Annotated in this window: 53 protein-coding genes and 2 pseudogenes; 34 read left to right on the forward strand and 21 right to left on the reverse strand. The window is 59.4% G+C overall.

Annotated elements, in window-relative coordinates; translation table 11 throughout:
• Together ACIOZM_RS20160 and ACIOZM_RS20165 are read left to right on the forward strand one after the other, a co-directional pair.
• Nucleotides 1-1,035 (forward strand): annotated as a pseudogene (locus tag ACIOZM_RS20160) (hypothetical protein); the annotation flags it as partial.
• A 111-nt stretch (nt 1,036-1,146) separates the two neighbouring features.
• Nucleotides 1,147-1,389: pseudogene (locus tag ACIOZM_RS20165) on the forward strand (hypothetical protein); the annotation flags it as partial.
• 303 nt (nt 1,390-1,692) lie between these two features.
• Here ACIOZM_RS20165 and ACIOZM_RS20170 read toward each other — a convergent pair.
• On the reverse strand, nt 1,693-2,013 hold the full coding sequence (locus tag ACIOZM_RS20170) for a DUF2288 domain-containing protein (RefSeq protein ID WP_401216548.1): 321 nt from the start codon (nt 2,011-2,013) through the stop codon (nt 1,693-1,695).
• Nucleotides 2,014-2,366: 353 nt separating this feature from the next.
• Between ACIOZM_RS20170 and ACIOZM_RS20175 the strand changes: the two genes are divergently transcribed.
• The 5 genes from ACIOZM_RS20175 to ACIOZM_RS20195 all read left to right on the forward strand — a co-directional run bounded on the left by ACIOZM_RS20175 (nt 2,367) and on the right by ACIOZM_RS20195 (nt 7,367).
• Nucleotides 2,367-3,494 carry a branched-chain amino acid ABC transporter substrate-binding protein gene (locus tag ACIOZM_RS20175; RefSeq protein WP_401216549.1) on the forward strand — a complete coding sequence of 376 codons (1,128 nt, stop codon included), beginning with the start codon at nt 2,367-2,369 and terminating at the stop codon, nt 3,492-3,494.
• A 230-nt stretch (nt 3,495-3,724) separates the two neighbouring features.
• Nucleotides 3,725-4,648, forward strand: coding sequence for a high-affinity branched-chain amino acid ABC transporter permease LivH (livH, locus tag ACIOZM_RS20180; RefSeq protein ID WP_401216550.1), 924 nt, complete (start codon nt 3,725-3,727; stop codon nt 4,646-4,648).
• Nucleotides 4,645-5,901: a high-affinity branched-chain amino acid ABC transporter permease LivM gene (locus ACIOZM_RS20185; protein ID WP_401216551.1), complete on the forward strand. Its 1,257-nt coding sequence runs from the start codon at nt 4,645-4,647 to the stop codon at nt 5,899-5,901. The genes livH and ACIOZM_RS20185 overlap by 4 nt, the downstream gene beginning before the upstream one ends.
• On the forward strand, nt 5,898-6,665 hold the full coding sequence (gene livG / locus ACIOZM_RS20190) for a high-affinity branched-chain amino acid ABC transporter ATP-binding protein LivG (protein WP_401216553.1): 768 nt from the start codon (nt 5,898-5,900) through the stop codon (nt 6,663-6,665). Before ACIOZM_RS20185 ends, livG begins: the two co-directional genes overlap by 4 nt.
• Complete coding sequence (locus ACIOZM_RS20195; RefSeq protein WP_401216554.1) at nt 6,666-7,367, forward strand: ABC transporter ATP-binding protein; 702 nt, start codon at nt 6,666-6,668, stop codon at nt 7,365-7,367.
• Nucleotides 7,368-7,429: 62 nt separating this feature from the next.
• On the opposite strand, the gene acpP is transcribed toward ACIOZM_RS20195, so the two are convergent.
• From acpP to ACIOZM_RS20215, 4 genes are all read right to left on the reverse strand, one after another.
• Complete coding sequence (gene acpP, locus ACIOZM_RS20200; protein WP_401216556.1) at nt 7,430-7,669, reverse strand: acyl carrier protein; 240 nt, start codon at nt 7,667-7,669, stop codon at nt 7,430-7,432.
• A gap of 116 nt (nt 7,670-7,785) precedes the next feature.
• On the reverse strand, nt 7,786-8,037 hold the full coding sequence (locus ACIOZM_RS20205; RefSeq protein ID WP_401216558.1) for a hypothetical protein: 252 nt from the start codon (nt 8,035-8,037) through the stop codon (nt 7,786-7,788).
• 370 nt (nt 8,038-8,407) lie between these two features.
• Nucleotides 8,408-9,646, reverse strand: a complete 1,239-nt coding sequence (locus ACIOZM_RS20210; protein ID WP_401216560.1) for a DUF2599 domain-containing protein — start codon at nt 9,644-9,646, stop codon at nt 8,408-8,410.
• A gap of 33 nt (nt 9,647-9,679) precedes the next feature.
• A complete protein-coding gene (locus ACIOZM_RS20215) occupies nt 9,680-11,401 on the reverse strand; it encodes a DUF2599 domain-containing protein (RefSeq protein ID WP_401216561.1) in 1,722 nt (573 codons plus the stop codon).
• 262 nt (nt 11,402-11,663) lie between these two features.
• Here ACIOZM_RS20215 and ACIOZM_RS20220 point away from each other — a divergent pair, with 262 nt between their 5' ends.
• The 4 genes from ACIOZM_RS20220 to ACIOZM_RS20235 are packed head-to-tail and all read left to right on the forward strand — an operon-like array spanning nt 11,664 to nt 14,107.
• Entirely contained in the window at nt 11,664-11,966 is a 303-nt protein-coding gene (locus ACIOZM_RS20220; RefSeq protein ID WP_401216563.1) for a DUF2282 domain-containing protein, read from the forward strand.
• Nucleotides 11,967-11,991: 25 nt separating this feature from the next.
• Nucleotides 11,992-12,879 (forward strand): DUF692 domain-containing protein, encoded by an 888-nt coding sequence (locus tag ACIOZM_RS20225; RefSeq protein WP_401216565.1) that lies wholly within the window; start codon nt 11,992-11,994, stop codon nt 12,877-12,879.
• Nucleotides 12,876-13,634 carry a DUF2063 domain-containing protein gene (locus tag ACIOZM_RS20230; RefSeq protein ID WP_401216567.1) on the forward strand — a complete coding sequence of 253 codons (759 nt, stop codon included), beginning with the start codon at nt 12,876-12,878 and terminating at the stop codon, nt 13,632-13,634. The genes ACIOZM_RS20225 and ACIOZM_RS20230 overlap by 4 nt, the downstream gene beginning before the upstream one ends.
• Nucleotides 13,631-14,107: a DoxX family protein gene (locus ACIOZM_RS20235; RefSeq protein ID WP_401216569.1), complete on the forward strand. Its 477-nt coding sequence runs from the start codon at nt 13,631-13,633 to the stop codon at nt 14,105-14,107. The genes ACIOZM_RS20230 and ACIOZM_RS20235 overlap by 4 nt, the downstream gene beginning before the upstream one ends.
• An 11-nt stretch (nt 14,108-14,118) precedes the next feature.
• Here the strand turns inward: ACIOZM_RS20235 and ACIOZM_RS20240 are convergent, their stop codons facing one another.
• Nucleotides 14,119-15,033: a LysR family transcriptional regulator gene (locus ACIOZM_RS20240; RefSeq protein WP_401216571.1), complete on the reverse strand. Its 915-nt coding sequence runs from the start codon at nt 15,031-15,033 to the stop codon at nt 14,119-14,121.
• 104 nt (nt 15,034-15,137) lie between these two features.
• Here ACIOZM_RS20240 and ACIOZM_RS20245 point away from each other — a divergent pair, with 104 nt between their 5' ends.
• The 3 genes from ACIOZM_RS20245 to ACIOZM_RS20255 all read left to right on the forward strand — a co-directional run bounded on the left by ACIOZM_RS20245 (nt 15,138) and on the right by ACIOZM_RS20255 (nt 18,160).
• Complete coding sequence (locus ACIOZM_RS20245; RefSeq protein WP_401216572.1) at nt 15,138-15,737, forward strand: short chain dehydrogenase; 600 nt, start codon at nt 15,138-15,140, stop codon at nt 15,735-15,737.
• A gap of 59 nt (nt 15,738-15,796) precedes the next feature.
• Nucleotides 15,797-16,450: a COG3650 family protein gene (locus ACIOZM_RS20250; RefSeq protein WP_401216574.1), complete on the forward strand. Its 654-nt coding sequence runs from the start codon at nt 15,797-15,799 to the stop codon at nt 16,448-16,450.
• Between the two features lie 96 nt (nt 16,451-16,546).
• Nucleotides 16,547-18,160, forward strand: a complete 1,614-nt coding sequence (locus tag ACIOZM_RS20255) for an NAD(P)/FAD-dependent oxidoreductase (RefSeq protein ID WP_401216576.1) — start codon at nt 16,547-16,549, stop codon at nt 18,158-18,160.
• Between the two features lie 129 nt (nt 18,161-18,289).
• Here ACIOZM_RS20255 and ACIOZM_RS20260 read toward each other — a convergent pair whose 3' ends face one another.
• Nucleotides 18,290-19,384 (reverse strand): PLP-dependent cysteine synthase family protein, encoded by a 1,095-nt coding sequence (locus ACIOZM_RS20260; protein WP_401216578.1) that lies wholly within the window; start codon nt 19,382-19,384, stop codon nt 18,290-18,292.
• A gap of 248 nt (nt 19,385-19,632) precedes the next feature.
• Here ACIOZM_RS20260 and nhaA point away from each other — a divergent pair, with 248 nt between their 5' ends.
• Nucleotides 19,633-20,820, forward strand: coding sequence for a Na+/H+ antiporter NhaA (nhaA, locus tag ACIOZM_RS20265; RefSeq protein WP_401216580.1), 1,188 nt, complete (start codon nt 19,633-19,635; stop codon nt 20,818-20,820).
• A 6-nt stretch (nt 20,821-20,826) separates the two neighbouring features.
• Here nhaA and ACIOZM_RS20270 read toward each other — a convergent pair whose 3' ends face one another.
• Nucleotides 20,827-21,402 (reverse strand): hypothetical protein, encoded by a 576-nt coding sequence (locus tag ACIOZM_RS20270; protein WP_401216581.1) that lies wholly within the window; start codon nt 21,400-21,402, stop codon nt 20,827-20,829.
• Nucleotides 21,403-21,626: 224 nt separating this feature from the next.
• Here ACIOZM_RS20270 and ACIOZM_RS20275 point away from each other — a divergent pair, with 224 nt between their 5' ends.
• Nucleotides 21,627-22,853, forward strand: coding sequence for an S-type pyocin domain-containing protein (locus ACIOZM_RS20275; protein ID WP_401216583.1), 1,227 nt, complete (start codon nt 21,627-21,629; stop codon nt 22,851-22,853).
• 4 nt (nt 22,854-22,857) lie between these two features.
• Nucleotides 22,858-23,112 (forward strand): colicin E3-like toxin immunity protein, encoded by a 255-nt coding sequence (locus ACIOZM_RS20280; protein WP_401216585.1) that lies wholly within the window; start codon nt 22,858-22,860, stop codon nt 23,110-23,112.
• A 75-nt stretch (nt 23,113-23,187) separates the two neighbouring features.
• Here the strand turns inward: ACIOZM_RS20280 and ACIOZM_RS20285 are convergent, their stop codons facing one another.
• Nucleotides 23,188-23,652 carry a glycine zipper 2TM domain-containing protein gene (locus tag ACIOZM_RS20285; RefSeq protein WP_008086349.1) on the reverse strand — a complete coding sequence of 155 codons (465 nt, stop codon included), beginning with the start codon at nt 23,650-23,652 and terminating at the stop codon, nt 23,188-23,190.
• Between the two features lie 167 nt (nt 23,653-23,819).
• On the opposite strand from ACIOZM_RS20285, the gene ACIOZM_RS20290 reads away from it, so the two are divergent.
• Nucleotides 23,820-24,056: a hypothetical protein gene (locus ACIOZM_RS20290; RefSeq protein ID WP_401216587.1), complete on the forward strand. Its 237-nt coding sequence runs from the start codon at nt 23,820-23,822 to the stop codon at nt 24,054-24,056.
• 5 nt (nt 24,057-24,061) lie between these two features.
• Here the strand turns inward: ACIOZM_RS20290 and pdxH are convergent, their stop codons facing one another.
• From pdxH to dinG, 5 genes are all read right to left on the reverse strand, one after another.
• A complete protein-coding gene (gene pdxH, locus ACIOZM_RS20295; RefSeq protein ID WP_401216589.1) occupies nt 24,062-24,709 on the reverse strand; it encodes a pyridoxamine 5'-phosphate oxidase in 648 nt (215 codons plus the stop codon).
• A 24-nt stretch (nt 24,710-24,733) separates the two neighbouring features.
• On the reverse strand, nt 24,734-25,843 hold the full coding sequence (locus tag ACIOZM_RS20300) for an OmpA family protein (protein ID WP_401216591.1): 1,110 nt from the start codon (nt 25,841-25,843) through the stop codon (nt 24,734-24,736).
• Between the two features lie 112 nt (nt 25,844-25,955).
• A complete protein-coding gene (locus tag ACIOZM_RS20305) occupies nt 25,956-27,101 on the reverse strand; it encodes a serine hydrolase domain-containing protein (RefSeq protein WP_401216593.1) in 1,146 nt (381 codons plus the stop codon).
• 256 nt (nt 27,102-27,357) lie between these two features.
• The gene (locus ACIOZM_RS20310; protein WP_401216594.1) at nt 27,358-29,712 is read right to left on the reverse strand and encodes a beta-galactosidase; all 2,355 of its coding nucleotides are present in this window, start codon (nt 29,710-29,712) and stop codon (nt 27,358-27,360) included.
• Nucleotides 29,713-29,805: 93 nt separating this feature from the next.
• Complete coding sequence (gene dinG, locus ACIOZM_RS20315) at nt 29,806-31,950, reverse strand: ATP-dependent DNA helicase DinG (RefSeq protein ID WP_401216596.1); 2,145 nt, start codon at nt 31,948-31,950, stop codon at nt 29,806-29,808.
• 98 nt (nt 31,951-32,048) lie between these two features.
• Here dinG and ACIOZM_RS20320 point away from each other — a divergent pair, with 98 nt between their 5' ends.
• On the forward strand, nt 32,049-32,513 hold the full coding sequence (locus tag ACIOZM_RS20320; RefSeq protein ID WP_401216598.1) for a CopD family protein: 465 nt from the start codon (nt 32,049-32,051) through the stop codon (nt 32,511-32,513).
• A 169-nt stretch (nt 32,514-32,682) separates the two neighbouring features.
• On the opposite strand, the gene ACIOZM_RS20325 is transcribed toward ACIOZM_RS20320, so the two are convergent.
• The 4 genes from ACIOZM_RS20325 to ACIOZM_RS20340 form a co-directional block, all read right to left on the reverse strand.
• Nucleotides 32,683-33,441, reverse strand: a complete 759-nt coding sequence (locus ACIOZM_RS20325) for a collagen-like protein (RefSeq protein WP_401216600.1) — start codon at nt 33,439-33,441, stop codon at nt 32,683-32,685.
• The gene (locus ACIOZM_RS20330) at nt 33,434-33,715 is read right to left on the reverse strand and encodes a DUF1145 domain-containing protein (protein WP_401216602.1); all 282 of its coding nucleotides are present in this window, start codon (nt 33,713-33,715) and stop codon (nt 33,434-33,436) included. Before ACIOZM_RS20330 ends, ACIOZM_RS20325 begins: the two co-directional genes overlap by 8 nt.
• A gap of 161 nt (nt 33,716-33,876) precedes the next feature.
• Complete coding sequence (locus ACIOZM_RS20335; protein ID WP_401216603.1) at nt 33,877-34,599, reverse strand: OmpA family protein; 723 nt, start codon at nt 34,597-34,599, stop codon at nt 33,877-33,879.
• 90 nt (nt 34,600-34,689) lie between these two features.
• A complete protein-coding gene (locus tag ACIOZM_RS20340) occupies nt 34,690-35,385 on the reverse strand; it encodes an OmpA family protein (protein WP_401216605.1) in 696 nt (231 codons plus the stop codon).
• A gap of 199 nt (nt 35,386-35,584) precedes the next feature.
• Here ACIOZM_RS20340 and ACIOZM_RS20345 point away from each other — a divergent pair, with 199 nt between their 5' ends.
• From ACIOZM_RS20345 to ACIOZM_RS20360, 4 genes are read left to right on the forward strand one after another with little or no spacing between them, the layout of a single operon-like run.
• The gene (locus tag ACIOZM_RS20345; RefSeq protein WP_401216607.1) at nt 35,585-36,082 is read left to right on the forward strand and encodes a DUF6231 family protein; all 498 of its coding nucleotides are present in this window, start codon (nt 35,585-35,587) and stop codon (nt 36,080-36,082) included.
• A 4-nt stretch (nt 36,083-36,086) separates the two neighbouring features.
• A complete protein-coding gene (locus ACIOZM_RS20350) occupies nt 36,087-36,563 on the forward strand; it encodes a YchJ family protein (RefSeq protein ID WP_401216609.1) in 477 nt (158 codons plus the stop codon).
• A gap of 45 nt (nt 36,564-36,608) precedes the next feature.
• Nucleotides 36,609-37,103, forward strand: coding sequence for an LEA type 2 family protein (locus tag ACIOZM_RS20355; protein ID WP_401216611.1), 495 nt, complete (start codon nt 36,609-36,611; stop codon nt 37,101-37,103).
• On the forward strand, nt 37,100-37,312 hold the full coding sequence (locus ACIOZM_RS20360) for an SEC-C metal-binding domain-containing protein (protein ID WP_401216612.1): 213 nt from the start codon (nt 37,100-37,102) through the stop codon (nt 37,310-37,312). The genes ACIOZM_RS20355 and ACIOZM_RS20360 overlap by 4 nt, the downstream gene beginning before the upstream one ends.
• 183 nt (nt 37,313-37,495) lie before the next feature.
• On the opposite strand, the gene ACIOZM_RS20365 is transcribed toward ACIOZM_RS20360, so the two are convergent.
• Complete coding sequence (locus ACIOZM_RS20365) at nt 37,496-38,053, reverse strand: cysteine hydrolase family protein (RefSeq protein WP_401216642.1); 558 nt, start codon at nt 38,051-38,053, stop codon at nt 37,496-37,498.
• 143 nt (nt 38,054-38,196) lie between these two features.
• Between ACIOZM_RS20365 and ACIOZM_RS20370 the strand changes: the two genes are divergently transcribed.
• The 11 genes from ACIOZM_RS20370 to pdeM all read left to right on the forward strand — a co-directional run bounded on the left by ACIOZM_RS20370 (nt 38,197) and on the right by pdeM (nt 52,305).
• Nucleotides 38,197-38,841, forward strand: a complete 645-nt coding sequence (locus ACIOZM_RS20370; RefSeq protein ID WP_401216644.1) for a glutathione binding-like protein — start codon at nt 38,197-38,199, stop codon at nt 38,839-38,841.
• Nucleotides 38,842-39,034: 193 nt separating this feature from the next.
• Entirely contained in the window at nt 39,035-41,485 is a 2,451-nt protein-coding gene (locus ACIOZM_RS20375; protein ID WP_401216614.1) for a penicillin acylase family protein, read from the forward strand.
• A gap of 191 nt (nt 41,486-41,676) precedes the next feature.
• Nucleotides 41,677-42,711 (forward strand): ligase-associated DNA damage response exonuclease, encoded by a 1,035-nt coding sequence (locus tag ACIOZM_RS20380; protein WP_401216616.1) that lies wholly within the window; start codon nt 41,677-41,679, stop codon nt 42,709-42,711.
• A complete protein-coding gene (locus ACIOZM_RS20385) occupies nt 42,708-44,396 on the forward strand; it encodes an ATP-dependent DNA ligase (RefSeq protein ID WP_401216618.1) in 1,689 nt (562 codons plus the stop codon). Before ACIOZM_RS20380 ends, ACIOZM_RS20385 begins: the two co-directional genes overlap by 4 nt.
• A gap of 393 nt (nt 44,397-44,789) precedes the next feature.
• On the forward strand, nt 44,790-45,572 hold the full coding sequence (locus ACIOZM_RS20390; RefSeq protein ID WP_401216620.1) for a transporter substrate-binding domain-containing protein: 783 nt from the start codon (nt 44,790-44,792) through the stop codon (nt 45,570-45,572).
• Nucleotides 45,573-45,629: 57 nt separating this feature from the next.
• Nucleotides 45,630-46,358 (forward strand): ABC transporter permease, encoded by a 729-nt coding sequence (locus ACIOZM_RS20395; protein WP_401216622.1) that lies wholly within the window; start codon nt 45,630-45,632, stop codon nt 46,356-46,358.
• Nucleotides 46,355-47,065, forward strand: a complete 711-nt coding sequence (locus ACIOZM_RS20400; protein ID WP_401216624.1) for an ABC transporter permease — start codon at nt 46,355-46,357, stop codon at nt 47,063-47,065. Before ACIOZM_RS20395 ends, ACIOZM_RS20400 begins: the two co-directional genes overlap by 4 nt.
• Before the next feature lie 12 nt (nt 47,066-47,077).
• Nucleotides 47,078-48,196 (forward strand): succinylglutamate desuccinylase/aspartoacylase family protein, encoded by a 1,119-nt coding sequence (locus ACIOZM_RS20405; RefSeq protein WP_401216626.1) that lies wholly within the window; start codon nt 47,078-47,080, stop codon nt 48,194-48,196.
• A 13-nt stretch (nt 48,197-48,209) separates the two neighbouring features.
• Nucleotides 48,210-48,974 (forward strand): ABC transporter ATP-binding protein, encoded by a 765-nt coding sequence (locus ACIOZM_RS20410; protein WP_401216628.1) that lies wholly within the window; start codon nt 48,210-48,212, stop codon nt 48,972-48,974.
• A 188-nt stretch (nt 48,975-49,162) separates the two neighbouring features.
• A complete protein-coding gene (locus ACIOZM_RS20415; protein ID WP_401216630.1) occupies nt 49,163-51,652 on the forward strand; it encodes a ligase-associated DNA damage response DEXH box helicase in 2,490 nt (829 codons plus the stop codon).
• A complete protein-coding gene (gene pdeM / locus ACIOZM_RS20420) occupies nt 51,649-52,305 on the forward strand; it encodes a ligase-associated DNA damage response endonuclease PdeM (RefSeq protein WP_401216631.1) in 657 nt (218 codons plus the stop codon). Before ACIOZM_RS20415 ends, pdeM begins: the two co-directional genes overlap by 4 nt.
• 22 nt (nt 52,306-52,327) lie before the next feature.
• On the opposite strand, the gene ACIOZM_RS20425 is transcribed toward pdeM, so the two are convergent.
• Complete coding sequence (locus ACIOZM_RS20425) at nt 52,328-52,537, reverse strand: hypothetical protein (protein ID WP_339454004.1); 210 nt, start codon at nt 52,535-52,537, stop codon at nt 52,328-52,330.
• Nucleotides 52,538-52,643: 106 nt separating this feature from the next.
• Nucleotides 52,644-53,210 (reverse strand): dCTP deaminase, encoded by a 567-nt coding sequence (gene dcd, locus ACIOZM_RS20430; RefSeq protein WP_129390062.1) that lies wholly within the window; start codon nt 53,208-53,210, stop codon nt 52,644-52,646.
• Nucleotides 53,211-53,599: the final 389 nt, after the last annotated feature.

Genomic DNA, 53,599 nt, shown 5'->3' on the forward strand with positions numbered 1-53,599 from the left:
ATTGATGTCAATGCGATGGAGAAGCACGCCAACCAGTACATCTCGCAGCAAATCTTCAACATTCTGACGGCGCAGGCAGTCACGACTGACTACGACCAGAACTATTTCCGCCGCGCCGGGATCGACATCGGCGAAACCATTCGCCTGGATGCCAATGACCTGTTCATGAGTCTGGCCGGCCCGGTAGCGATTGCTTACGCCGAATCGGTAGTGCCGGAAACGCCGCCGCCGAGCAGCGACAAGTTCAAGGTGTTCGACAAAGAGCCGCAGCGTCTGAACATCGACGACCTGTTCTTCCGTTCGATTGACCTGCCGCACTTCAACAAAGTGACACAGGCTATCGAAGGCATCAGCCTGCTGCCGATCGAATCCAAGCGTTATCGTGCGTCGCTGGAGCAGTACAAGAATTCCGGTTACGACGCGGCGGCGCTGCACGACCTGCACTTCTTCAAGAACTGCTCGTCGGTGGTGTCGATTGTTTCGCTGCCGAAGGATTACAAGCTGTCGTACATGGACCTGAACCGGTTGAAAACTCACCTCAACAGCCTGTTCCCCAACACCACGCTAAAGCGTTACGCACTGGTGATCGGCGCCTCGGCCAACCTGTCGCTGACCACGCTGATCGCCAAGAGCCCGTGCCTGTCGGACGACTTCCTGACGCTGATCGTGGCCTTCATCAAGCGCTGCTTCGCGAAGAACCCGTACCGCTTCGATGACACGCTGGACAACTCGATCCTCGACTTCATCATCAACGAAGAATTCGACGAAGACCGTATCGACGACTTGCTGAATGAGTTCGAGAACCCGGCGAAGATCCTCGATACCAACTGGTATGCGATCAAACCGATGTACGAGAAGAAGTACCGCGAGCTGATCAACGACAAAGAGAAGTTTGTTTCGATCAACGACATTCGCCTGTCGCGCGATTGCGTTAAGAAGTCGATCAAGTACCTGCGCGAGATCTACCGTCACCGGATCGGCAAGACCAAGGTTATTTCGCTGAATAACCATACTGGCAAGTCGTTCACGGTCTGACCGAAGACCGCGTCATGGCAATCGCGAGCAGGCTCACTCCTACAGGGGAACGCATTTCACTGTAGGAGTGAGCCTGCTCGCGACGAGGTCCGTCCAGGCAATACAAATCCTGAGTTCGAGAACCCGGCGAAGATCCTCGATACCAACTGGTACGCGATCAAACCGATGTACGAGAAGAAATACCGCGAGCTGATCAACGACAAAGAGAAGTTTGTTTCGATCAACGACATTCGCCTGTCGCGCGATTGCGTTAAGAAGTCGATCAAGTACCTGCGCGAGATCTACCGTCACCGGATCGGCAAGACCAAGGTTATTTCGCTGAATAACCATACTGGGAAGTCGTTCACGGTCTGATCCGGAACCGAGTCGCCCCAATCGCTGGCAAGCCAGCTCCCACAGGTTTTGCGTCGATCACTAATGCTGTGTTCGGCACAAATACTGTGGGAGCTGGCTTGCCAGCGATGAGGCCCTTCAAAGCAATACAAAACTGACATTTCCAACATCCAGAAACAATTAAGCAGCCCGACGGCTGCTCAATAAACTGTTCCCGTTACGTTTACGTCACCGTGATGCCACCCGCGCCTGTGGTGTTTCTCTACGGCAACGTGCCATCACGCTACTCGGCTACACACTTTTCTCCGGCAAGCGCTCGCACCATCAAGGTGCATCACTTTCAGCGACTGCCCTTTCCTGGACCAGAATCCACGGCCTAACTACCACTGCCCACATCTGCGGATCGCGCTCGAAAAGATCCAGTGCCCGCGTTTCAGACAGCTTGCCAAGTTTGTCTTCGGCCAGCCAGGCGGCGACTTTCTCGCCTTCGTCCGACGCCACGGCCTCGGCGGCAGCGATCAAATCAAGGCTTGGGTCGACCCACAATAGGGCACCCTTGGCAAAGAACGGTTCCAGCTCCTTCCAGGTAATAGATGCGGTTTCACCAAGCAGCTTGGCATAGAGGGTGCTAGGTTCTTGATTCATGGGAGCTGTCCGGAAAAGAAATCGACGCGAATGATAACGTCGGTGGTCCGCCAGAAAAACCCGGTTGCAAATGGCTTTACCGAACGAAAAGAGCAGGAACGCCAAGGAATGCTGCTGATTGGGATATATACCCACGAACGCCCCGCCGCAATTCTGTCTTTTTCATTCAAAAATGCGACACCCCCAAGTTTTGCCCCTCGGCGCCCGCTTCCCAGGCTGACAACCGGCGCTCTACACTGTACCGGTACAGTTGCCGGGGGCATTTCCGGAGGGTATCGCAAAGATATCTGTCCCGGTTCTTGCTGCTACGGCGCCAGAACTCAAAAAAAATACAACAGTAAGAGTGGAGCACTATGACTAAGGCTACTAAGCAGATTTCCAAACTGTTTGCCGCTATGGTTCTGGCCGGGGTTGCCAGCCATTCGTTCGCAGCTGACACCATCAAGATCGGTATTGCCGGCCCTAAAACCGGCCCAGTAGCCCAATACGGCGACATGCAGTTCAGTGGCGCACGCATGGCCATTGAACAGATCAACGCCAAGGGCGGCGTCGACGGCAAGAAACTCGAAGCCGTTGAATACGACGATGCCTGCGATCCGAAACAAGCCGTAGCCGTAGCGAACAAGGTCGTCAACGACGGCGTCAAGTTCGTGGTCGGTCACCTGTGCTCCAGCTCCACTCAACCGGCTTCGGACATCTACGAAGACGAAGGCGTGATCATGATCACCCCGGCTGCCACCAGCCCGGACATCACCGCCCGTGGATACAAAATGATCTTCCGTACTATCGGTCTGGACAGCGCCCAGGGCCCTGCCGCCGGTAACTACATCGCCAAGTTCGTGAAGCCGAAAGTCGTCGCTGTTCTGCACGACAAACAGCAATACGGTGAAGGCATCGCCACCGCAGTCAAATCGACTCTGGAAAAAGATGGCGTGAAAGTCGCTGTGTTCGAAGGCATCAACGCCGGCGACAAGGACTTCTCCTCGATCATCGCCAAGCTCAAGCAAGCCAACGTCGACTTCGTCTACTACGGCGGCTACCACCCGGAGCTGGGTCTGATCCTGCGTCAATCGGCTGAAAAAGGCCTGAAAGCCAAGTTCATGGGTCCGGAAGGCGTGGGTAACGACTCCATCTCGCAGATTGCCAAGGACGCTTCCGAAGGCCTGCTGGTAACCCTGCCGAAATCCTTCGACCAGGACCCGGCCAACGTTGCTCTGGCTGATGCATTCAAGGCGAAGAAAGAAGACCCGAGCGGCCCGTTCGTGTTCCCTTCCTACTCGGCTGTTGAAGTGATTGCCGGCGGTATTGAAGCAGCCAAGAGCGAAGACGCTGCGAAAGTGGCTGCCGCCATCCACGCAGGCTCCTTCAAGACCCCTACCGGCGACCTGAGCTTCGACGCCAAGGGCGACCTGAAAGACTTCAAATTTGTGGTTTACGAGTGGCACTTCGGCAAACCAAAAACTGAAGTTTCGCCTCAGTAAGGCCCGGCCTGACTGACTGCCAATAAAGCCCACGGCGTGCCGTGGGCTTTGTTTTACGAATGTATGGGCCGCGCTGGCGTGATCCGCCAGTCTCCCCACCTGAAAATCTCAAAACCGTCATCAGCGGTTCGCTGGCAAAACCCGGATTCGAAGTGGATATAGATCCACGGGGCCGGGCGGGAAAATGACTCCACCAGTGAAATGCGTATCAGGTTTTTAGGAGCGTTGTAATGCCTGACATCTATCACTTCTTCCAGCAGCTGGTTAATGGTCTGACCATTGGCAGCACGTATGCCTTGATCGCCATCGGCTATACGATGGTTTACGGCATCATTGGAATGATCAACTTCGCCCACGGCGAGGTGTACATGATCGGTTCCTACGTGGCGTTCATCGCCATCGCCGGGCTGACCATGATGGGCCTCGACAGTGTTCCGCTGTTGATGACCGCCGCGTTCATCGCCAGCATCGTCGTCACCAGTTCCTATGGTTACAGCATCGAACGGATCGCCTACCGCCCCCTGCGCGGCAGCAACCGTCTGATCCCGCTGATTTCCGCCATCGGTATGTCGATCTTCTTGCAGAACACGGTTCTGCTCGCGCAAGACTCCAAGGACAAATCCATCCCCAACCTGATCCCCGGCAACATCTCCTTCGGGCCAGGTGGCGCACATGAAGTGCTGATTTCCTACATGCAGATCGTGGTGTTCGTGGTGACTCTGATCGCCATGCTCGGCCTGACGTTGTTCATCTCTCGCTCTCGTCTGGGTCGCGCCTGCCGCGCCTGCGCCGAAGACATCAAGATGGCCAACCTGCTCGGCATCAATACCAACAACATCATCGCCCTGACCTTCGTCATTGGTGCTGCGCTGGCGGCCGTTGCTGCTGTGCTGCTGAGCATGCAATACGGTGTGATCAACCCGAACGCCGGTTTCCTCGTCGGCCTCAAAGCCTTCACCGCTGCGGTACTCGGCGGCATCGGCAGCATCCCCGGCGCCATGCTCGGCGGGTTGGTGCTTGGGGTGGCGGAAGCCTTTGGTGCGGATATCTTCGGCGACCAGTACAAGGACGTCGTGGCTTTCGGCTTGTTGGTTCTGGTGCTGTTGTTCCGTCCGACCGGCATTCTGGGCCGTCCGGAGGTTGAGAAAGTATGACTAGGAATCTTAAACAGGCACTGTTCAGTGCCTTGCTGGTGTGGGCCGTGGCCTACCCGGTACTCGGTCTGAAACTGACCATCGTCGGCATCAACCTGGAAGTGCACAACACCAGCCCGACCATTCTGGCGACCATCGCCATCTGCTCGGTGCTGATGTTCCTGCGGGTGCTGTTCAACCAGCAGATCAGCAAGGCGTGGAAATCCTCGCCGGGACTGCCGTTGATCCCGGCCAAGGCCAGTAACTTCCTGACCCTGCCGACCACGCAACGCTACTTCATCATCGCGCTGATCGTGGGTGCGCTGGTGTGGCCGTTCTTCGGCTCGCGTGGTGCGGTGGATATCGCAACGCTGATCCTGATCTACGTGATGCTCGGCCTCGGCCTGAACATCGTGGTCGGTCTGGCCGGCCTGCTCGACCTCGGTTATGTCGGCTTCTACGCCGTCGGCGCTTACAGCTACGCGCTGTTGTCGCACTACTACGGCTTGAGCTTCTGGATCTGCCTGCCGATTGCCGGCCTGATGGCGGCGACGTTCGGCTTCCTGCTGGGCTTCCCGGTATTACGTCTGCGTGGTGACTATCTGGCGATTGTGACCCTCGGTTTCGGCGAGATCATCCGTCTGTTCCTGCGTAACCTGACCGATATCACGGGCGGTCCGAACGGTATCAGCAACATCGAGAAACCGACGTTCTTCGGCCTGACTTTCGAGCGTAAAGCTGCGGAAGGCATGCAGACGTTCCACGAATACTTCGGTCTGCAATACAACTCGATCAACAAGGTGATTTTCCTTTACCTGGTTGCGCTGTTGCTGGCGCTGGCTGCGCTGTTCGTCATCAACCGTCTGCTGCGCATGCCAATCGGCCGTGCGTGGGAAGCACTGCGTGAAGACGAAATCGCCTGCCGTGCACTGGGCCTCAATCCTACGATCATCAAACTGTCGGCCTTCACCCTCGGTGCAAGCTTCGCCGGTTTCGCCGGCAGCTTCTTCGCCGCCCGTCAGGGGCTGGTGACTCCGGAGTCGTTCACCTTCATCGAGTCGGCGATCATTCTCGCCATCGTCGTGCTGGGTGGCATGGGCTCGCAACTGGGCGTGATTCTCGCCGCCGTGGTGATGATCCTGCTGCCGGAAATGATGCGTGAGTTCAGTGAGTACCGCATGTTGATGTTCGGTGCCCTGATGGTATTGATGATGATCTGGCGTCCTCAAGGTCTGCTGCCGATGCAACGCCCACATATGGAGTTGCGAAAATGAGCCGCGAGATTCTTAAAGTTGAAAACCTGAGCATGCGCTTCGGCGGTTTGCTGGCGGTCAACGGCGTGGCCCTGACCGTGAAGGAAAAGCAGGTGGTTGCACTGATCGGGCCGAACGGCGCGGGCAAGACCACCGTGTTCAACTGCCTGACCGGTTTCTACCAGCCATCGGGCGGCACCATCCTCCTGGACGGCGAGCCGATTCAAGGCCTGCCGGGGCACAAGATCGCCCTCAAAGGCGTGGTGCGCACCTTTCAGAACGTGCGGTTGTTCAAGGACATGACGGCGGTCGAGAACCTGTTGATCGCTCAGCACCGTCACCTGAACACCAACTTCCTGGCCGGTCTGTTCAAGACCCCGTCGTTCCGCAAAAGCGAACGCGAGGCCATGGAGTTTGCCGAATACTGGCTGGAAAAGGTCAATCTGAAAGAGTTCGCCAACCGTACCGCCGGCACCCTGGCCTACGGTCAGCAACGGCGTCTGGAAATCGCCCGCTGCATGATGACGCGTCCGCGCATCCTCATGCTCGACGAACCGGCTGCCGGTCTGAACCCGAAGGAAACCGAAGACCTCAAGGCGCTGATCAGTGTGCTGCGCGAAGAACACAACGTGACCGTGCTGTTGATCGAACACGACATGAAACTGGTCATGAGCATTTCCGACCACATCGTCGTGATCAACCAGGGCACGCCTCTGGCCGACGGCACGCCGGATCAGATCCGCGACAATCCTGAAGTGATCAAAGCCTACCTGGGGGAAGCGTAAATGCTGCAATTCGAAAACGTTTCCACCTTCTACGGCAAGATCCAGGCCCTGCACAGCGTCAACGTCGAGATCAATCAGGGCGAAATCGTCACCCTGATCGGCGCCAACGGTGCCGGCAAGTCCACGCTGCTGATGACGCTCTGCGGTTCGCCGCAAGCCCACAGCGGCAGCATCCGTTACATGGGTGAGGAACTGGTCGGTCAGGACTCGTCGGTGATCATGCGCAAAAGCATTGCGGTGGTGCCGGAAGGTCGTCGGGTGTTTGCCCGTCTGACCGTGGAAGAGAACCTCGCCATGGGCGGATTCTTCACCGACAAGGGCGACTATCAGGAACAGATGGACAAGGTTCTCGAACTTTTCCCACGCCTGAAAGAACGCTTCGCCCAACGCGGCGGCACCATGTCCGGTGGCGAACAGCAAATGCTCGCCATCGGCCGTGCGCTGATGAGCAAACCGAAACTGCTGCTTCTCGACGAGCCATCGCTGGGTCTGGCACCGATCATCATCCAGCAGATCTTCGACATCATCGAACAGCTGCGCAAGGACGGTGTGACCGTGTTCCTGGTCGAGCAGAACGCCAACCAGGCGCTGAAAATCGCCGACCGCGCCTACGTTCTGGAGAACGGCCGGGTGGTGATGCAAGGCACTGGTGAAGCACTGCTGACCGACCCGAAAGTACGCGAGGCATACCTCGGCGGTTGATGGATTTCGCTGAACAAAAAAACGGCCTTCGGGCCTTTTTTTTGTCTATCGTAAACCTCCCTTCAGGCATTAGCATGCAAACGAACATAATCAATAGCCTGCTGCACAGTAGCGATTTTTTCGGCCTGCTCATCCGGAATTTCCATTCCAAACTCATCTTCAAGTGCCATGATTAATTCAACAGTATCCAAGGAGTCCGCGCCCAAATCATCTATAAAGCTGGAAGAATTTTTAAAATCCCTATCCAGCACTCCCAACTGCTCCGCAACAATTCTCTTCACTCTCACTTCCATCTCGTCCATATTAAAATCTCACTTTTACATTGTTTTGAGAGCTCGCTATGGCTCCCTGATAACAGAGCAACTTAGCAGCAGCCAGCCGTCTATCGATGACGATCAAGTCTGAAAGCTCTTTGAAGTCATCTTTCAACTTTTGAGCGGAGCGTCTCTTTCGAAGAAAGAACACCAAGTGTCTGCAGCACGTTGTTCATTGCATGAAGAACACCGATGTCCTCAAGGGTTGCCTTCTTATTGAGAATCCTGCGAAAGCAAAAGTAGATCCGCATCTCTCCCAACGCAGCACCGTCGTGAACCATGTCCTCATTCAGAATGATTTGAGCTTTTTCATTAATCTTGTTCTCCAGATAATCCTTCAACTCAGCCCTGGTCATACCTGCTCTCCTTGTTAAAAATCAGAGCTTGAATATATCCATGATGAGAACAGCTTCGCACCTGTCAGAAACAACAGGTTTTAATATCCATTCACTATCAGCAGTCAGCGCTTATTCTGATTGCTCAAACAACACGAATAATGATCAGCACTAAACATCGACTTTCAATACTTTTGGGTTTTTCTGACAATAAAAAACGGCCTTCGGGCCGTTTTTTATGCCTGTTTCAAACCTCCAGCCAACCAATATCCCCTGTGGGAGCCAGCCTGCTGGCGATAGCGGTGCGACATTCAACATCGATGTTGACTGTTCGATCGTTATCGCTGGCAGGCCAGCTCCCACATTGGAGAATTGCCCTCAAGCAAATGGCTCAGTACGGATTGCAGTGTTTTGCTACCGCTGTGGCTTGGTCAACGTATGGTCGTGCCGGCTCCAGGTTCCATTCAGGCTTGTTCCTCACCGGTTTGCCATCGAACGTCGCCGCCAGGTGACAGACCATCTGCCGACGCAGCGAGCCGCCATTGACGCTGTACTGCCGCCATTGCTGATCGTCTTTGTGCTTGTTGTACAACTCGGCAAACATGCGGTCGGTCTGGTCATCCTTGATCGCCCGGCCGCACGCGGTCGGCACCACTTGCAGCGACCAGGTGTTCGGCCCGAGTTCCGGATCGGGACGCTGTACCCAGGTGCTGGACTCGATGTACTTGTCACAGAACTTCGGTGCAGTCGGCGTCGCGGTCTGGACACAGGAGAAGCTGGCCTTGGCGACCGGGGTTTTCGGGAAGTCGATCTTGATGATGTTGCGATCCTTGCCGGTCTTGGCTTTGTAGTCGCGCTGATTGGCCATGGCATCGTTCAAACCGCGTTGATCGCTGTAGAAAAACGCCAGAACCGGTAGTTCGTCGGTTTTCGGATTGCCCAGACGCAGTTCGGTCTGAGTCTGAAACTCGCGGCTGTTGATGACTTTACGTGCGCCCATGAAGTTGCGAAAGGCATCCACGCGCTCCTTGCTGCTCATCGGATTGCGCATGTTGAAGCCGCATTGCAATTGGTCCTGCTGGCGGTTGTTGTTGAACTGGGTGAAGTGCGCAACCCAGGCATTCGGACTCAGGATCGGGGGTTTCATTGCCTGGCAGACAGCTTCGGCTGGCGCGGTGTTTTTGTTATCGCCACAGCCACGGTCATTGCGAAAATCGGTCCAGGCGTCGTTGGGGAACGCGCAATAAACATGTACCGGTGTTTCCGGGTCGCGCACCAGATCTCTCGGCGTAATCAGGTAGCCGTTCTGCGTGCTCATGCCGGGATCTTCATAACTGATACCGTCGGCACGCATATAGGACGCGGCAAACGTACCCAGCTCGATGGCTTTCGGGCTGGGATTCCAGACATCCCATTGCTGCCCTTTGGCCGGATCAGCACGGTGTGTGCCGCGAACCAGTAATCCAGAACAGTCCGATGCGGGGTCCTGACCACAACTGTCGACCGTGTTGTTGTACAGCGTTTCAACCTTTTTCAGCGTCTCTGCGCATGACTCCGCGTTGGCCCATGTCGCATGCGCCAACAGTGGCAACACGAGCAATGGAGCGAACCTGTTCAGACCTTTGTTCATGGCTTGCATCTCCTTGATTAGCCAAACACACCTTCAACGTGCGACCGGGTTGCAACCCGCAGCCTTGGTCTCGCTATCCGACAACGCTGGCCGGAACGGCTCCAGATTCCACGGCGTCTTGTTGCGGTAATTGACCAGCACGCAGCCCAATTGCTGGCGCATGCTGCCGGCCGCTGTTTCGTTGTCGCGCCAGTTGCTGTCAGCGCCCTTGAGCGCGAACAACTGGTCATACAGAGCCGCGAGCTGCTCGTTGGGCAAGGCGCGGCCCGCCGCCGTGGGCACGATGCTCAGGGACCATTCATCCTTACCGGTGCCGGGGTCGTAACGCTTGATCCAGTCGGCAGAGGCAATGTATTGCGGCGCCTGAACCGGCAGCGGATTGCAGCCGGCCTTGGCCGATTCCTGCGCGCTGACATTGGGCCGGAACGGCTCCAGATTCCATTCGGTCTTGCCCGGATAGTTCTGGATCAGGCAGCTCAGTTGTCCGCGCATGCTGCCCGCCGACTTCTCGTTGTCGCGCCACTGGCTGTCGGCGCCACGCAGGGCGAACAGCTCTTTGTACAAGGCGTCCTGATCGCTGGCCTGAATTGCTTTGCCTTGGGCGGTTGGCGTGATTTTCAGCGACCATTCGTTTTTCTTGCTGCCCGGGTCGTAACGTTCGATCCACACCGCTTCAGCGATGTATTTCTGCGCCGGTGTCGCGGGGGTCGGCTGCGCGCCGCCCGCTGTCGTCAGATCTATCGCCTGATCGGCAGCGACATAGCTGAAACGCTGTTCCGCAGGCTTGGTGAAATCCAGCCGCAGGATCGGCACGCTGTAGCCCTGCGCCTGAAGTTTCTTCTGAAAGCTGCGTGCGCTGTTCAGGCCGTTTTCCGGTTTCGGTGGCGCCTGATCACCGCGCGTGGCGAAGTTCTGCGTGCTGTTGACGTTGTAGATAAAGGCATCGATGTACTTCATGTTTTCACTGCCATCGTTAGTTGCGGTGGCGTTCTTCAACATGAACTCGTTGACCTGGGCGCTGTAGGAGAAAGGGTCTTTGTTGGTGGTGGTCGGGCGGGATTCGTGAACCCGGATCATCGCGTGCCAGTCGCTGGGTTTTTCCGCGTTAAAGGAACACTGGCCGTACTGAATCGGCCCTTTCATCAGGCCGGTGTATTTCTGCGTCCACTGCTCGGCAGTGCTCACCCCGGCCTCCGCGCAAGTGCCGTAAGCCAACGCGGCATTGCGGTTGTTCATCACGCCCTGGGCTGCACGGGGTGGCTCGCGACTGTCAAAGAATCCGCAGCCATACCATTTGCGCTCGGGCCCGGTGCCGCCATCGAAAGCGTAGATGCAGGTGAAGCCCTGCTCCTTGACCGGCAGGTTAAGCGCAGCCGCATCGGTGGGTGTTCGCAGGATCAAACCGGCCGGGTGAATAAGAATCTTCGTGCTCAGGTCCTTGCGAATCCACGAGTAGGAAGTTGCGCCGATCTTGATCGCGTAAGGACTGTAATCCCACGGATTGAACGGCCCGTCGTTGACCATGCGCAAGGTCACGCCGCTGCAATAGTAGAGACCGCGTGCCGCGCCGGTATCGGGTTCCTGGCAAGTGTCCTTGAGGGTGTTGTAGTTGTTGTTGATTCGTTTGAGCGTGTCCAGCGGATCAACTTGCGTCTGCGCGCAAACCGTACCGAACAGCAAGGGCAGCGTGCAGGCGAGAGCAAAAGATGAAGTCCTGCGCAAAAGCACAGCGGAGGCTGAGCGATCCTTCTTCATGAGATACCGTCCTGGTAAATCGGCCTGTGAGAGGGGCCGTTGAAATGACTATAGAACACCCTGTTGGAGCTGCCGTTGGCTGCGATCTTTTGATCTTGAAAAACAAAATCAAAAGATCGCAGCCTGCGGCAGCTCCTACCCGTTTTGCGTTTTTCTGAAAAAAGTTCGGGGGGCGTTGTAACGCTTTGCTTTGTGCTTTCTCTAGTGGGGTAAGCAAGCGCAAATCGCTTGTACAAACCCTGACTGAAACCGGAGAAACATCATGACTGCTACCACTCGCACCCTGTCCGCCACCGCCCTGGTTCTGGCCCTCGGTTCTGCTCTGAGCATCGCCGCCGTTTCCACCGCCCACGCCGCTGACGACATGGAAAAATGCTTCGGCGTGGCCATGAAAGGTCACAACGATTGCGCCGCAGGTGCAGGCACCACGTGTGCCGGCACCGCGAAAATGGATTTCCAGCCAAATGCCTGGAAACTCGTTCCGAAAGGCACCTGCGGGACCACCGAAAGCAAGACTTCGCCGACCGGTTTCGGTCAGATGGAAGCCTTCAAAGCCAAGTCCTGATAGTCGGTCTGCCTGAGTGACGATCATGTTCACAGCCAACGACCACGCCCGGCCCCGCACTCAGGCAGCCCTCACCGGGCTCCCGCCCCGTGCCGGGCTGGGGCTCAAAACCGGGCACTTTCGTGAAGTGCTGGGTACACAACCGGACATCGGCTTTTTCGAAGTCCACGCCGAAAACTACATGGTTGCCGGCGGCCCGTTTCATCATTTTCTCGGTCTGATCCGCGAGCAATATCCGCTGTCGCTGCATGGCGTTGGCCTGTCCATCGGTGCTGAAGGGCCGCTGGATATGCACCATCTGCAGCGCCTCGCCGAGTTGATCGACCGCTATCAACCGCAATCCTTTTCCGAACATCTGGCGTGGTCGAGCCACGGCCCGGTGTTCCTCAATGATTTGCTGCCCCTGGCCTATGACGCACCGACCCTGAGTCGCGTCTGCGACCACATCGATCAGGTGCAGAACACCCTGAAACGCCCGATGCTGCTGGAGAACCCGGCGACTTATCTGGCGTTCCAGCGCTCGACCATCGATGAGGCGCAGTTCATCAGCGAGGTAATCCGCCGCACTGGCTGTGGGCTGTTGCTGGACGTCAACAATGTCTACGTGTCGTGCATCAACCATCAACGCGATCCGCTGACCTACCTTGATTCGCTGCCCTTGCACGCCGTTGGCGAGATTCATCTGGCCGGGTTTGCCGAAGATTCCGACAGCCTCGGCGACCGCTTGCTGATCGACGATCATGGCGCGCCAATCGATCAGGCAGTCTGGGCGCTGTATCAGCAGGCACTGCAACGTACGGGCCCAATGGCGACGCTGATCGAGCGCGACAATCAGGTGCCAGCCTTCAACGTATTGCTGGCCGAGGCGCGGCAGGCTGATGAGTTGTTGCTGTGCGCCGGGGGTCAATCATGAGCACTCAAGCCGCGTTTGCCGCCGCCCTGCTCGACACCCGCCTGCCATGCCCCGAAGGCCTGTACAGCGCCAACGGCGCCGATCCCGACAGCCGATTTTCCGTCTACCGCAACAATGTGCAGAGTTCGCTGATCAACGCGCTGGCGGACAGCTATCCAGTCGTCGCGCAGTTGGTAGGCGAGGAGTTTTTCCGCGCGATGGCCGCAATCTTCATCCAGAGCCAACCGCCGCAAACTCCGCTGATGAGCAACTACGGCGATGCTTTGGCGACTTTCATTGCGGCCTTCGAACCAGCCGCCAGCGTGCCGTATCTGGCCGACGTTGCACGACTCGAACGCCTGCGCACCCTCGCCTATCACGCCGCTGATGCAAACCCGGTACACCCGGAACAGATCAGCGCCGCCCTCGCCGATCCACAAGCGCTGAGCGAACTGAGCGTTGAGCTTCACCCCTCGTTGTACTTGCTCGATTCGGCCTACGCCGTGGTCGCGATCTGGGCCGCGCATCAGCAAGACGCATCGTTGGCGCAGGTCGATGTGAACCTCGGCCAACATGCGCTGGTGCTGCGCAACGAGCTGGATGTCGAGGTGTTTGCCCTCGATCACGGCGCCAGTGTGTTTATCCGTCACTTGCTCGCTGGTCAGCCGTTGCTGGCCGCCGTGCAAGCCAGCCCGCCATTCGATCTGAGCCAGACTCTGGCGTTACTGATCGCCCGCAACGCCATCACCCACTTGAACAACAAGGTATCGCCATGAACAACCTCATCACTCGCGCCATTGCCCTGCTGGAAATGATCCCGCGCAGTCTGATTGCCTTCATCGCGCGATTCTCGATTGCCGCGGTGTTCTGGAAGTCCGGGCAGACCAAGGTCGAAGGCTTGGCCATCGATTTGATCGACGGCACCTTTCAGGTTGGCTGGCCGCGCCTGGCGGACTCGACCATTCCGCTGTTCAAAAGTGAATACCATGTGCCGCTGCTGTCACCGGAAGTCGCCGCGCACATGGCGGCGTTCGCCGAGCACTTCTTCCCGATCCTGATTCTGGTTGGCTTCGCCACGCGCTTTTCCGCACTGGCATTGCTCGGCATGACCCTGACGATCCAGATATTCGTCTACCCGGATGCCTATCCGACCCACGGCACCTGGGCGGCGGTGTTGCTGTACCTGATGACCACCGGGCCGGGCAAGCTGTCGATCGATCACCTGATTGCCAAACGCTACAACCATTGAGGTCAACAGGGTTAGCGTTGCAGTCTGTCCAATGCCTCGCCGCTGCGCTTGAACCAGCCGATCAGATAGTCCGCCAGCACCTGCGTGCGCTTGGGCAAACCGCCCTGATACGGGTGCACCAGATACATTGGCATGCGACGGGTCTGATAATCGCGCAGGAGCCAGCGCAATCGTCCGTCGGCCAATTCCGTTTGCAACAGGTAAGACGGCAACCGGGCGATCCCTGCGTCGGCGAGCGCAGCCTTTTTCAGCAGGTTGTAATGGTTACTGGCGAACGGCCCGGACACCCTCACCCGCAGCAATTCGTGCTGCTGGTGATACAACCACTCTTCGCGACCGCTGTAATGGCTGTTGAGCAAGCATCGGTGTTCGGCCAGCGCCTGCGGCGTCAGCGGCTCACCGAAACGTTCCAGATAGGCCGGGCTGGCGCAGGTCATTTCCTGCCACGCCAACAGCGGCTTGGCCACCAGCCGCTCGTCATTGGCCACCTCGGAGCGGATCGCCAGATCGAAGCCGTCCCGCGACAGGTCGCGATAGCTGTTGTTCAGTTCCAGTTCGATCTGCACCTCGGGGTACTGCTGCGAAAACTCCAGCAGCAAGCCGTCGAAGAAGGTTTCCCCCAGCGATACCGGAACCGTCATACGCACGGGGCCGGCCATGTCGTCCTTCAGCCGCGCCAATGCCTGACGCGCCCGTTCCACCTGGACTACAAGGGCCTGCGCTTGCGGCAACAATGCTGCGCCGGCAGCGGTCAGGCTCAAACGCCGGGTCGTACGTTGCAGCAGCACCACGGAAAATCGTGCCTCCAGTTGGCTGATGCGCTTGGACAACTGGCCCTTGCTGCACCCCAATTGCTGCGCCGCCAGGGTGAAACTGCCGGCTTCGATCAACACGGCGAACGCCGCGAGGTCATCCATTTCGCTCATGGATTGTTTCCATTTGAAAACCAAAGGTTGCCTATTAGTGCGCTTATCCGCAGGAAAAACCACTCTAGACTGAAACCTCGTTCAATCACTCGAGGTACAGCACGATGAAAATTCTGTTGATCGGCGCCAGCGGCACCATCGGTTCGGCGGTAGACAAAGAGCTGTCGCAACGTCACGAAGTCATTCGTATCGGTCGCACCAGCGGCGATTTCCAGGTGGATATCAGCGACAGCGCGTCGATCCGCAAATTGTTCGAACAGACCGGCAAGTTCGACGCACTGGTTTGCGCCGCCGGCAAAGTTACCTTCGCCGCGCTTGGCGAGATGACCACCGACAGCTTCACCCTCGGCCTGAATGACAAGCTGATGGGCCAGGTTAACCTGCTGCTGATCGGCCGTGAGTTCGCCAACGATGGTGCTTCGTTCACCTTCACCACTGGCGTGCTCAGCCACGACCCGATCCGCACCGGCGCCTCGGCCGCGCTGGTCAATGGCGCCCTCGACAGCTTCGTGCGCTCCGCCGCCATCGAATTGCCGCGTGGCCTGCGAATCAACTCGGTCAGCCCGACGGTGATCCTGGAAGCGATGGGCAGTTACGCCCCGTATTTCCGTGGTTACAAACCGGTTTCTGCAGCGGATGCGGCGCTGGCCTACGCAAAAAGTGTCGAAGGCCTGCAAACCGGTCAGACTTTTCACGTGGGCTAAACCCTTGTGATGAACGGTCAGCCTGCGTAACGTGGCGGCACTTGTCTGGAGAGCCGAAGATGCGTGTTGCCCGTTCGTTGATCGTTGTTGCCCTGCTGCCGTTGTTTGCCGCCTGCCAATTGCTCGATGGCCCGCGGGAAAGCGCTTCCCATGTCGGGCAAACCCGGATGCAGGGGCAACTGACCGCAGCCGACGGCAAACTGGTGTTCCAGTCCTGCGGGGAACAGCGCCAGTACGTGGTCAACGACATCGGCGGCACCAGCGTGCTGCAGGAAGCCGCCAGCCTGGCGGATCAACAGGGCAAGTTGTTCGCCGATGTTCGCGGCAAGATCGTCGGTGATCGCCTCGATCTGACTCAGCTGTATCGGGTCGAGCGTTCCGGCACCGCTTGCGACGATGCCAACTTCAAACTGCTGATCCTGCGCGCTGCCGGTCACGGTCCGGAATGGAATGTGAAAGTCAGCGGCAAAGGCCTGGTCATCGACCGCGAAGGCCAACCGCCACTCGCCGTGCCTTATGTCGAAGAACAATTGGGCGACGGTCGCTTCAATCTCAGCTCAGAAGCCAACAACCAGCGAATCGAACTCTGGGTCGCGCCGCAGCGTTGCGTCGACAGCAACACCGGCAGCGTGCAGCACATGAGCGCCGAGTTGCGTATCGACGGCAAGGTGCAGCGTGGTTGCGGGTACTTCGGTGGATCGCGTAACGACTGAGTTTTTAGCCTCACCAAATCCGGGCTTTGCGGCTTATAATCGCGGCCTTAAAACGCCCTGGCGCAGTTGTGCGCCCCGCGAACCCGGACCCCCGCCATGTTACGAATTACTGAACTCAAGCTGCCAATCGACCATCCCGAAGAAGACCTGCGCGTCGCCATCGTGCAACGCCTGGGCATCGCCAGCGATGATTTGCTCGATTTCACCTTGTTCAAGCGCAGCTACGACGCGCGCAAAAAGTCCTCTGAACTGTGCTTCATCTACACCATCGACCTCAACGTGCGCGATGAGGCCAAAGTGTTGGGCAAGTTCGCCGACGACCGTAACGTCAACGTGGCGCCGGATGTCAGCTACAAATACGTCGGCCAGGCGCCGGCCGATCAGAGCGAGCGGCCAATCGTCGTCGGCTTCGGCCCGTGCGGGATCTTCGCCGGCCTGCTGCTGGCGCAAATGGGCTTCAAGCCGATCATCCTCGAACGCGGCACCGAAGTTCGCCAGCGCACCAAGGACACTTGGGGCCTGTGGCGCAAAAGTGTGCTCAACCCTGAATCCAACGTGCAGTTCGGCGAAGGCGGCGCGGGAACGTTCTCCGACGGCAAGCTCTACAGCCAGATCAAGGACCCGAAATTCCTTGGCCGCAAAGTGCTGCACGAGTTCGTCAAGGCCGGCGCGCCGGAAGAAATCCTCTACGTCAGCAAGCCGCACATCGGTACTTTCCGTCTGACCGGTATGGTCGAAGCGATGCGCGAAGAAATCCGCGCACTGGGCGGTGAAGTGCGCTTCCAGGAGCGCGTCAACGACGTGCAGATCGAAGACGGCCAAGTGGTCGGCGTCGAACTGGCAAGTGGCGAAATCCTCAAGTCGAAGCACGTGGTTCTGGCCCTCGGCCACAGCGCCCGCGACACTTTCCGCATGCTGCACAGCCGTGGCGTGTTCATGGAAGCCAAACCGTTCTCGGTGGGTTTCCGTATCGAACACCCGCAATCGCTGATCGACCGTGCGCGTCTGGGCAAGTACGCCGGCCACCCGAAACTGGGTGCCGCCGACTACAAACTGGTGCACCACGCCAAGAACGGCCGTTCGGTCTACAGCTTCTGCATGTGCCCGGGCGGCACCGTGGTGGCGGCGACTTCCGAGCCGAATCGCGTGGTCACCAACGGCATGAGCCAATATTCGCGTAACGAGCGCAATGCCAACTCCGGCATCGTCGTTGGCATCACTCCGGAAGTCGATTATCCGGGCGGCCCGCTGGCCGGGATCGAGTTGCAGGAACGTCTGGAATCCCACGCGTTCATTCTCGGCGGCAGCGACTACAAGGCCCCGGCGCAACTGGTCGGCGACTTCATCAATGACATCCCGTCGGTGGAAATCGGCGAAGTGGAACCGTCCTACAAACCGGGCGTGGCATTGGGCGACTTGTCCCTGGCATTGCCGGACTTCGCCATCGAAGCGATTCGTGAAGCGTTGCCGGCGTTCGAGAAGCAGATTCGCGGTTATTCGCTGCACGATGCAGTGTTGACCGGGATCGAGACGCGCACTTCGTCGCCACTGCGGATCACTCGTGATGAAACACTGCAGAGCATGAACGTGAAGGGCTTGTTCCCGGCCGGTGAAGGCGCGGGTTATGCGGGCGGGATTCTGTCGGCGGGTGTTGACGGGATTCGCATTGCTGAAGCCGTGGCGCGCAACATCCTCGGCCTGGAAGCTTAAGGCACTACAAAACCCTGTGGGAGCGGGCTTGCCCGCGATGACGGATTCAGCCTCAACATTGATGTTGACTGACCCTCCGCCATCGCGGGCAAGCCCGGCTCCCACAGGTTTACTCAGTGTCTGGAAGTTTCAGATATTGGCGCGTAATACACTGGTAGGCAGAAGCTCACCGCGTTCGGCACTCGCTGCCACTGCCGCAATCAAGCCATCCAGTTCATATCCCTGGGCCTTGAGCCAATCCTGATCGTAATAGGTGTCGGCATAACGCTCGCCGCCATCGCACAGAATCGCCACGATCGACCCTGACTCCCCCGCCGCTTTCATCTGCTGCGCCGCCATCAAGGCGCCGATCAGATTGGTCCCGCTCGAACCGCCGACATTGCGGCCCAGACGCTGCGCCAGATAATGCATGGCCGCCAGCGACAAGGCGTCCGGCACCTTGACCATCGCATCGATCACCTTCGGCAGGAACGACGCTTCCACTCGTGGCCGGCCGATCCCTTCGATCCGCGAGCCGCAGTCCAGACGCAGACTGGCGTCACCGGTCTGGTAGTAGTCGAAAAATACCGAACGCTCGGCATCGGCACACAGCACACGCGTGCAGTGCTGGCGATAACGCACGTAACGACCGAGGGTTGCGGTGGTGCCGCCGGTTCCGGGGCTGGAAATCAGCCAGCTCGGCTCGGGATGCTGCTCGAAACGCATCTGCTGGAAGATCGACTCCGCAATATTGTTGTTCGCCCGCCAGTCGGTGGCGCGTTCGGCGTAGGTGAACTGGTCGATAAAATGACCGTCATGCTCACGGGCCAGACGCTCGGATTCGGCGTAGATCTGCGTTGGATCGTTGACCAGATGGCTCTTGCCACCATAGAAGGCGATCTGGGCGATTTTCTCTTTCGAGGTGGTCGCCGGCATCACCGCAATGAACGGCAAGCCAAGCATGCGGGCGAAATACGCTTCCGAGATCGCCGTCGAACCGCTGGACGCCTCGATCACCGGCGCGCCGGGTTTGAGCCAGCCGTTACACAAGGCGTAGAGAAACAGCGAGCGCGCCAGCCGATGCTTGAGGCTGCCGGTCGGGTGGCTGGATTCATCCTTGAAGTACAACTCGATGCCCGCAAAGCCCGGCAGCGGCAAGGGGATCAGGTGAGTGTCGGCGCTGCGCTGGAAATCCGCCTCAATGATGCGGATGGCTTCGCGGGCCCACTGTCGGTTGTCGCTCATGGTGATGATCTCGTTGAATCGGGCAGGAATCGCCTTGGTCGCAGGCTCAGCCGACAAGCTTAGGAAAAAACCTACATCCCTCACAGATACAGCTGAGGTTCAATATATCCATCAACTGCTAGGCTCTGCTGCATCGGCCTTCAACGTCTTGTAACGGTATATAACAAAATAGAATATAACTTTTGTTTTAACAACTAACGGTACGGGTTAGGGTGTTCCACCTTTTGCCTTATCGATGGAGAGCGACCTTGCCTCTGCGTAGCACTTTCACGCGTTTCTTTCAGTTGGAAGCTGCCAGCGGTCTGTTATTGATCGCCGCGGCCATTCTGGCTTTGATCATCAACAACTCGCCGCTGTCATGGCTCTACACCGGCCTGCTCGACACTCCAGTAGTCGCGCAGATCGGCGCGTTGAAGATCGCCAAACCCCTGCTGCTGTGGATCAACGACGGCCTGATGGCGCTGTTCTTCCTGCTGATCGGCCTCGAAGTGAAGCGCGAAGTCCTCGACGGTCAGTTGTCGAAACCCTCGCAGATCGTCCTGCCCGGTGCAGCGGCCATCGGCGGCATGGTCGTGCCGGCGCTGATCTACTGGTTCCTCAATCGTGACAATCCGCCAGCCCTCGACGGCTGGGCGATTCCGACCGCCACCGACATCGCCTTCGCCCTCGGCGTACTGGCCCTGTTGGGCAAGCGTGTGCCGGTGTCGCTGAAGCTGTTCCTGATGACTTTGGCGATCATCGATGACCTTGGCGCCATCGTGATCATCGCGATCTTCTACTCCGGCGAACTTTCGACCCTGTCGCTGGGCCTCGCGGCAGCGTGCATCGCGGCACTGATCGGCATGAATCGCCTCGGGGTGGTCAAGCTCGGGCCGTACATGATCGTTGGCCTGATCCTCTGGGTGTGCGTCCTCAAGAGCGGTGTCCATGCGACGCTGGCCGGTGTGACCCTGGCCTTCTGCATCCCGCTGCGCACGAAAAACGCCGAGCCTTCGCCGTCGCTGACTCTCGAACACGCGCTGCATCCATGGGTGGCTTACGGCATCCTGCCGCTGTTCGCCTTCGCCAACGCCGGCCTGTCCCTGAGTGGCGTCACCGTCGAAAGCTTCACCCACTACGTGCCGATGGGCATCGCTGTCGGCCTGCTGCTGGGCAAGATGGTCGGCGTGTTCGGCCTGACCTGGCTGGCCGTGAAAACCGGCATCGCCACCCTGCCGCAAGGCGCCAACTGGGGTCAGGTGCTGGGTGTAGCGATTCTCTGCGGTATCGGCTTCACCATGAGCCTGTTCGTCGGTTCCCTGGCCTTCGAGCCGGGCGTCAGCGAATACGCCGGGATGGACCGGATGGGGATTCTGACCGGCTCGATTCTCGCGGCACTGATCGGCTACGCCGTGACGGCAGCAGCGAGTCGCAAGAACACCCTGCAGGCAAACTAAGCTCGCTTACCCCTCCCCGGGCGCTTCTTCCTCGATGGAAGCGCCTTGATCATCCGCGTGGTTCGATCGCTCTGTCGATTGCGCCACGCAGATTGCCAATGATCGCTGATACGCCTCCAACACCGCCTCCGCGTCGGACTGACGCTCATCACGCAAACGAAAGAAATCATCGCGACCCAGTTCGTTTTCGACCAGCCGCACGTTCTCCCGAATGATCGCGCACTCATCCTGCTCCTCACCGGCACTGGCCCTGGAGTCCTTCAATTGCTGTTGCATGAGTGTTATTCGCTTGTCGGCTTCACTGACTTTCTCAACGGCGATAGTTAGCTCGGCACCGAGGCTGCGTTGCTGGCCGGACAGTGCATCGTTCTCTGCCGTCAGCTGTTTGATCTGATCCACGTATTCGGCCAGACGCCGGTTTTGCTGCTCAGTGGTGGTCTGCAACGGACTCAACTCGATCAGCTTGTAACCGGCAATCCCGGTCAACGCAGTCATGGCCAACGTCAGCAGGGTCAGGCACAGCACTGCTGTGTTGTTAGGCGCCGAGGCTGCAGGGTTTTGGGAGTGGGTGGGCGTGCTCATAAACCTTCGCAGTTGCTTTGCAATCGGCCGAAAATTCTAGCGATGCAGGCCCGCACGTGGCTTTAGGACGATTCCGATTTCAGCGCCAGTTACCCGATGAGTGAAGCGCTGGCGAACTATCCCCACAACTTTGACGACTCGTCCTACAGCCATATTTCGGCCCTTTGGTTAACGTCTTTCAGCCCTGTTTTCAGGGCTCGAGTGGACGAACGAAAGGACAATCAGTGGCAGGCCACAAGGACATCCCCCGGGTTTCCAACCCACCGGCAGGCGACGGGCATCTCGTTACCCACCGCTTCATGACCGCCACCGAATTGGCCGCACGGGACGCGCGCCAGGACGCCTACGACGCGATGCTGGCCCGCCAGGACGCTTTCGAACGCAGCCGCGAAGTGACGGTGAAAAAAGCTGAAACCGAGCGCGCCGGATGCGTGTTCGCCAAGTCCTGCAAATTGCCGGACGCCATCATTGATTACTCGAATCCTGCGGGGATGGTGCCGACCGACAGCCTGAAGGACTACGGCGATCTAATTCTGCTCGGTGCCCGCGAGGCTGACGCAAATGGCGCCGTGCCCCTGAAGAAAATCAGCGGCAGCGCGATACCGGTCGGGTTTGGCAGCTTCGCGCTGGGCGGTGCGGCGTTTGAAGCCTTGCCCGTGGTCGCCGCCAGCACCGCTGCCGCCACTCTGGCGGGATTGCTCGCGCTGTTCATCCCCTCAAACCTGGGCGACAGCGCGCTCTACACCGACGAGCAATTGCGTGCACTGAAACAGGCTCGCACCCGCGTACGTCTGCGGGTCGAGCAGCAGGCCGATGGCAGTCTCAAGGGTTACGGTTTCTACACCGGCAACAACCGTGACTGGGAAATGGTCGATGTCGTGCAGTTCGGCTTGCGCGGCAGCCAATACGTCGCTGACCTGGGCGAAGGTGTCGAACTGATCTGGACACCGGCAGTGGATGGCTCGGACATCCTCGGCATTCCTGCGCTGGAAGCTGCTCCGCAGACGCCGCATATCTGGGTGTATCCGCCAACGAAAGCGGCTGACGGGATTTTGGTGAATCCGGTTTATCCGCCGGAGTATCGGGATTTCATTCTGGTGTTTCCGGTGGGGTCGGGGGTCCGGCCTCTGTACATCGTGCTCAACACCTCACGCAAAGGCTTACCGTCTGCGGGACATAGCTACCATCAGCCGCCGAAAACAGAGCAAATAACGGCATTTCCAGGCCTTATAAAAGTAAAAGACAAGAATCCTGTACAAGGCGGTGGTGGACTCCGCAAGCGCTGGACGGATTCGAAGGGACGGATCATTTACGAGTGGGATTCAATGCATGGCGAGCTGGAAATTTATCGAGCAAGCGATGGAGCTCATGCAGGAGCTTTTGACCCTTATACGGGGGAGCGGCGCGAAGATCCTATAGACAAAAGAAACATCAGAAAAAAATACTTGTGAGGAAATGATGGGACTGGAACTGAGACTGGAGTGGTACGACAAAGCAACCCATGAATGCGAAGGCGAGGAGTCGTCAAGGGACCTGGGTGATGATGAGTCTGTCCTGAATGCCTTGGGCATCCCGGTGGAGGGCAACATAAACAATGGTAGCTTCAATGTTATCGAAAAGTGGGTTGCTACCATTCAGCCCTACTTTCAACATGACATTGCTCTGAGCACCTACGACTATCAAATTTCGTTTGATTACAGTGACAACTGATAGAACTGTCCAATCGTTAACAAAAAACCCCGACCAGCTCAGCTGATCGGGGTTTTCTTTACCGCTCGTTCTCGCTTAGTGCGAAACGCGGCTGGTCCCGCCAACGGTGGAGATGCGTACACGCTCACCCACGCGGAACACTTCGTTTTCCTGAACCTGTTGTACGTAGGCGCGCATGCTGCCGTCGTCTTCACGGACAGTGATTTCCACGCCCTGGGTGCGGGTCAGGCCTTCTTCAGTGGCCGAACCGATCAGACCGCCGGCCACGGCGCCGATCACTGCAGCAACGATGCTGCCTTTGCCGCCACCGATGGCGCTGCCGCCAACGCCGCCGACCGCTGCACCAGCGATGCCGCCGATTGGGGTTTTGGTGCCTTCGATTTTCACCGGACGCAGGGATTCGATGGTGCCCATGCGAATCGTCTGCACGCGACGTGCTTCGTCACGGGAGTAGGAGTCACCGGTCAGGCTCGATTGGCAGCCGGTAAGCAACATCGCCATCGTGGAAAAGGAAGCAACAAGCAGAACAGACTTACGCATAGCATCAACTCCAAAAGAACAGATATTCATTAAACTCCGCAGCTTGACGCCTGTCACGGCGCCGCCCGGATAAAATTGGTTTCATTCAGGCCCGGTACAGGCACCTGCAGACTCACCCAACAGTAGCGCCAAAATGCCGTTCTTGCGCCATCGACTCAAGGATTTTCATGGATTACTTCATCATTTTCGTCACAACGGTCGCCGGTCTGTACTTCCATTGGTGGCTGTACATGCGGATCAAACGCTGGATGGATCGCGACCTGGCGCTGTCGCTGGCGGGCAAGGATGAAGAAAAACGTACCTTCATGCTCGAACAATTAGCCCACGCCCGGTTGCAGAAAATCAAGCGCCGGGATCTGCCGCAATGGCTTGAGGCCGCTGCGGCAGGCTATCTTGCCCGGTAGACTGTTTACGGTGCCAGTCGTTCAAGCGACCAGTCGGCGCCCTGCAAGCGGTAGTTGAGGCGATCGTGCAGACGGCTCGGACGGCCCTGCCAGAATTCGATGCGCTCGGGCAGCAAACGATAACCACCCCAGTGTTCCGGGCAATCCGGCTGGGTATCGCTGAAACGCTGCTCGGTGGCTTTGAGCAAATCTTCCAGTTCGCCACGGCCGTTGATCACCCGGCTCTGCGGTGAAGCCCAGGCACCGAGGCGACTGCCCAGCGGCCGCACCTGATAATACGCATCGGACTCTGCTGGCGTGACCTTCACCACCCGCCCTTCGATGCGTACCTGACGCTCCAGGGTGGGCCAGAAGAACGTCATGGCGGCAAACGGATTTGCCGCCAGATGCTGACCCTTGGCACTTTCGTAGTTGGTGAAAAAGGTGAAACCCTGCTCGTCCAGGCCCTTGAGCAGCAGAATGCGGCAATGTGGACGCCCGTCCGCATCGACCGTCGCCACGGTCATGGCGTTGGCCTCCACCGGCGCCTGTTCGGTTTTCACCGCGTCGGCAAACCATTGATGGAACAGCGCGAACGGCTCGGCCGGGGCTTGCGCCTCGGTCAAACCATCCCGCGTGTAATCGCGACGCATATCAGCCAGAGCCTGGGTCATGGCGCATTCCTTTTCGTTAGCGGATTACTGCTTGGTAGCATCGGTCGCCGCGACTTTCTTGTCGGTGGCGGCGGCTTTGGCCGGAGCGGTTTTCTTCACCGGGGTTTTGGCCGGCGCTTTCTTGGCTGGGGTCGCGGCTTTTTTCACCGGGGCCTTTTTGCTCGCAGGCACTGCGGCTTTCTTCGCGGCCGGAGCCGGGGTAACCGGTTTGGCGACTGGCTTGACGTCCTGCGCGGCGACCATGGTCACTGGCGCCGGGGTCGGCATGTTGTATTTGCTGAGCAGCGCAACCATGGTGTTCTGCGGGGTCACCAACAGCTCGACGCGACGGTTCAGGGCACGGCCCTCGGCGCTGTCGTTGGCCGCACGCGGGGCATCGGAGCCCATGCCGCGCAGCATCAGGCGATCACGCTGCAAGCCGCTGAGGCGGAAGATCGCCGCGATGGATTGGGCGCGTTCCTGGCTGAGCTTGATATTAGCCGGCGCCGCGCCGGTGTTGTCGCTGTGACCGAGTACCAGAACAGCGGTTTTCGGGTCAGCTTCAAGCAGCTTCGCGACATTGGTGAACGGGCTGAGGGTGACTGGCAACAGCATGGCCGGACGCTTCGGGTTGAACGAACCCTCGACCGGAGCAATCACCACCAGAACGTTTTCACGGCGCTCGAGTTGCAGATTGCTGTCCTTGATCGCGGCACGCAGGCGTGGTTCGTAATCGTCGAGCCAGGCCTGGGTGACTTTCGGGTCAGGCATCGGCACGGCTTTAGTGGTTGGTTGATCCTTGCCACCGAACGGCCACCACCAGTGAGTCCCGGTGTCGGCATCAGCCTTGGCCACGGCGACCGGTTTGGCTTCAGGTTTTACTTCTGGCTTCACATCAGCCTTGGCGGCCGAATCACTGGAGCCGAACGGCCAGTACCAAGGATTGCTGCTCTCGGCCTTGGCGACTGGAGCAACGGCGGCTGGCTTCAGCGCAACGGGTGCAGGAGCGGGAGCTGGAGCCGGCTCTTTGGCAGCCACTTTGTCGGAAGATCCGAACGACCACCAACTGCTGCCGTCCGCGTCATTTTTAGGAGTCTGTGCACAACCGGTAATCGCAACACACAGGGCCAGGGCGAGAGTTTTTTTAGATGACATTGAAAATCCACAAAATAAAGTAATGAAAAATCAGAGCTCTTTGCCCGGATAAACAGACGCTTTGAATCAAAAAAGCAAACGAGGTTCCGAATCCGCAACCTCGCTCAGTGTTTTACAGACAAGTGGCAAGCACCCGCGCCAGGTTCTGCGCACGCGGGTCCATCAAGACGTACGGCCCAAGGGTATTTGTCACAAAACCGAACGCAACATCATGTTCCGGGTCAGCAAAACCGATGGAACCGCCCGCCCCCGGATGGCCGAACGCCCGCGGGCCCAAGCCGTAGGTGGCGTTTGGCACATCGGGTTGATCGAGCATGCAACCAAGACCGAAACGGGTGCGGGTCAGCAGGGTTTTGTCTTCGCCCAGGCTGTGTTCGCGGGTGAGTTCGTTGAGCATTTCGCCTTCGAGCAGGCTGCCATCGAGCAACCCGGCATAAAAACCGGCCAGACTGCGCGCATTGCCGTGACCATTGGCCGCTGGCTGCTGCATGCGCCGCCACTCCGGCTTGTTGGTGCTGGTGAGTACCGACGGCGGATTGGTGAAGGCGCGGGTGGTCATCGCTGTAGGCTCGCGCATGGTCACCTGCAACAGACGTTGAGCGGCGGCATCACCGACATTTCCCTTGCCTCGGGCGATGTGCGCCACGCGGTGGAATTCTTCGTCAGCGAGGCCGACGTGGAAGTCCAGCCCCAATGGCTTGGCGATACGCGCAACGATGGATTCGCCCGGCCCGCGACCGTCAGCGCGGCGCAACAACTCGCCAACCAGCCAGCCGTAAGTGATCGCGGCATAACCGTGACCAGTGCCCGGCGTCCACCACGGGGCTTCCGCCGCGAGGGCATCGACCATGGTTTGCCATTGATAAAGAGCTTCAGGGGCAAGCAATTCGCGCAGGGCCGGCAGACCTGCCTGATGGCAGAGCAGTTGGCGCAGGGTTACCGATTCTTTGCCGGCAGCGGCGAATTCCGGCCAGTAGCGGGCAACCGGAACATCCAGTTGCAGCTTGCCTTCGGCCACCAGTTGCAGCGCAGTGACCGCCGTGAAGGTTTTGGTGCAGGAGAACAGGTTGGCGATGGTGTCGCTGTGCCAGGCTTCGCTGCCGTCCTTGTCGGCAGTGCCGGACCAGAGATCGAGGACCGTTTCGCCGCCGACCTGAATGCACAACGCTGCGCCGCGTTCCTGGGAATCGTCGAACAGTGCCGCGAAGGCTTCGCGCACCGGCTCGAATTGAAGCTCGTAATGTCCCTGAATCTGCACCCGCAACTCCCCCGCGAAAACGCTCTACAAAGTGGTCGGCATTGTTCCAGCCCTTGAGGGATTTGGGAACAGCCTTGGGCCGGGTGGTCGCCCGCCCTTCAGATTTATTCAGACGATACCGGCTAACTGTGGCGAGGGGGCTTGCCCCCGTTCGGCTGCGCAGCAGTCGCAAAAACTGAGCACCTGACGGGATGGGGAGAACGCCAAGGGCCGCTACGCAGCCCAACGGGGGCAAGCCCCCTCGCCACAATGTTGATCAGTGTCCGTTACCGGAATGCCCGCCCGCATGGCCTGCGCCCTGCCCCGGGCCTTTGCCGGCCTCGCCCTTGCGCCCGCCTTGTGACTCATGGTCGGCCTTGTCCGCCGCTTTTTCGGCTTCTTTGCCGAGCTGATCGACGGCTTGCAGGTTGCTCGTGCGCACGGCTTCGACAAAGCCCTGATACGGCAGATCGGTAATGCCGACCAGGCCGAAATGACCATTCTCGCCATCCAGCAAACGCCCGGTCACCGGTTGATCCAGATACTGGAACCAGTGCACGCCGACAATCGACGGCTCGCTCAACGCCTGTTTGAGGAAGTTCGCATAAGCCGGAGCGCGATCTTCTTCTTTGGCCAATTGCGTCACACCGCCCCAGAACGGGCCACGGTCGGCAGAGCCAAAGTTGAACTCGGTAATCAGTACCGGTTTGTCGAGGGCACGCAACGCGGCGAAGTCATAACCGTCCTGCGGCTTGAGCGTGTACATGTTGAAGCTCAGCACGTCGCAATACTGCGCACAGGAGGCCACGGCTTCCGGGGTGCTGATGGCGAAACGGCCGCCGAGCAGCAACTGGTTCGGCGCGTGCCATTTCAGGGAATCGGAAATGGTCTTGAAGTAGGTGTCGGCGAAAACCTTCTGGAAGTATTTGAAGTCGGCCTCGATTTCCGGGTGTTCCGGATTCGGCAGCGGCGGCTCAAAACCGGGATCTTCCATCAATTCCCACGCCGGCAGATCGATGCCCCACGCCTTCGACAGCCCCGCCTGATTGCGGTACTTGTCGCGCAACTGCTTGAGGAACGCGCGTTTGGCCGGCACGTCGGTGGTCATTTTCAGCGTGCCGTAAGCCAGCGCATAACGGGATTTCGCGTCATCACCGGGACCGGCCCAGGCCAGTTCGTTGTCGGCGAAATAACCGATCAGCCACGGGTCGTCGCGGTGATCGCGGGCAGCGATGGCAACCGCGCGTTCGGTGGCCATGGCGAAGCGCGGATCGAACGGATCGGGCATGCCGCCCCACCAGTCGCTACCGGTGCTGATGCTGGTGTAATCGCCGACAATCGACAGCGGCAAGGTGTACGGCACGCGTTCGGCGTCGCTCAGTTGCGGCGCGCTCCAGTTGCCAACCGTGTTGAAGCCCCATGCTTGCAGGCGATCAAGGGTATGCGTGGCCCACTTCTGCTCATCGAATGCGGCGTTGCAAGGTGCGGCTGGCTCAGCCGCCTGTTCGCTTTTCGCTTCCTTCGCGCAAGGTTCACCGTTCAGCCGTTGCAGGTTGGCACCGTAAAAATCGTACCAGCGCCCGGTGCCGTAGCCTCGGCCCTGATCACTGCCGTTGCCGCCACGGTTATCACCTTCGCCAAAATGCCTGGCGAGTGGCTCATCGGCTTTGGGCAGGGATTCAAACATCCACTCGCGACCGGCCACGTAGGTCTGATCGACATCCGGGCTGACGGTGTTGACGCCAAGCGAATAGAACGGATGCCCTTCAGGCGTTACCAGATACCAGCGTCCGTCACGTTTTTCGGTGCGGAAGAAGCCGCTGGCCTTGAACGCCGGGCCTTTGTTCCAGCCGCCGAATTTGTCCAGCGAAGACTTTTCGCGCTCGGCCAGCCAGGTTTTCAGCTGTTGCTGTTCCTTGGTGGCGGCGGATTTCAGTTGCTCGTCGCTGGTGACTTTTTCCGGCCACTTGGCCCGGGTCGATTGCCCATAGGCGTCGACCAGATTGCCGTAAACGGCCTGGGTCACCGACTCGCTGTCCTGCACGCCAAAGCGCTCAAGCAGCAGGCTCTGGGCGACTTTTGGTTGATCCATCGACAGACTGACCGACACCACCTGGCTGCGATCGATCTCACCGCTGCTGCTGGCCAGCAAAATCCGCTGACCGTCGACGGTCATCGGCATCGGCGGCCCGGCCTTCATGCCCAGGCTCAACGGCGAACTGGCCACCAGCGGCACCAACAGCGTTTGCGCCGGGCCGGCTGGCAGATCGACGCGGCTGACCAAGGTCTTGCCGTCGTTGCTCTGGATCTGCACGTAAACCGTTACCGCCCAGTTCATCGCACTTTGAATGCGCAGGCTCATGGCGCCGGACTGCGACCAGTCCCAGGCGCCGGTCTGCGGTGTCAGGCGCAAGGTCGGACGGGCCACCGGGTTGAACGTCACCCGGCGCAGCACTTCGCCTTCGGCGGTTTGTTCGGCGTTGGCTTGCGGCAGGTCGGCGTTTTCGGTCGCGACTTTGACTACGTCGGCCGGACGCACAAAGTTGAACAGGGTCTGCTGACCGGCAGGCGCGGCCAGCAACGGGACAGCAAAGATCAAGGCAAAAACGGCAGGCAACGAGCGGCGGATCATAAGAACGGAGTTCTCCCTAACGACCAAAAGGCCAATGGAAAAGCGATGGCAGAGAGATAGACAGCAAGGTGGGCAAAACAGCCCACCGTTGTCTCAGGATATTTCACGACGGAATGGCGGCAACGCATTGAGGATCGCCTTGCCATAGCGTTGGGTGACCAGTCGGCGGTCGAGCAAGGTGATGGTGCCGCGATCTTCTTCGGTTCGCAGCAGTCGGCCGCAGGCCTGAACCAGCTTGAGCGAGGCGTCGGGCACGGAGATTTCCATGAACGGATTACCGCCCCGGGCTTCGATCCACTCGGACAACGCGGCTTCGACCGGATCGTCCGGCACCGAGAATGGAATCTTGGCGATGACCACGTGCTCGCAGTACGCGCCGGGCAGGTCTACACCTTCCGCGAAACTGGCAAGCCCGAACAGCACGCTGGAGTCACCGCCATCGACCCGCGCTTTGTGCTTGTTCAGGGTTTCCTGTTTCGACAGGTTGCCTTGAATGAACACTTGCTTGCGCCAGTCGCGGTCGAGACCGTCAAACACGTCCTGCATCTGTTTGCGCGAAGAGAACAGCACCAGCGTGCCCCGCGAGCCTTCGACCAGCTCCGGCAGATCACGAATGATCGCGGCAGTATGGGCAGCGGCGTCACGCGGGTCGGCATTCAGGTTCGGCACCCGCAACACGCCAGCGTCGGCGTGATGGAACGGGCTCGGCACTACCGCAGTGACAGCTTTTTTCGGCAGACCGGCGCGCATGCGGAAGCGGTCGAAAGTACCGAGTGCGGTCAAAGTTGCCGAAGTCACCAGGCAACCGTAAGCCACGTTCCACAGGTTTCGCCGGAGCATTTCAGCCGCAAGGATCGGGCTGGCGTTGACCTCGATGTCGAACAGCGAGCCGCTCTCGGCGAGGGTCAGCCAACGCGCCATCGGCGGGTTGTCTTCCGGGTCTTCGACGGTGAATGCCGTCCACAACTCCCAGTTGCCGGTCGCACGCGACAGCAAGGTGCCGAACAGCGGATACCACTCTTCCGCCTGATTGCTGGCGATGCCGATGTTGACCTCACCGTCCATGCCTTCTTTCAGCAGATCGGTCAGGCGGGTGAACAGATCAGTCAGACGCGAGAAGCCTTTTTTCAGCTCGATGCCCATTTCGCGCATGTGCTCGGGAATCACCCCGCCGACGAACCGATGACGTGGCCGCTCGCGGCCTTCGACGTCTTCGCCGGGTTTGAAGTCGGCAACCTGCTCGCAGGCGCTGAACATGAACTGTTGCTGAGTCTTGATCTCACGCGCCAGCTCGGGAACCTGCTCGATCAACTTGCCGAGGTCGCCCGGCAACGGATGCTGGGCCAGCAGTTTGGTCAGGTTCTTGGCGGTGGCTTCCAGCCAGTCGGCGGTGGAGCGCAGGCGCGTGTAGTGCGCAAAGTGGCCGATGGCCTTGTCCGGCAGGTGGTGGCCTTCGTCGAACACATAAATCGTGTCACGCGGATCGGGCAACACCGCGCCGCCACCGAGGGCCAGATCCGCCAGCACCATGTCGTGGTTGGTGACGATCACGTCAACCTTGCCCATGCCTTCGCGCGCCTTATAGAAAGCGCACTGGCCGAAGTTCGGGCAATGACGGTTGGTGCATTGGCTGTGATCGGTGGTCAGGCGCGCCCAGTCGGCGTCTTCCAGAGCATTCGGCCAACTGTCGCGGTCGCCGTCCCACTTATTGCCGGCGAGCTTCTCGATCATGCTGGTGAACAGCTTCTGACTGGCCTCATCGACCTCGATCTTGAAGCCTTCTTCTTCGAACAGTTGAGCCGTGGCGGTTTGCGCGTGACCTTCCTGCAACAGCATGTCGAGCTTGGACAGGCACATGTAGCGGCCACGGCCCTTGGCCAGGGCGAAGGTGAAGCTCAGCCCGCTGTTGCGCATCAGGTCGGGCAAATCCTTGTAGACGATCTGCTCTTGCAGGGCCACGGTCGCGGTGGCAATCACCAGACGTTTGCCGGCAGCCTTCGCCGTAGGAATCGCCGCCATGCTGTAGGCCACGGTTTTACCAGTACCGGTGCCGGCTTCCACCGCGACAATCGCGGGGTCGCCACTGCGCCGGCCTTCGTCGTCGGTATCGATATCCCCGAGGACTTTGGCGATTTCGGCGATCATCAGGCGCTGGCCGTAACGCGGTTTGAGGCTCTTGGCTTCAAGAAAACGCGAATAGGCGCCCTGGATCGTGGTTTTGAGTTCAGTGCTGATCATTGAGTGTCGGGCGCAAAAACGCTGGATAAATTTTCAGTGGTTCGGTTCGGCGGCTATCATACCCCGCTAATTAGTCCCGCGCAGAACGGAGTACCCCAATGACACCTTTTAGCCTCGTTTATCCCCTGCATGTACTGGCCGCCCTGGTGTGGGTCGGCGGCATGTTTTTCGCCTGGATGGTCCTGCGCCCTGCGGCGATGAAGGCCCTGGACGGCCCCGGCCGACTGACGCTGTGGGTGGAAGTGTTTCAAGGTTTTTTCCGCTGGGTATGGGTCGCGGTGATCCTGCTGCCGATCAGCGGCGTCGGCATGCTGCATTTGCAGCAGGTCGGGTTCGAGACCGCGCCGAAGTATGTGCAGGTGATGATGGGTTTGTACGTGGTGATGACCGCGCTGTTTATCCGGATTCAGGGTTTGATGCTGCCGGAACTGCGTAAGGCGGTAGAGGCGAAGGACTGGCCGACGGGTGCGGCAGTGTTGGGGAAAATTCGGCGAGTGGTGGGGATTAATCTGATTGTCGGGTTGGTACTGGTGGCGATTGCGGCGGCCCGGCCGATTTTCTGATCAGCGCTACACATTTGCGAAAGTGAGCACCGATGTGGCGAGGGGATTTATCCCCGTTGGGTCGCGAAGCGGCCCCATCCTTTTAACTAAAAAGAGGGCCTGCTGCGCAGTCCAGCGGGGATAAATCCCCTCACCACAGGATTTCATCCACTTAAATATCGGTAGGTTTTCAAAGGCGCTGCACTGTCACCGAACCCGGCGACCCTACTGGCCCCGGCTGGCCATCAGCCCCGGCCTTGCCATTCTTGCCACCGTCGGCCTGATACACCAGACATCCCTTGGACTTGCCGCCCGCCCCCGCCTTGCCGCCCACGCCCGGTGCGCCACCGGCGCCACCGGCCACGTTGACCTTGATCAGCTCAGCGGGAAACGCCCGTGGCACTTCCAGACGCACCAGTGCGCCCGAAGCTCCCGGCTGGCCGTCGCTGCCATTGCTGCCGTCAGCGCCGTGACCGGCCTGACCGTAGGTGCAGCCCGGCGCTTCACCGTTGCCGCCATCAAGACCGATGAACCCCGGCGCACCGGTGCCGCCACGGGCATCGACCAGCAGTTGCGGTGCATTCAAAGCCTTGAATTGCAGATTCAGATTACGTCCCGAGCGCGCTGCTTTCTGATAAGTCCCCGGCGCCCCACGTGCGGTGATCTGGCTGCCTTCGCTCAGTTCGGCGCGAATGACTTTCATATCCAGCGCCTGTTCGCCCGGCACGATGGCAATACGTGCTTCATGGCCGAGGCGCAGTTCACCCACGCTCAGCTCGGTGACGTTCGCCGGAATCAGCAGGGTGCCGTAATCGGCAACTTCCAGTTTCTCCAGCTGCAAAGTGCTGGCGGTGTTCGGCAAACGCATCAGGGAATTGCTTTCGACACTCACCACCTGGGCGCAGGCCAGCGGGCTGATGAATGCAGCAAGAAGACAAAGTTTACGCATGGGAAGAAGCCTCCGGAGCGGCCGGGGCCGGGATGGTTTGCAGGTGGAATACGCCGAACAGCAGGATGCGCGCACGGTCACGCCAGGGATGCGGGCGACCTTGAAGGCTGCGATTGCACAGAAACATCTCCAGCACATGAATCAGCAACAACAGACCGCCGGCCAGATTGACCAGCAGGTGCAACGGATGCACGAACGGCATCAACTGATTGGCCAGCACCACGCAGCAAAACAGCAGGGTCAGCAAGCGCCCCAGCCCCCAAAACATCTTCATACGCTCCCCCGTATCTGAATTATTCTTTGGGCGCACATTAACGGCTTCCCGGGGGGATAAGCCAGAGGGGCAAAAGAAAAAAACCAATAAGCCGCCGGATGGCTGCCGGTTTCCCGACGTTCACCACCCGACAGCTCTAGTCCGCGGACTACAGACACGTCTTAGCGATTGATATGCAACTCCACCCGACGGTTTTTCGCCCGTCCGTCTTCGGTCGTGTTGTCGGCTACCGGTTCGCTCTCGCCACGCCCTTCGCTGGTGAGTTTGTTCGGTGCCAGGCCCTGACTCAGCAAGTACGCGGCGACGCTACTGGCGCGGCGTTCGGACAATGCCTGGTTATAGGCATCCGAACCCTTGCTGTCGGTGTGACCGACAACTTTGATGCTGACCACATCGGCATTGCGCAGTTTGTCCATCAACGTATCCAGCTGCGCTTTGGCCGCAGGCGTCAGGTCGGATTTGTCGAAATCGAACAGCACATTACCGGCGTCGCTGAGGGTGATGACTTCAGATTGCGGGGCCGGTTCGGCAGGTTTCTCGGTCACCGGATACTGCGGCAACGGGCAGCCACGGTGATCGACCGGGGTATTGGCCGGGGTGTCCGGGCAACGGTCGCGGCGGTCGAACACGCCATCGCCGTCTTCATCGCCATCCTGGGCGTAGCAGATCAGGCCGCCAGTCAGTATCCCCAGCGCTGCGCCGCCTCCGGCCCAGCCGCCACTTTCAATCGCGCCAAGACCGCCGCCGACCAGGCCGCCAATAAGGCTGCAGATCGGCCACGTACGTTGATTGAGGGGTGCAGTGCCATCGCTGTGGGTGGCGCAACCGGTCAATAAGCTGCCCAGCAGCAGAACCGGCAAGACGGACCTTGAGAAAACAGTCATTGTGAAAGCTCCTGTGTCACCGGCCCATACCGGTTACACAGGAGTAAAGACCCGCATCCGCGACTGCACAAGGCGCGGATGCGAGGGGGGCTAGCGTTGGATTTTGATTTCGGTACGACGGTTCTGTGCACGACCGTCTGCAGTTTTGTTGTCGGCCACTGGCTGGCTTTCACCCATACCATGCACCGAAACGAAGCTTGCGCGCGGCACACCCTGCTGGATCAGGTATTCCACCACCGAGTGCGCACGACGATCCGAGAGTTTTTTGTTGTAGGCATCGCTGCCGACGCTATCGGTATGACCGGTCACGGTCAGTTGCGCAGTAGAGGACTCCTGTTTCAGGCGAGTGGCGACTTTGTCGAGAACCTGTTTGTCAGGACCGGTCAGCGTGGCTTTGTCGAACTGGAAGTGCACATCACGAATGACGATGGTTTCTTCCTTGACCACTACCGCTTCTTCAACCACTGCCGCCGGGACTGGTGGAGGGCAGCCGTCAGCATCGACCTGCACGCCTTTAGGTGTGTGCGGGCACTTGTCGCGACTGTCCGGCACGCCATCGCCATCTTCGTCGCCATCGCCATGCACCCAGCAATAAGCCGCTGCCGTACCACCGACCAGCAAGGCGCCGTAACCGGCCCACGCCGAACTCTCAGTCGCGCCGATACCTGCGCCGACGACGCCACCGACCGCCGCACACGTCGGCCAGTCGGTTTTCTGTAAACCTGCGCAACCAGTCAACACACTGGTTAGCAGAATCAAAGGTAATGCTGTCCGAACTATGCTCATCTGGTTTTCTCCTGAGGGATCGGCTTAGAACCGATTCAGGGAGTAAAGACCGGAGTTTTAATCTCCGCCAGCAATAGGCCACCGCTGTTTGAGCGCGTGTTCACAGGACTTCGGCGCATTTGCCGCAAACCTGCGAGACAGGGCTCTTTGCCGCTGCGGTCAGGCAGGCTAGTCTTGGCGGTCTGATTGAGGAGCTTCGATGAACGTCGCCATTTCTTCCCGTACGCCGCAACAGGCATTGGCCGTTTTGCTGGATCGCTATGCGCCGGCACGCCTGCTGTTGATCGGCGCCAGCGAATTTCCGGCATTGAGCGCTTTCAAGGAAGCGCACCCGGACACTTTCGTTGCCCACACCGCACCCGGCGCCTTGCCCGCCGAGCTGGCGGCACAACGTTTCGATCTGGCGCTGGTGGTCGATTGCCTGGAGCATTTGCCGAAACGTGATGGCCTGAATCTTCTCGGCGGGATTCGCAACCTCAACGCCAGCCGCATCGCCGTGCTGGCGGACTTGTCGGCCTGCGGCTGGCAGGAAACCGATTTCTTTTCGCTGGCGCTGCAAGCCAGCGAGCGATTCCAGCGCGACGATCAAGTGTTGACCCTGTTCACCTATGATCTGCTTGACTACAAACAAGTCCCCGACTGGCTCAACTCACGGTTCTGGGCCAATCCGGAAAACTTCGGGAAATACTGGTGGTAATGCAATGAGTACAGCCATTTGCCCTTGCGGCAGCGGCAATCTGCTGGATGCCTGCTGCGGTCATTATCACGAAGGCCTGCCAGCCCCCTGCGCCGAGGCCTTGATGCGTTCGCGCTACAGCGCCTACGTGCTGGGCCTGATCGACTATCTGGTGGCGACCACCCTGCCCGCCCAGCAAACGGGACTGAATCGCCAGTCGATCAGCGACTGGAGTGCGCAGAGCACCTGGCTTGGCCTTGAGGTGGAAAGCTCGGAAGTGTTCGGCGGTCAGCCGGAGCATGCCTTCGTCACCTTCACCGCGCGCTGGCATGACAGTCAGGGCGAACACAGTCATCGTGAGCGTTCCTCGTTTGTGCAGAACGCCGGGCGTTGGTACTTCATTGACCCGACTGTGCAGTTGAAGCTGGGGCGCAACGATGCCTGCCCTTGCACCAGCGGGCAGAAGTTCAAAAAGTGTTGTGCGGGATATTTCGGCGGTTGAAGCGATTTTTTAACGGCTAGACTGAGCCTCAAAGGGAGTTCAACCATGCTCGGTCAGTGGCGCGTTATCAAAACCTTCACTCTGCTGCTGTTTCTGGGCTTGGGTGGCTGTGCGTCGTGGTTCAGCGATGACAGCCACGATCCCGCCGTGCATCTGGTGAAAGTCGAGGTGGTGCGGGCCAAACTGCTCGAACAGAAATTCATCCTGCATTTTCGCATCGACAACCCCAACGACAGCGAACTGACCGTGCGCGGGCTGGAATATCGCATCCATCTGGCTGACCTGTTACTGGCTGAAGGCGAGCATGAACGCTGGATCACCGTCGGCCCGAAAAGCAGCGCCTTTTACAAAGTGCCGATCCGTACCAACCTTTGGCCGCAGGTAAAAGAAGTGGTGAAAATGCTGAAAAGTCCCAATCAGCAGATCCCCTACCGGTTGCAGGGCGAGATGGAAACCGGTTTATTCATCGCCCACTACGTGCACCTGGAGCGCAATGGCGTGATAATCCCCGCCGATTTAATTCCGGAGCAACACCGATGACTCAGCAACCTCATGTTCATGGCCCTGACTGCAATCACGATCATGACCACGACCATCACGATCACGATCATGACCATGGCCATGTTCACGGCCCGAACTGCGGCCACGCCCATCAAGAGCCAGTGCGCAACGCTCTGAAAGACGTTGGCCGCAACGACCCGTGCCCATGCGGCAACGGCAAGAAGTTCAAGAAGTGCCACGGCGCTTGATGCTTCGGGCGAAGTTTAACTTCGCCTGACAGATCGCCTTCGCGAGCAGGCTCGCTCCCACAGTTGGATGCTGTACACCGCGGTCCCTGTGGGAGCTGGCTTGCCAGCGATGAGGCCAGCACTTTCAACATTGATTTCGCCTGACACTTAGCCATCGCTGGCAAGCCAGCTCCCACAAGGTTCTCAGTCAGCAGCAAGAATATGGGGGCTACTGACCACCGTCGCATACTCCCCATCCAGATTCCCCAACGACATCGCATGCACCTCCTCCGCCGAGCGCAACGTGCCGAAATAATCCGCCTTGTCGAAGGTAAAACACGCATCCTCCGCCACCCAGGCATCAAACCCCAGATTGCCCGCCGTGCGCGCCGTGGACTCCACCGAGTTGTTGGTTGCTACGCCTACGATCAGCAACTGCTCGATCCCCGCCTCACGCAATCGCGCCTCCAGCCCCGTCGCACAAAACGCATCCGGCACTTGTTTCTGGATCAGCCATTCGCCGTCCTGCGGCAAAAACTTTTCCTGAAACTCCACCCCCGACTGCTCCGGCCAGAACACTGAGTCCGGCGAACGCGACAGATGCTGCACATGAATCACGGGGCGTCCGTTACGTCGCCAAAACCCCAGCAGATCGAGGATGCGCGCTTCTGCCTCAGGATTATTGCGCCGCCCCAGACGTGGATGCAGGATGCCTTTTTGCTGGTCGATGATGATCAGCGCGGTATTGGCCTTCAGCTCCATGGCGATATTTCTCACTCGGGGTCATTGAATTTTCCGCAGTTCAGCATCACCTCATCCTGTGAAGCAAGCTATCGAACACACAGGACGACCTGATGCCGGCGTTTGCTGTCCGCGAGCAAGCCATCCCTGATTTGGAGCTTTCCATGATCGACCTGTATTACTGGACCACCCCCAACGGCCATAAAATCTCGCTGTTCCTCGAAGAAGCCGGCCTCGCCTACAAGGTGAACCCGATCAACATCAGTCAGGGTGAGCAGTTCCAGCCGCACTTCCTGAAAATCTCCCCGAACAACCGCATTCCAGCCATCGTCGACCATGAGCCTGCCGATGGCGGCGAACCGTTGTCAGTGTTCGAGTCCGGGGCGATCCTGCTGTATCTGGCCGAGAAGACCGGGAAATTCCTGCCCAAGGATCTGCGCGGCCGGCAAACGGCGCTGCAATGGTTGTTCTGGCAGATGGGCGGACTGGGGCCGATGGCTGGGCAGAATCATCATTTCAGCCAGTTCGCGCCGGAGAAGATTCCGTATGCGATCAAGCGCTATATCGATGAGACCGCGCGTCTGTACGGCGTTCTGGACAAGCAATTGGCGAGTCATGAGTTCGTCGCCGGCAGCGAATACAGCATCGCTGACATGGCAATCTACCCGTGGATCGTTTCCCACAAGTGGCAGAGCCAGAATCTTGAGGACTTCCCCAACGTGCAGCGCTGGTTCAACCACATCAAGGATCGCCCGGCGACCGTGAACGCGTACGCGCTGGTGCAGAAGATCAACCCGCCGAAATCCTGATTGAAGATCAAAAGATTGCAGCGTGCCGCAGCTCCTACCTTGGAATGCATTCCCCTGTAGGAGCTGCGGCACGCTGCGATCTTTTCCGTTCGACCATCAAATGAAGAAATAACCCCCGTCTCCGCTTGCGCGGCACCCTCCTGCTCTCTAACGTAGCGCCTTTACTGATGCTACCCCCCGCAGGAGCTTTGCCATGGCCTCGCCAGCCCTTTCACATTTTCTTCCCCGGTTCGGCGTTGCCACAGCAGTGGCCGGTGTTTTGAGCCTGACCGGTTGTCAGACCTGGAACACTCAGGACACCCTCCCGCCGACCTCCGGTGTGCAGCCGCTCAAGGGCCTGGCGCAGAACGTTTCGGTGCGCCGCAATGCCATGGGCATGCCGCTGATCGAGAGCAACACGTTCCACGATGCGTTGTTTTCCCTCGGCTACGTGCATGCCAGCGACCGCATCAACCAAATGGTCACCCTGCGCCTGCTCGCACAGGGCCGTCTGGCGGAAATGTCCGGCCCGTCGATGCTCGACGCCGACCGCTACATGCGTGCGGTCAATCTGAAGAAAAGCGCCGGCGAGCTGTATAAAGCCTCGTCGCCACGCCTCAAGCGTTTCTTCGAAGTCTATGCGCGGGGCGTCAACGCCTACCTGTTCCGCTATGCCGACAAGTTGCCGGGCGACCTCGCCTCCAGCGGTTACAAGCCTGAATACTGGAAACCGGAAGATTCGGCGCTGATCTTCGCCCTGCTGAATTTCAGCCAGTCGGCCAACCTGCCGGAAGAAATCTCCTCGCTGGTGCTCGCCCAAAGCGTCACTACCGACAAACTCGCCTGGCTGACCCCGTCCGCCCCGGACGAGAACCTGCAACAGGCCGAAGCCGACAAACTGCAAGGCCTCAAGCTCAACGGGCAGATTCCCGGTTTGACCGAACTGAGCAACGCCAGCCAGCAACTGTCAGCGATGAATCTGCTCGGCGCCGCGTCGTCGAATAACTGGGCAATCGCCCCGCAACGCAGCCGCAGCGGCAAGAGCCTGCTGGCCAGCGATAGCCATGGCCCGTTGGCCGCGCCGTCGCTGTGGACTTTCGTGCAGATCCGCGCGCCGAAATATCAGGCCGCTGGCGTGACCGTCGCCGGTCTGCCAATGGTGCTGGGCGGGTTCAACGGCAAAGTGGCATGGAGCATGACCAGCGTGCTCGGCGACAACCAGGATCTGTTCCTGGAAAAAATCCGCCGTCAGGGCAGCAGTCTCACCTACGAAGTCAACGGCAAGTGGCAACCGCTGGCCGTGCGCAACGAAACCTATTTCGTCAAAGGCCAGCGGCCGATTCGCGAAGCGGTGTACGAAACCCGTCATGGCGCGCTGCTCAACAGCGCCCAGGCAGCGGCGCAAGGCAGCGGCTTCGGTCTGGCCTTGCAGACGCCGAGCTTCACCGACGACAAATCGCTGGACGCATTTTTTGATCTGACCCGCGCCCAGACCGTCGAACGTGCTTCGGACGCCAGCCGGGAAATCCGCGCCATCGCCCTGAATCTGGTGTTCGCCGACGCCAGCAATATCGGCTGGCAGGTCACCGGACGTTTCCCTAACCGCCGTGAAGGCGAAGGGCTGCTGCCGTCGCCGGGCTGGGAAGGTCGTTATGACTGGGACGGTTACGCCGACCCGATGCTGCACCCGTACGATCAAGACCCGGCCCAAGGCTGGCTCGGCACTGCAAATCAGCGCGTGATCCCGCACGGCTACGGCATGCAATTGTCGAACTCGTGGGCCGCGCCGGAGCGTGGCGAGCGTCTGGCTGAACTGGCCGGCAGCGGCAAGCACGACAGCCGCAGCGTGATCGCCATGCAGTATGACCAGAGCACCACGTTCGCCGCCAAATTGAAGAAAATGTTCGAAGCGCCGGGCATGGCACAACCGCTGAAAAAAGCCATTGAAGCGCTGCCGGAAGCAGACCGCAGCAAAGCGCGCGAGGCGTTTACTCGTTTGATGGCGTTCGACGGCAAGCTCAGCCCGACCTCCGCTGACGCAGCGATTTATGAGCTGTTCCTGCAAGAAAGCATGAAGCAGATCTTCCTTGACGAACTGGGCCCTGAGAGCGGTCCGGCGTGGAAAGCCTTTATCGCCAATGGTGATCTGTCGTACTCGGCGCAAGCCGATCATCTGCTGGGCCGTGAGGACAGTCCATTCTGGGACGACATCCGCACGCCGCAAAAAGAAGACAAGCCAACCATCCTCGCCCGCAGCCTGGCGGCGGCGATCAGCGCCGGTGACAGCCAGTTGGGCAGCGATCATCGCGCCTGGCAGTGGGGCAAGCTGCACAGCTACACCTGGAAAAACGCCAGCGGCCAGACCGTTCGCGGCCCGGTTGCAGCGGGCGGCGACCACACCACGCTCAACACCGCCGCGTTTGCCTGGGGTCAGGACTTCAGCACCACGCGTGCGCCGTCGATGCGTTTCATTGTCGACTTTGGCCAGAGCGAGCCACTGATGGGGCAGAACGGCACTGGCCAGTCGGGCAATCCGGTCAGCCCGAATTACCTGAATGGCATCGATGCCTGGCTGAAGGGGCAGTACATCGGTTTGCCGATGCAGCCGCAGAACTTTGATCGGGTGTACGGTAAAACCCGCCTGACCCTTACCCCGGGCAAGTAACACACGCCCCCCTGTAGGAGTGAGCCTGCTCGCGATAGCGGTAAGACGTTCAACATTGAAGTGTCAGACCCACCGCCATCGCGAGCAGGCTCACTCCCACATTTGTTTTGTGTCGCCTTCAAAAGCAATCGATAGAACTTCCGACCCCGCGCCAACCTCATAGCTAACAAGCCCCCCATTCTGGTAACGACATGGACCTTGTTATCGCCCGTCCCGAAGGCCTGTATTGCCCGGCCGGTGACTTCTATATTGACCCCTGGCGCCCGGTCGAGCGCTCGGTCATCACCCATGCCCATGGCGATCATGCGCGCACCGGCAATCAGCATTACCTGGCGTCCAGCGCCAGCGAAGGCATTCTGCGTGCCCGGCTCGGCGACGATATCAACCTGCAAACCCTCGCTTACGGCCAACGCCTGACCCATCACGGCGTGACCTTGAGTTTCCATCCTGCCGGCCATGTGCTCGGCTCGGCTCAGGTGCGTCTGGAATACGGCGGCGAAGTCTGGGTCGCTTCCGGCGATTACAAAATCGAGCCCGACGGCACCTGCGCGCCGTTCGAACCGGTGCGCTGCCACACTTTCATCACCGAGTCGACCTTCGGCCTGCCGATCTATCGCTGGCAGCCGCAAGCGCAGGTGTTCAGCGAGATCAACCAGTGGTGGCAGGCGAATATCGCTGCCGGCAAGGCCAGCGTGCTGTTCTGCTACTCATTCGGCAAAGCGCAACGGATTCTCCACGGCATCGACGCCAGCCTCGGCCCGATTCTCAGCCACGGCGCGGTCGAGCCGCTGAACCGGGTCTATCGCGAGGCCGGCGTGTATTTGCCGCCAACGATCTATGCCGGCGACGTGAAAAAGAGCGATCCGATCATGCGTCAGGCATTGGTCATCGCCCCGCCGTCGGCCGGTGGCAGTGGCTGGATGCGGCGTTTCGGCGACTACAGCGACGCGTTCGCCAGTGGCTGGATGCGCCTGCGCGGTACACGTCGCCGGCGCGGGGTGGATCGTGGTTTTGTGCTGTCCGATCACGCCGACTGGCCCGGCCTGTTGTGGGCCATCGAACAGACCGGCGCCGAACGGGTGATGGTCACCCACGGTTCGATTGGTGTGCTGGTGCGGCATCTGCGCGAACAAGGTCTGGATGCCCAAGGCTTCAATACCGAGTACGGCGATGACGAAGAAGACAATATCGCCACCGAGCCCGCTGTCGCCGAGGTGCAAGCATGAAGGCATTCGCCGGGTTGTACGCCGAACTCGACGCCACCACATCGAGCAATGCCAAACTCGCGGCGATGCAAACGTACTTTGCCCAGGCTGCGCCGGAAGATGCGGCGTGGGCGGTGTACTTTTTGTCCGGTGGCCGGCCTCGGCAATTGGTGCCGGTGCGGATTCTGCGCGAACTGGCGGTCGAGATGTCCGGGCTGGCGCCATGGCTGTTCGAGGAAAGTTACCAAGCGGTAGGCGATCTGGCGGAAACCATCTCGCTGGTGCTACCGGAAAACCTCCACAGCTCTGACGCCGGCCTCGCCGAATGGATCGAGGACAAACTGCTGCCGCTGCGCGGTGAAACCCCGGAATATCTCGCCCGACAGTTACCCGCGTTATGGGCGCAACTGGATCGCTCCAGCCTGATGCTGTGCATCAAATTGATCACCGGCAGTTTCCGCGTCGGTGTTTCGAAATTGCTGGTGACCCGCGCACTGGCCTCGATGGCCGGGATCGACAGCAAACGCGTCGCGCAACGGATGGTGGGTTACACCGACCTGTCCAACCGGCCGAACGCAGCAAGTTATCTGAAGCTGATCGCGCCAGAATCTTCCGACGAACATGCACAACGCGGTGGTCAGCCCTACCCGTTTTTTCTCGCCCACGCCTTGGCGCAACCGGTCGAAGAGTTCGAGGCGCTATTGGGGCCGGCGAGCAATTGGCAGGTGGAGTGGAAGTGGGATGGCATCCGTTCGCAAGTGGTCAAGCGCGATGGCCGATTGTGGGTCTGGTCGCGCGGTGAGGACCTGGTCACCGAGCGCTTCCCGGAACTCGACACGCTGGTGCACGGTTTGCCCGACGGCACGGTGATCGACGGCGAAATCGTAGTCTGGAAAAGCACCCATCCGACCACCGAAGACGCTTTCGATCCGCAATCGATTACGCCGCCAGCGGTGCAACCGTTCGCCTTGCTCCAGCAACGGATCGGCCGCAAGACCCTCGACCGGAAAATCCTCGAAGAGGTACCGGTGGTGGTGCTCGCCTACGACCTGCTGGAATGGCAAGGCGAGGATTGGCGCAATCGCACGCAGGCAGAACGACGGGCGCAACTGGAACAAGTGGTCGCGCAGTGCAACAGCCCGGTGTTGTTGCCGTCGCCAGTGCTGACCGGCAGCGACTGGTTCGACCTCGCCCGTCAGCGTGAAGCTTCGCGGCGTCTGGGTGTCGAGGGCATGATGCTCAAGGCTCGCGATGCGTTGTATGGGGTTGGCCGCACCAAGGACATGGGCGTGTGGTGGAAGTGGAAAGTCGATCCGTTCAGCGTTGATGCGGTGCTGATTTATGCGCAGCGCGGGCATGGCCGGCGCGCCAGTCTCTACAGCGATTACACCTTCGCCGTGTGGGACGGCCCGCCCGAGGCCAGTCAACGTGCACTGGTGCCATTCGCAAAAGCCTATTCGGGGCTGACCGATGCGCAGATGCGCGAGGTCGACATTATTGTGCGCAAGACCACCGTGGAGAAATTCGGCCCGGTCAGCAGCGTCACGCCGAGTCTGGTGTTTGAACTGGGCTTTGAGGGAATTGCCCTGTCGCGACGGCACAAGAGCGGGATCGCCGTGCGCTTCCCGCGCATGCTGCGCTGGCGTCAGGACAAGACTGTGGATGAAGCGGACAGTCTGGCGACGCTGCAAGACCTGCTGGCCTGACCCGGTTTCCGGGGACAAACCTCTTTTTTTCCCAAATGAACTACCCGTGGCGAGGGGATTTATCCCCGTTCTCCTGCGCAGCAGTCGTAAATCCTGCTCCAGTGATTCAACTGAAATATTGCAGGGGGCCGCTTCGCTGCCCAACGGGGATAAATCCCCTCGCCACAATGATTAGCTAAACCTCCAGATCTGCGATCTTGAACCGAGATGGTGCACCCCATTCCCGATGCCCGTTTTCGTGCATCAATCCTCAGCTACTCTCCCTGTCCTCGACCTTTTAAACGCTCGTTCGGGACTCTGGTTCGGAAATTGCTACTTTCTATAGGTCGTACGCGTACCAGTAACAATAATTCTGCGCCACAAGCGCTCATATTGGTTCTTAGGGATTGAATAATGAAAAAAGCATTGCTGACCCTTTCTGCACTGGCGTTGTGCATGGCCGCCGGCTCCGCGCTGGCCAAGGAATACAAAGAGCTGCGCTTTGGCGTTGACCCTTCGTACGCACCGTTCGAGTCGAAAGCGGCCGATGGCAGCCTGGTGGGCTTCGACGTCGATCTGGGCAACGCGATTTGCGCCGAGCTGAAGGTCAAGTGCAAATGGGTTGAAAGTGACTTTGACGGCATGATTCCGGGCCTCAACGCCAACAAATTCGACGGCGTGATCTCGTCGATGACCGTGACCCCGGCCCGTGAAAAGGCGATCGATTTCTCCAGCGAACTGTTCTCCGGCCCGACTTCCTACGTGTTCAAGAAGGGTTCCGGCCTGAGCGATGACGTGGCTTCCCTCAAGGGCAAGTCCGTCGGTTACGAGCAGGGCACCATTCAGGAAGCCTATGCCAAAGCCGTACTGGAGAAGGCCGGGGTGAAAATCCAGGCGTATGCCAACCAGGACCAGGTTTACGCTGACCTGAAAAACGGCCGTCTCGATGCTTCGATTCAGGACATGCTGCAAGCCGAACTGGGCTTTTTGAAGTCCCCGGATGGCGCAAACTACGAAGTCAGCAAGCCAGTCGACAGCGAATTGCTGCCGGCCAAAACGGCGGTCGGTATTAAGAAAGGTAACAAAGAGCTGAAAGCACTTTTGGATAAAGGTATCAAAGCGTTACACGACGATGGCACCTACGCCACCATTCAGAAGAAACACTTTGGCGATCTGAATCTGTACAGCGGCAAATAATGCCCCGGCGCCCATCATTCGATGGGCGCCTTTTTCATCCGCTCAGGTTGCTGATTTATGCTCGAAAATCTCTTACAAAATCTGGGGCTCTCTGCCTTCAGCCTCAAGGGCTTCGGTCCGTTGCTGTTGGAAGGCACCTGGATGACCATCAAATTGTCGGCGTTGTCGCTGCTGGTGGCCGTGTTGCTCGGCCTGCTGGGCGCCAGTGCCAAACTGTCGAAATCGAAACTGCTGCGCCTGCCTGCCCAGCTCTACACCACGCTGATTCGCGGGGTACCGGATCTGGTGCTGATGCTGTTGATCTTCTACAGCCTGCAAACCTGGCTGACCGCTCTGACCGATGTCATGGAGTGGGATTACATCGAGATCGACTCCTTCACTGCCGGGGTGATTACCCTGGGCTTCATTTATGGTGCGTATTTCACCGAAACCTTCCGTGGCGCGATTCTCGCCGTGCCTCGCGGTCAGGTCGAAGCGGCCACCGCCTATGGCCTCAAACGCGGCCAGCGTTTCCGTTTCGTGGTGTTCCCGCAAATGATGCGCTTCGCCCTGCCGGGCATCGGCAACAACTGGATGGTGATGCTCAAGGCCACCGCGCTGGTGTCGATCATCGGCCTCGCCGATCTGGTCAAGGCTGCGCAGGACGCCGGTAAAAGCACTTATCAACTGTTCTACTTCCTGGTAATTGCCGCGTTGATCTACCTGTTGATCACCAGTGCCTCAAACTTCATTCTGCGCAGGCTCGAACGGCGTTACGCCGCCGGTGCCCGGGAGGCCGTACGATGATCGAACTCCTGCAGGAATACTGGAAACCCTTCCTTTATACCGACGGTAACAACATCACCGGTCTGGCGATGACCATGTGGCTGCTCAGTGCCTCGATCTTCATCGGGTTCCTTGCCTCGATTCCGCTGTCGATTGCCCGGGTTTCGCCGCACTTCTATATCCGCTGGCCGGTGCAGTTTTACACCTACCTGTTCCGCGGCACGCCGCTCTACATCCAGTTGCTGATTTGCTACACCGGCATCTATAGCCTGGCCGCCGTGCGTGCGCAGCCGATGCTCGACAGCTTCTTTCGCGATGCGATGAACTGCACGATCCTCGCCTTTGCCCTGAACACCTGCGCCTACACCACGGAGATTTTCGCCGGGGCGATCCGCAGCATGAACCACGGCGAAGTCGAAGCGGCCAAGGCTTACGGCCTGACTGGCTGGAAGCTGTATGCCTACGTGATCATGCCTTCGGCCCTGCGCCGTTCGTTGCCGTATTACAGCAACGAAGTGATCCTGATGCTGCACTCGACCACCGTGGCCTTCACCGCGACCATCCCCGACATCCTGAAAGTCGCCCGGGACGCCAACTCGGCGACCTACCTGACCTTTCAGTCGTTCGGCATCGCCGCGCTGATCTACCTGACCATTACCTTTGCGCTGGTCGGCCTGTTCCGCCTCGCCGAACGCCGATGGCTGGCCTTCCTCGGCCCGACTCACTAGGACCTTTCTGAAATGCGCCACCAGATTCATGACCTGCTGGCCCCGCTGCCGGGGACCGCACGACAGATTCATAGCTTCCACTTCGGCCCGGAGCAGGCCAAAGGCAAGATCTACATCCAGTCCTCGCTGCACGCCGACGAACTGCCCGGCATGCTCGTGGCCTGGCATCTCAAGCAGCGTCTGACGGAGCTGGAAGCCGCCGGGCGCCTGCGCAGCGAAATCGTGCTGGTGCCGGTGGCCAATCCCGTCGGCCTCGAACAAGTGCTGATGGACGTGCCGCTGGGTCGTTACGAGCTGGAGAGCGGGCAGAACTTCAATCGCTGGTTCGTCGATCTGAGCGAAGAAATCGGCAACGATATCGAAGCAAAGCTCGGCGACGATCCGCAGCGCAATCTCGAACTGATCCGCACCAGCCTGCGCAACGCCCTCGCCCGCCACACTGCCAGCACCCAATTGCAGTCCCAGCGCCTGACCCTGCAACGGCTGGCCTGTGATGCGGATATGGTTTTGGACCTGCATTGTGACTTCGAATCCGTGGTGCATCTGTACACCACGCCGGAAGCGTGGCCACAGGTTGAACCACTGGCGCGTTACATCGAATCGCAGGCAAGTCTGTTGGCCACCGATTCCGGCGGTCAGTCGTTCGACGAATGCTTCACGCTGCTGTGGTGGCAATTGAAGGAACGCTTCGGCGAACACTTCGAGATTCCGCTGGGCAGCTTCTCGGTGACCGTCGAGTTGCGCGGCCAGGGCGACGTCAATCACCCGATGGCCAGCCGTGACTGTCAGGCGTTGCTGGATTATCTGGTGCACTTCGGCGCCATCGTCGGCGAACCGGCTGAGTTGCCGGCATTGCCGTATCCGGCCACGCCGCTGGCGGGTGTCGAACCGGTAGTCACTCCGGTTGGCGGACTGCTGGTGTACACCGCTGCAGCCGGGCAATACCTCGAAGCCGGGCAGCAAATCGCCGAAATCATTGACCCGATCAGTAATCGGGTCACCCCTGTTCATTGCTCCGCCGCCGGCCTGATGTACGCCCGCTCGCTGCGGCGCATGGCCACTGCCGGCATGGTGATCGCGCACGTCGCGGGCACCGAAGCCTATCGCAGCGGCTACCTACTTTCGCCTTGAGGATGTCTGTCCCATGTACAAACTGACCGTTGAAAACCTGCACAAAAGCTACGGCGACCATCAGGTGCTCAAAGGCGTTTCGCTCAAGGCCAAAACCGGTGACGTGATCAGTCTGATCGGCGCCAGCGGCTCGGGCAAAAGCACCTTTTTGCGCTGCATCAACTTTCTCGAACAACCCAACGACGGCGCGATGAGCCTCGATGGCCAGACCATCCGTATGGTCACCGACCGCCACGGCATGCACGTCGCCGATGCCAATGAACTGCAACGCCTGCGCACCCGTCTGGCGATGGTCTTTCAGCACTTCAACCTGTGGAGCCACATGACCGTGCTGGAAAACATCACCATGGCCCCGCGCCGGGTGTTGGGTTGCAGCAAGCAGGAAGCCGACGACCGTGCCCGGCGCTATCTGGACAAGGTCGGCCTGCCGGCGCGGGTCGCCGATCAGTACCCGGCATTTCTCTCGGGTGGTCAGCAACAGCGCGTGGCGATTGCCCGGGCGCTGGCAATGGAGCCGGAAGTCATGCTGTTCGACGAACCGACTTCGGCGCTTGACCCGGAATTGGTCGGGGAAGTGCTGCGAGTGATTCAGGGCCTGGCCGAAGAAGGCCGGACGATGATCATGGTCACCCATGAAATGAGTTTTGCGCGCAAGGTATCGAGCCAGGTGCTGTTCCTGCATCAGGGTCTCGTAGAAGAGGAAGGCGCCCCGGACGATGTGCTCGGCAATCCAAAGAGCGAACGCCTCAAGCAATTCCTCAGCGGCAACCTCAAGTAACCCCGGCACCTTGTAGGAGTGAGCCTGCTCGCGATAGCAATCGTTCAGACGCATGGATGCTGAATGTTCTGACCCTATCGCGAGCAGGCTCACTCATACAAAAGCACGTCCTGCCCGCCTGAAAGATCAAACTTGTCCGCCCCCGACGTGGTCACTGAAGGAACACCTTCAGAGCGCACGCCGCCGGCATGGCAACCTCTCCCGACTTGGCAAAACACTGGTTCAGCGCTCGCGGCTGGAAGCCGTTCGCCTTTCAGAAACAAGTGTGGGCCGCGGTCAAACGCGGTGAATCGGGCTTGCTCCACGCCAGCACTGGCGCCGGTAAGACTTATGCGGTGTGGTTTGCGGCGCTCAATCGCTTTGCAAAAGCTTCTCCTGCCACTGAAACCACCCGCAAACGCCAACCACCGGCAGAACCGCTGACCGTGCTGTGGATCACCCCGATGCGCGCACTGGCTGCCGACACCGCACGCGCCCTGCAAACGCCTGTGGATGACCTGCACATCAACTGGAGCATCGGCCTGCGCACCGGCGATACCGGCAGCAGTGAACGCGCCCGCCAGAGCCGACGCCTGCCAACCACGCTGATCACCACCCCGGAAAGCTTGACGCTGATGCTCGCCCGCGCCGACGCGCAAACCGCGTTATCGACGCTGCGAATGGTGGTGGTGGATGAATGGCACGAATTGCTCGGCAACAAACGCGGCGTACAACTGCAATTGGCGCTCGCCCGATTGCGGCGCTGGCAGCCGGAGCTGATCGTCTGGGGTGTTTCCGCCACGCTGGGGAATCAGGCCCACGCCGAACAGGTGCTTATCCCACAGGGCGGCGGCGTGAGTGTGCAGGGTCAAAGCGAAAAAACGCTGCTGGTCGATACCTTGCTCCCACCGACTATCGAGCGTTTTCCCTGGGCCGGACACATCGGGCTGAAAATGCTGCCGCAAGTGGTCGCCGAACTGGAGACCAGCGCCAGCACGCTGGTCTTCACCAACACCCGTGCGCAATCGGAAATCTGGTATCAGGCGCTGCTTGAAGCGCGGCCGGACTGGGCGGGGTTGATCGCGTTGCATCACAGTTCGCTGTCCCGCGACACTCGTAATTGGGTCGAGCAGGCATTGAAGGACGGCCAACTGAAAGCGGTGGTCTGCACTTCAAGTCTGGATCTCGGCGTGGATTTCCTGCCGGTCGAACGCGTGCTGCAAATCGGCTCAGCGAAAGGCGTGGCGCGGCTGATGCAACGCGCCGGCCGCTCCGGCCACGCCCCGGGGCGCACTTCGCGGGTGACACTGGTGCCGACTCACAGCCTCGAATTGATTGAAGCTGCCGCCGCTGCCGACGCGGTGGAACAACGAAGGATCGAACCGCGACTGTCACCGCACAAGCCGCTGGATGTACTGGTGCAACATCTGGTCAGCATGGCGCTAGGTGGCGGATTTCTTCCCGAGGAGCTGTACGAAGAAGTCCGTGGGGCCTGGGCTTATCGTGACCTGACACTCGCAGATTGGGCCTGGGCGCTGGCTTTCGTACGTCATGGCGGGATGTCTCTGACGGCCTATCCGGACTATCGCCGGGTCGAACCGGACGAACACGGTGTCTGGCGAGTGCCCGATGCTCGCTTGGCGCGGCGGCATCGCATGAGCATCGGCACCATCGTCAGCGACGCGAGCATCAATCTGAAGTTCTGGAGCAAGGGCGGCGGTGGCAAGCAGTTGGGCAGTGTCGAGGAAGGGTTTATCGCGCGGCTGAAACCGGGTGACGGTTTTCTGTTCGCCGGGCGTCTGCTGGAATTGGTGCGGGTCGAGAACATGACCGCTTATGTCAAACGCAGCAGCGCGAAGAAGGCCGCCGTGCCGCGCTGGAATGGCGGCCGGATGCCGCTCTCCAATGAACTGGCCGAGGCCGTGGTCAGACGTTTCAGTGCGGCGGCGCGGGGCGAATTCGCCGGGCCGGAGATGCAGGCGCTGCAACCGCTGCTCGAAACCCAGGCGCGCTGGTCTGGCTTGCCCACCACCGACAGCCTACTGGCCGAGGTGCTGAAATCCCGCGAAGGCTGGCACCTTTTCCTCTACCCGTTTGCCGGACGACAGGTGCATCTGGGGCTCGCGAGTCTGCTGGCGTGGCGGAGCAGTCAGCGCCAGCCGCTGACGTTCTCGATTGCGGTCAATGATTACGGTCTGGAATTGCTCAGCGCCACGCCGGTTGACTGGACGCAGCAACTGAACCCGGCGCTGCTCAGCCCGGATCATCTGCTGACGGATGTTCTGGCCAGTCTCAATGCCGGTGAACTGGCACTGCGACGCTTCCGGGAGATCGCCCGAATTGCCGGGCTGGTGTTCGCCGGTTACCCCGGTGCGCCAAAAAGCACCCGTCAGGTGCAGGCCTCCAGCGGACTGTTTTTTGAAGTATTCAAACAATACGACGCCGATAACCTGTTGCTGGCTCAGGCCGGGGAAGAAGTCCTGCGGGAAGAACTGGATATTCGTCGCCTGGAGCAGACTCTGGAACGGATCAACCGAATGAAACTGGACTTGCACCTGATCAAACATCCTACGCCGCTCGGATTCCCGCTGCTGGTCGAGCGCATGCGTGAAAGCATGAGCTCGGAAAAACTCGCCGACCGCATCAGGCGCATGGTCGGCGACCTGGAGAAATCTGCCGACAATGGAAAAATTCGATGAGTGCGCCCTATCCTGTACGTCTGGCGGGCGAAGAACTCTGGTTATTGCCGGAGAAAGCGCTGTACTGGCCAGCACAACAGGCGCTGTTGATCGCCGACGTGCACTTTGGCAAAGCGGCGGCTTATCGCAGCCTCGGCCAACCGGTGCCACAGGGCACGACGGCAAGCAACATTGAAGTGATCGACCGGTTGCTGGCGAAACTGCCCTGCCGGCAGCTGATATTTCTTGGCGACTTTCTCCATGGGCCCGGCTCACATGCGGCCGGAACGCTTAACGCGTTAGCTGAATGGCGAGCGCGACATATTGATCTGCCTATGACGCTGATTCGCGGCAACCACGACAAACGTGCTGGAGATCCGCCCCTTTCGTTGAACATACGGGTGGTGCCGGAACCGCTATTGCTCGGGCCGTTTGCCTTGCAGCACGAACCTGATCCACATCCAGAACGGCACGTGCTGGCGGGCCACGTGCACCCGGTCTATCGACTCAACGGCAGAGGCCGGCAGAGTCTGCGGCTGGCATGCTTCAAACTTGGCGAGCGTCTCAGCCTGCTACCGGCGTTTGGGGCCTTTACCGGCGGCTATCCGGTCGAACGTGACGACCGTTGCAGGATCTTTGTCATTGGCGATAACGAAATATGGCCAGTCAGTTGACTGGCCATATGCGCTGACAGGATCAAGCAACAGGCGCCGGTGGCGGCTCGTCCGGCAGCGTCGGTTCGCCCGGCTCGGTCGGTTGCTCGTTGGGGGTATCGGGATCGGGTTGACCGGGAATCCCACCGGCCATGCTCAGCGGTGGGTGTGCCAACAAGGACCAGGCTAAAACGCCAATCTGATTGGGCTCAAGCCTTGCCAGTTCGGCGGTGATATGCGGATCGATCTTCATGGAGCACTCCTCGGCGAAGGCCCGCTTTGCCAGAAGCAAAAACGGGCAGTACACCCCATAGAGTGTCTGCCCGCCAAAGAATTCCCGACATCCGCCGGATGGACTATCAGGTACGCGGCAGAGTTACGCCACGCTGGCCCTGATATTTGCCACCGCGATCCTTGTAGGAAACTTCACATTCTTCATCGGATTCGAGGAAGAGCATCTGCGCCACGCCTTCGTTGGCGTAGATCTTCGCCGGCAGGTTGGTGGTGTTGGAGAATTCCAGGGTCACGTGACCTTCCCACTCAGGCTCGAGCGGGGTGACGTTGACGATGATGCCGCAGCGCGCGTAGGTGCTTTTACCCAGGCAGATGGTCAATACGTTGCGCGGAATGCGGAAGTATTCGACGGTGCTGGCCAGCGCGAACGAGTTCGGCGGAATGATGCAGACGTCGCTGTGGACGTCGACGAAGCTGCCCGGGTCGAAGTTTTTTGGATCGACGATGGACGAGTTGATGTTGGTGAACACCTTGAAATGATTGGTGCAACGCACATCGTAACCGTAGCTCGACACACCGTAGGAGATCACACGGTTGTCGTCATTGCCGCGCACTTGGCGCTCGACGAACGGTTCGATCATGCCGTGTTCCTGCGCCATGCGGCGAATCCACTTGTCCGATTTGATGCTCATGGCGGGTGTCCTGAATAGCGAGGTGGAAAAAATCTGTCCGGCATCTTACCGGGCGCGCAGCCGGGTTCAAAGTGCGCGGTGCAATTCTCGCCGATCCTCCCTTATTTACTCGGTCTGACGACGAACCGTCACACCGTCGATCCCAAAATAAGAGAAACCTTCGCAAGAAGCATTGGCACGTCTCGGAAAAAGGGTTAAGGTGGCGCCACTGTGCTGCTTGTGTCACTGAGAATCTCTACACGATATGTTGAATTTCGATCCAACCATCTACAAGAATTTTTCCTGCTCTTTGCACTCAGTCTCGGCCAGGGTTCTTCCTGCGTCGCAGTTATCTTTGTTCAAGGAGTTACACAAAGATAACTGCGACGCAGGAAGAACCCTGGCCGAGA

Source organism: Pseudomonas sp. NPDC087346 (genome assembly GCF_044744235.1).
Classification (GTDB): Bacteria; Pseudomonadota; Gammaproteobacteria; order Pseudomonadales; family Pseudomonadaceae; genus Aquipseudomonas.

Coding starts and splice junctions, on each gene's coding strand:
- ACIOZM_RS20170 (WP_401216548.1), bottom strand. CDS start 2,013: ATGAATCAAGAACCTAGCACCCTCTATGCCAAGCTGCTTGGTGAAACC.
- ACIOZM_RS20175 (WP_401216549.1), top strand. CDS start 2,367: ATGACTAAGGCTACTAAGCAGATTTCCAAACTGTTTGCCGCTATGGTT.
- livH (WP_401216550.1), top strand. CDS start 3,725: ATGCCTGACATCTATCACTTCTTCCAGCAGCTGGTTAATGGTCTGACC.
- ACIOZM_RS20185 (WP_401216551.1), top strand. CDS start 4,645: ATGACTAGGAATCTTAAACAGGCACTGTTCAGTGCCTTGCTGGTGTGG.
- livG (WP_401216553.1), top strand. CDS start 5,898: ATGAGCCGCGAGATTCTTAAAGTTGAAAACCTGAGCATGCGCTTCGGC.
- ACIOZM_RS20195 (WP_401216554.1), top strand. CDS start 6,666: ATGCTGCAATTCGAAAACGTTTCCACCTTCTACGGCAAGATCCAGGCC.
- acpP (WP_401216556.1), bottom strand. CDS start 7,669: ATGGACGAGATGGAAGTGAGAGTGAAGAGAATTGTTGCGGAGCAGTTG.
- ACIOZM_RS20205 (WP_401216558.1), bottom strand. CDS start 8,037: ATGACCAGGGCTGAGTTGAAGGATTATCTGGAGAACAAGATTAATGAA.
- ACIOZM_RS20210 (WP_401216560.1), bottom strand. CDS start 9,646: ATGAACAAAGGTCTGAACAGGTTCGCTCCATTGCTCGTGTTGCCACTG.
- ACIOZM_RS20215 (WP_401216561.1), bottom strand. CDS start 11,401: ATGAAGAAGGATCGCTCAGCCTCCGCTGTGCTTTTGCGCAGGACTTCA.
- ACIOZM_RS20220 (WP_401216563.1), top strand. CDS start 11,664: ATGACTGCTACCACTCGCACCCTGTCCGCCACCGCCCTGGTTCTGGCC.
- ACIOZM_RS20225 (WP_401216565.1), top strand. CDS start 11,992: ATGTTCACAGCCAACGACCACGCCCGGCCCCGCACTCAGGCAGCCCTC.
- ACIOZM_RS20230 (WP_401216567.1), top strand. CDS start 12,876: ATGAGCACTCAAGCCGCGTTTGCCGCCGCCCTGCTCGACACCCGCCTG.
- ACIOZM_RS20235 (WP_401216569.1), top strand. CDS start 13,631: ATGAACAACCTCATCACTCGCGCCATTGCCCTGCTGGAAATGATCCCG.
- ACIOZM_RS20240 (WP_401216571.1), bottom strand. CDS start 15,033: ATGAGCGAAATGGATGACCTCGCGGCGTTCGCCGTGTTGATCGAAGCC.
- ACIOZM_RS20245 (WP_401216572.1), top strand. CDS start 15,138: ATGAAAATTCTGTTGATCGGCGCCAGCGGCACCATCGGTTCGGCGGTA.
- ACIOZM_RS20250 (WP_401216574.1), top strand. CDS start 15,797: ATGCGTGTTGCCCGTTCGTTGATCGTTGTTGCCCTGCTGCCGTTGTTT.
- ACIOZM_RS20255 (WP_401216576.1), top strand. CDS start 16,547: ATGTTACGAATTACTGAACTCAAGCTGCCAATCGACCATCCCGAAGAA.
- ACIOZM_RS20260 (WP_401216578.1), bottom strand. CDS start 19,384: ATGAGCGACAACCGACAGTGGGCCCGCGAAGCCATCCGCATCATTGAG.
- ACIOZM_RS20270 (WP_401216581.1), bottom strand. CDS start 21,402: ATGAGCACGCCCACCCACTCCCAAAACCCTGCAGCCTCGGCGCCTAAC.
- ACIOZM_RS20280 (WP_401216585.1), top strand. CDS start 22,858: ATGATGGGACTGGAACTGAGACTGGAGTGGTACGACAAAGCAACCCAT.
- ACIOZM_RS20285 (WP_008086349.1), bottom strand. CDS start 23,652: ATGCGTAAGTCTGTTCTGCTTGTTGCTTCCTTTTCCACGATGGCGATG.
- ACIOZM_RS20290 (WP_401216587.1), top strand. CDS start 23,820: ATGGATTACTTCATCATTTTCGTCACAACGGTCGCCGGTCTGTACTTC.
- pdxH (WP_401216589.1), bottom strand. CDS start 24,709: ATGACCCAGGCTCTGGCTGATATGCGTCGCGATTACACGCGGGATGGT.
- ACIOZM_RS20300 (WP_401216591.1), bottom strand. CDS start 25,843: ATGTCATCTAAAAAAACTCTCGCCCTGGCCCTGTGTGTTGCGATTACC.
- ACIOZM_RS20310 (WP_401216594.1), bottom strand. CDS start 29,712: ATGATCCGCCGCTCGTTGCCTGCCGTTTTTGCCTTGATCTTTGCTGTC.
- dinG (WP_401216596.1), bottom strand. CDS start 31,950: ATGATCAGCACTGAACTCAAAACCACGATCCAGGGCGCCTATTCGCGT.
- ACIOZM_RS20320 (WP_401216598.1), top strand. CDS start 32,049: ATGACACCTTTTAGCCTCGTTTATCCCCTGCATGTACTGGCCGCCCTG.
- ACIOZM_RS20325 (WP_401216600.1), bottom strand. CDS start 33,441: ATGCGTAAACTTTGTCTTCTTGCTGCATTCATCAGCCCGCTGGCCTGC.
- ACIOZM_RS20330 (WP_401216602.1), bottom strand. CDS start 33,715: ATGAAGATGTTTTGGGGGCTGGGGCGCTTGCTGACCCTGCTGTTTTGC.
- ACIOZM_RS20335 (WP_401216603.1), bottom strand. CDS start 34,599: ATGACTGTTTTCTCAAGGTCCGTCTTGCCGGTTCTGCTGCTGGGCAGC.
- ACIOZM_RS20340 (WP_401216605.1), bottom strand. CDS start 35,385: ATGAGCATAGTTCGGACAGCATTACCTTTGATTCTGCTAACCAGTGTG.
- ACIOZM_RS20345 (WP_401216607.1), top strand. CDS start 35,585: ATGAACGTCGCCATTTCTTCCCGTACGCCGCAACAGGCATTGGCCGTT.
- ACIOZM_RS20350 (WP_401216609.1), top strand. CDS start 36,087: ATGAGTACAGCCATTTGCCCTTGCGGCAGCGGCAATCTGCTGGATGCC.
- ACIOZM_RS20355 (WP_401216611.1), top strand. CDS start 36,609: ATGCTCGGTCAGTGGCGCGTTATCAAAACCTTCACTCTGCTGCTGTTT.
- ACIOZM_RS20360 (WP_401216612.1), top strand. CDS start 37,100: ATGACTCAGCAACCTCATGTTCATGGCCCTGACTGCAATCACGATCAT.
- ACIOZM_RS20365 (WP_401216642.1), bottom strand. CDS start 38,053: ATGGAGCTGAAGGCCAATACCGCGCTGATCATCATCGACCAGCAAAAA.
- ACIOZM_RS20370 (WP_401216644.1), top strand. CDS start 38,197: ATGATCGACCTGTATTACTGGACCACCCCCAACGGCCATAAAATCTCG.
- ACIOZM_RS20375 (WP_401216614.1), top strand. CDS start 39,035: ATGGCCTCGCCAGCCCTTTCACATTTTCTTCCCCGGTTCGGCGTTGCC.
- ACIOZM_RS20380 (WP_401216616.1), top strand. CDS start 41,677: ATGGACCTTGTTATCGCCCGTCCCGAAGGCCTGTATTGCCCGGCCGGT.
- ACIOZM_RS20385 (WP_401216618.1), top strand. CDS start 42,708: ATGAAGGCATTCGCCGGGTTGTACGCCGAACTCGACGCCACCACATCG.
- ACIOZM_RS20390 (WP_401216620.1), top strand. CDS start 44,790: ATGAAAAAAGCATTGCTGACCCTTTCTGCACTGGCGTTGTGCATGGCC.
- ACIOZM_RS20395 (WP_401216622.1), top strand. CDS start 45,630: ATGCTCGAAAATCTCTTACAAAATCTGGGGCTCTCTGCCTTCAGCCTC.
- ACIOZM_RS20400 (WP_401216624.1), top strand. CDS start 46,355: ATGATCGAACTCCTGCAGGAATACTGGAAACCCTTCCTTTATACCGAC.
- ACIOZM_RS20405 (WP_401216626.1), top strand. CDS start 47,078: ATGCGCCACCAGATTCATGACCTGCTGGCCCCGCTGCCGGGGACCGCA.
- ACIOZM_RS20410 (WP_401216628.1), top strand. CDS start 48,210: ATGTACAAACTGACCGTTGAAAACCTGCACAAAAGCTACGGCGACCAT.
- ACIOZM_RS20415 (WP_401216630.1), top strand. CDS start 49,163: ATGGCAACCTCTCCCGACTTGGCAAAACACTGGTTCAGCGCTCGCGGC.
- pdeM (WP_401216631.1), top strand. CDS start 51,649: ATGAGTGCGCCCTATCCTGTACGTCTGGCGGGCGAAGAACTCTGGTTA.
- ACIOZM_RS20425 (WP_339454004.1), bottom strand. CDS start 52,537: ATGAAGATCGATCCGCATATCACCGCCGAACTGGCAAGGCTTGAGCCC.
- dcd (WP_129390062.1), bottom strand. CDS start 53,210: ATGAGCATCAAATCGGACAAGTGGATTCGCCGCATGGCGCAGGAACAC.